Source organism: Selenihalanaerobacter shriftii, assembly GCF_900167185.1.
Taxonomy (GTDB): domain Bacteria; phylum Bacillota; class Halanaerobiia; order Halobacteroidales; family Acetohalobiaceae; genus Selenihalanaerobacter; species Selenihalanaerobacter shriftii.
This window is the reverse complement of record NZ_FUWM01000007.1, coordinates 1-57671: the sequence shown is the minus strand read 5'-3', so window position 1 is coordinate 57671 and position 57671 is coordinate 1. Positions and strand designations below refer to the sequence as shown.

Genomic DNA, 57671 nt, shown 5'->3' with positions numbered 1-57671 from the left:
AATACCTTTAAATCATGATATAGGAGGGAGTCTTAATTCGAAGATTGAATTAGATGGTGAATTAAATTCCTTAGATATCAATTCAAGTATTGAAATTTTAAATGGGCATGTAGATGATTATGAGTATGAATCATTAGCAGGTTCATTTATCTTAAAAGAAGGTAATCAATTTAAAATTACGCGTCAATTGAAGTTAAGAGTAAATGATCAAAATCTAATTACTGCTGATGGTTATCTACCACTTCGGGGTCAGACTGATCCACTTTATATTGATATTAAGTTTAAAGAAGGTGATTTAAGTCTTTTATCTCAATGGTTAGAAGGTGTTAAAACTGCAGAAGGTAATGGTGATGCTCATCTTGTTATTTCTGGTAGTAAGAGGGATCCTCATTATGATGGTAGAGTTGAAGTTAATAATGGAGAATTATCTATAGTAGGTTTAACCAGTGACTTTTCAAATCTGAATGGAGTTTTAGAAATTAAAGATCAATTAATAAAGGTTGATAAATTGACTAGTAGGTATGGAGGAGGTAGTTTTAATACTCAAGGAAATGTTAGGATTAATGATTGGAGATTAGGTGAAGTTAATCTAACATTTACGGGGGATAGTTTGCCGGTTGAACATGGTTCTTGGCAAGGGAAGAATGATGCGACCTTAAAGATTGGAGGTATTGCTAGTAACCCTATAATAAGGGGAGAGATTTTGGCATATGATACTCGGATTATTATTCCTTTCAAATGGCCGGCTGTCAGTGATGGCTCTAAGTCATTAATAGAACCACAATTTGATCTTAAGGTCAAACCAGGGAAAGAAGTTAAGGTTTATAATGATAATATAGATATCTTAATTGAAGAAGGTACTTTGCAAATAGTCTCTGGCAAACAAGGGATAGAATTAAAAGGAGAATTAACTTCTAAAACTGGTGGTTTTAATTATTATAATACTGAATTTGAGTTAGTATCCGGTACGGCTACTTTTGATGAATATGGAGGTAATATTCCGAAATTAGATATAGTAGCTAATACTAAGGTGATGAATTTAGTTGAAGAACAAGAGAAGGAGTATGATACTGAGAAAGTAGAAGTCTTATTGAGGTTAGGTGGCCCTGCTAATCAGATGTCTATTAACTTAGAATCAGATCCATCTTTGAGCAAACCAGAGATTCTTAATTTATTAGCTAGGAGAGGTGGATTAGGTAGTCTATTAGAAGGCAATTATGATCAAGTAATTGAAGATGAATTAGTAAGAGTTTTACAGGCAGGGATTCGAGTTGAATTCTTGTCTAATATAGAAGAGACTCTGGAAGATAAATGGGACCTTGATGAATTTAAGTTATATTCCGGTATAGGAAATGGCTTTAATTTAAAGATGGGTAAGCAAATAACAGATGATTTGTTCCTTAAGTATAATCAGGAGTTTGCTGGTGATGAAGAAAGGTCTATTGGTTTTGAATATGAAATGTTTGATAAATTAAAGGATGTAGTTTTAGACGGAACAATTGGCAACGATGATGAGTATCGTTTAGAATTAGAAGCTAAGTTTTCATTTAACTAAATAATGGTATTCAATTTATAGTTATCTAATTAAAAGGAGGAATTAATTTGCAAAACAGGCTAAAGATTTTAGCTGTAGTACTTAGTTTAACTATATTACTAAGTAGTTTTAGCGTAGTTTGGGCTGCATCAGACAATGGTAAACATAGCAACTTTATTACAGCAATTGAGGTAAAAGGTAATAAAAAGATTTCTAATGAGGAGATTTTAAAGGTAGTTAAGACTTCAATAGGAGATCAGATTTCTAACCAGAAATTACAAAAGGATTTACAAGCTATTTTTGATTTAGGATATTTCTTTGATGTCCAAGCTTCGTTTGAAAATTATAAGAATGGAGTTAAGTTGATCTTTGAAGTAGTAGAAAATCCTATTTTAAAGAAGATTAAAATTAAAGGTAATCAGGCAATATCTGCAGGAAAGATAAAAGAACAATTGAAACTAAAGACTGATAAGATGTTAAATACTAATCAATTAAATAAAAATTTAAGAAAAGTTGAATCGTATTATCAAGAAGAAGGTTATATGTTAGCTAAGATAGAGGATATTTTGATGAAGAAGGATGGTACTTTAGTTGTTACCATTAGTGAAGGTAAGTTAGCTGAGATTAAGATTGAAGGGAATGAAAAGACTAAGGACTTCGTTATTAAGAGAAAGCTAACTATGGAACCAGGAGATGTATTTAATGTAAAAGAGATGAAGCAGGATTTAAGAGATATTTATAATTTGGGTTTCTTTAAAGATATTAAACCAAAATTAGAGAAGAATTCTACTAATGAGAATAGTGTTAGCTTAACTATAGAGGTTAAAGAGCGTAAGACAGGTAACTTTGGAATTGGTGCTGGTTATAGTAGTACTGATGGTTGGTTAGGACATATTGAAGTTCAAGAGAAGAATTTCAAAGGGAGAGCACAAAAACTTGGTTTCCGTTGGGAGTTTGGTGAAGAGAATACAACATATGAGTTAAGTTTCTTCGAGCCATGGGCTTTTGGTAGTGATACTTCATTTGGATTCAGCATTTATGACCGTACTGATGAGAAGACAGGAGATTTCTCTGAATATGCACAAGGCTCTAATAATGAAGCTTTAGACTATGAAGAGCAAGAAAAAGGAGGAAGTATTACTCTTGGTCATCCTTTAGGCTATGACATAGAAGGATATTTAAAGTATGAATATGATGATACTTCTTTAGATGGAGAGAATATACCTTCAGCAGCACTAGAAGAATTAGAAGGTAATACTCGTAGTTTAACTTTTTCTACTGTTAGGGATACACGAAATGATGTCTTTAATCCAACAGATGGACGTCAAGATAGACTTTCTATTGAATATGCAGGTCAGCAGTTAGGCGGTGACACTGATTTTACTAAGTATCAGTTAGATTTAAGAGATTATACTCCAGCCTATTTTTTTGAAGATAATAGTTGGGCTTTTCGTTTCAAAACAGGATTAAGTGATAGTGGTTTACCTGTTAATGAAGAATATGAATTAGGTGGAGCTCAGACTGTAAGAGGTTATAAAGATGGTCAATTTAATGGTGATGATATGATTCTATTTAATGCAGAATATAGAATCCCTATTGCTGATAAATTTACAGGTGTCTTATTTACAGATGCAGGTAAGGTATGGGAAGAAGGAGAGAACTTCAATTTAGATAATCTTAAAAAGTCAGCTGGGTTAGGTGTTAGAGTAAGTACGCCAGTTGGACAGATTAGATTAGATTATGGTTTCCAAGAGGAAGATTCAAGATTACACTTTAGTTTAGGACAATCTTTCTAAAAGAATAATTTAAAATTAAGTAGAGAGGGGACATAAAAAATGTTTTTAAAGAAGAATTTAACTAAAGTATTGACAATTATGTTAATTGTAGTTATGGGGGCAGGAGCATTTGCTTTATTCTCACCAAAGGCAAGTGCAAAGTCAGAAATTAAGGAATCAATTGCATATGTAGATATGCAGTATTTATTCGAAAATCATCCTGATATTCCAGCGGTAAAGAGTAAGCTTAATCAAGATCTTCAAGGCTTACAGCAACAATTAAAAGGAGAATTACAATCTAAGATTGAACAGGTACAGGGAGCAGAAAAACAGAAATTGGTTCAGCAATATCAGCAAAAACTAAATGTAGAAGCTAATAAACGTCAAAAACAACTATTAAAACCAATTAATGATGAGATTAAAGCTACTATTGATGAGATAGCTAAAGAACAAGGAATTGCTGTTGTCTTACAAAAGGATATGATTATTTATGGAGGAACAGATCTGACTTCTCAAGTATTAGATAGACTTAAAGCTAAGAATAAAGCTGATAAACAAGAGACATCTAAAAAGAATGATAAATAGAATAATTAATCTACTAGAATATGTTTTAGGAAGTAGGTGAATTTTTAATGAAGAATAAGGCTTTGAAAAAGTTAGGTGTTGTACTCATTCTACTCCTGTTAGTTACAGGTTGTAGTAGTATTTTAGCTACTGACAATCCTACTCAACAACAAGGTAATGATCAAACACAAGATGTAAAAGAAACTAATGAAAATAAGAATGCATCAAATAGCAAAGAGGTAGCAGATAAAGTTAGGATAGGAGTAGTAGACTTAGCAAAAATAAAGACTGCTCATCCTCAAGCTAAAACGTTAGAGAATTTAGGGGAACAGATTCGCGATATTAATATTGAGTTACAAGCACAAGGAGATACTCTTAATTTAACTCGAAAGAATCGTCAAGAACATTTAAAGAGTATAGATAAGCAGATAGATAAACGATTACAAGATACTAAGGATAAATATCAAGAAAGAATTGATACTAAAGTTGAAAGAACAAAAGAAGAAATATCAGCATATGAGGATAGAATTAAAGAAGAAATGAGAGATAAGTTAGAAAAGAAACAAGTAAAGATTAAAAAACAAATTAAGAATAAAATAGAAGCTAAAAAAGAAGAACAGCGTAAGATATTAAAAGAATATAATAAAGAGTTGCATGATAAGTATTATCAAGACATTTTAAATCTTAGATTAAAACTACAAATGTTACAAAGTTCTTCTAAAGAAAAGAAAGAATATCAAAAAGAGTTAGTTGCTCTAGAGAAAAAAAGGAAACAGGAACTTAATGATAAGAAGCATGAATTAGAAAAGAAACTTAAAGAATTTATTAGTCAACAACAAAAAGAGGCTAATAAGAAATTTAAGACTTATCAACAAGAATTAACTAATCAGATGAATAATAAGGTAATGAAAAGGAAGAAAGAAGCTAATGAAGAATTACAGTCTTATGTCCAAAAACAGCAAAAACTTTTAAAAGAAGAGATGCAGAATAAACAGGCTAATTTAAGTGAAAAATTACAAGGAACTATTGTAGAAGCAGAGAAACAGTTAAGCAGTAGTATTGAAACAAAGAATAAGAAGTTAGTAGATGGTTTAGATGAATTAAAGAATGGTCAAAAGTCTTTGCAAACAGAAATCATGAAAGATATTAAAGCAGAAATAGCCAAAGTAGCAAAGGAGAAAGAACTTGATGTAGTACTGATTGATTATCGTAATAATATAGCAGCAGTAGATATTACAGATGAGGTAATCATTAAGTTAAAAAATTAGATAGGTATATAGGGAAGGAAGGATGTTAGATGAAGGTTAATAAGTCATTAAAGCTACTTTTATTAGCTATTGCATTATTGGTGTTAGTTACAGGCTGCACTTCCCAAAAACAAAAAATTGGCATAGTAGATATGAAGAAGGTTGTAGAAGAGAGTAAGCAAGTCCAGAAATATCAACAAAATTTAGACCAAAAGTTAAAAGAACTGCAATCTGAATATGAAGCTAAGCTACAAGATATTAAAGATGAAGAGAAGTTAAAAGATGAACGACAAAAAGCTTATAAACAAAGTCAAAAGATTAAGGAAGAGATGGAAAAGAAATTAAGAAAGACTATTCAAGAAGCTGTTAAAAAAGTAGCTAAAGAAGAAAAGATTGATATAGTAGTTCGCAAAGCAGAAGTGCAATATGGAGGAATAAATATTACTGACCAAGTTATTAAATCATTAGAGTAATTTAAAACTCTAACTAATTAATCTTATAATTAAGGGAGTTTTAAGGAATATTATACCTAGTAAGCTTTTTAGATTATCTAAGGAGCTTACTAGATTTAGTTTTTAGTGGGAGGTTGTAGAACTTGTCCTTACTGTTAGAGGATCTAGTAAAAATAGTAGATGGTGAATTAGAAGGTGATCCTACCCTAGAGATAATTGGTGTAGGAGGGGTTAATGATGTTGAAAATAGAGAGCTTACTTTTGCTCAAAATCCAAATTACTTGGATAAAGCTCTAGCTAGTCCTGCCTCTGCAATTATAGTTACTCATGAGTGTGAAACTGTTCCAAATAAAGCATTGATAAAAGTTGATAATCCTAGATTAGCATTTGCTAAGATTGCTCAAAATTTTACTCCAGAATTATTTAAAATTGATCAAATTCATCCTACTGCGGTGGTTGCTGATGATGTAGAATTAGGTGATGATATCTCTATCGGTCCTAATGTGACTATAGAATCGGGTAGTAAGATTGGAGATGGAGCTAGAATAGCAGCAGGGGTTTATATTGGAAGCCAGGTATCAATAGGTGATAATACTTTACTACATCCTAATGTAGTGATTAATGCTGAAACTAAGATTGGTTCTGAAGTTATTATTCAGGCTGGAACTGTGGTTGGTAGTGATGGATATGGCTATGAGAGCACTGATACAGAGCATTATAAAGTTCCGCAATTAGGAGATGTAATCATTGAAGATAAGGTTGAGCTAGGAGCTAATGTGACTATAGATCGGGCTGCTACTGGTTCTACAATTATTGGAGAAGGTACTAAGGTTGATAACTTGGTACATATTGCTCATAATGTTAAGCTAGGAAGAAACTGTCTTGTAATTGCGCAAGTAGGGATTGCTGGTAGTGCTCAATTAGGAGATTGGGTGACACTAGCAGGGAAGGCTGGTGTAATTGGTCATCTAACAGTGGGTGATAATGTTACGGTAGCTGCTCAGAGTATTGTTACTAAAGATGTTCCGTCTGATTCTTTTTATTCAGGTTATCCAGCTAGAGATCATAAATCTGAGATGAGGGTTAAAGCTGCTAGACGCAAGCTGCCAAATTTAATTAAAGAATTAAATAAATTAAAAAGAGAAGTAAAAGAGTTAGAAAACAAAATAGATAGTAGTCCTAATGAGTGATGGCAATCACATAAATGATAACAGTATATACAGTATATTATATATAGTACAAAGCAAAGTATAAAATAAACTAAAAGGAGAATTAAATATGCTAAGTAAAAAGATGAATTTAGTAATGATGGTTACACTATGTTTAGTGTTAGGGCTAGGTAGTAGTGCTTTAGCTTTAACTGCTACTCAGAATGGATTTAGCGGTTTAGTTACTATTCCTACTGCGGATATACAGCAGACTGGGGATTTAACATTAGGTTATGAGGTAGTTGAGAATGGAGATGTCATGTTACTTAATTACGGAGTAGATGATAATATTGAATTAGGGTTAACTGGTTATTGGTATGACAATAATCTACAAGATGATGATGTGGTTTTGAATGCTAAAATGCAATTTATGGAAGAAAATAAGAAGCAACCGGCATTGGCCATGGGATTAACCGATGAAGATTTATATATAACAGCTAGTAAGAATTTTAATTATTACGGATTAAGGGGTCATATAGGAATCGGTAATGGCAGATTTGATGGAATTTTTGCTGGTTTGAGTAAGACTCTTAATCCAGTTTCTATATCTGATTCTAAGCAAAACCAATTTAAGATGCCAGTAACGACTTTAATGTTAGAATATAATGACCATGATTTAAATGCAGGAGCTAAATTTAAGTTAAATTCACAATTTGATTTTAATGTAGCAGTAACTGATATGTCAGATCTTTCAGCTGGAATTAATTTTAATAATAGTTTTTAAATTAGAGTATATAAATGGTAACCTTCTAGTTTTTACTAGGAGGTTATTTTTTTATTGCAATATCCATTAATTACATTAATTATCCTATTTACGCCTTTTATCTTAGATGTTATAATTGATAAGGATAGGAGTGAGGTTAATGGAGATTTTAAGACATGAATTTCGTAAAGATCTATTAATCTGGTTGATTGTTGTGTTATTAATCGGTAGTAGTTTAGCTGCAGGCATAGGTTATTTAGCAGATAAATATTTTGGTGATACAGTTGATGGTATTTTGGGTGATTATGGTAAATATGATTTCTTATTAACTATTAGTCAAGAAATGAATGATTCAACTTATAGAAAGGTTAAAAAGAAGGTAGCTAAAGAGTTGCCAGGTTCAGAATTAAAGAAAGGAATAACTGTAGCTGGAAAAGCTAACTATTTCTTGCAGATAGATGATGAATTTAGAAATAGAGAAGTTTTTTCTAGAATTGAAGATGAATATGAACAGATAGTAGGTTTAGAGAATGTTTCCTTAATAACTGAACCTAAACTTTCTATACAGGGAATGGTAGGGAATGTTAATCAAATTTTAATTAAAAAGTTTTCTGCCATACCAGAGGTTGACTTTGTCTTATCAGTAAGTTCAGGTTTAGAAGTAATCTTTAAGTCGACTACTGATTTAAATTCAGCTAAAAGTGAAATAGAAGAAATTTTAGATGAATATGAAGTATTACAATTAAGGTTTCCTATTGAAGAAGATTCAGAAAAAATAGCTAAAATGAGTAATGACTTACGTAATCAACTAAAAGATGAATTTTCTTCTAGTGATATAAAAGGCTTAGGTGCTGGTCAAAGAGCTAATTTAGATGATTTAGTTAAAACTATGAATCAGATGAAGAGTTTTTTATTAAAATATGCAACTATTGTTCAGGTAGAAATACCAGATGACTTACAAATTGATAAAGGGAATAACTTAGTAATAGCTGGTCAGGGAAAAGAAACTTTAGACATTGGGGAAAAGGCTACTTCTAAGTCTATTAAGCTGACACCATTAGAGATAAAAGAGGGTGTATTAAAAACTTTGATAACTCAAGGTGATGGTTCACAAATTACTAGAGAATATGTATATTTACTTGATAACTCAGGTAAAATCACTAAAAAAGTAGGTAAAGTTGAAGTTAAAAGACCGCGATTTTTATTAAAGAAAGCAGCAGATGAGACTGAAGAAGTAGTCCCTAAATTAAGTGGTATTTTGACTAACGCTGAACAGATTAATCAAAAGTTATTAACATGGTTAAATAGTTATCAAGATGGGTTAGATAAAGTAGGAAACTTAAAATCTGACTTAACTAAACAAAAGAATAAATTAAATGATTTTGCATTGAATAATCAAAAAGATATAAAGGAATTCTTGGATATAGTAAGTAAGATAACTGATATAACTACTAGTTTAGAGGCTAGTCTGACAAGGCTAGATTCATTGCAAGAAGAATTGCTGCATATGGATTCAAACTTTAGAACTTTTGAAAGAAACTTAGAGAAACAGGTGACGCTTTTATCTTTAGCAGGAGCTGATAATAAGCGATTAATTGAATTAAGAAAATCTATTCATCAACTTAGGCAACAAGTTACTAGTCAAACAGATACAATTGTTGGTAAGATAAACCAGTACAATCCACTTTTAAATAAATTAAGAAATTGGAATAATAAATTAGAATCCTTTAAGAAAGTATTACAAGCTGGTGCTAATTCAAAGATTAGTTCTAAAGAGATAAATGAATTATTTAAAGTTGTGTCGGGTAATATAGGAGACACAGTTAAGGGATTAAATAATATCAATCAATCCCAACTAGAGGAAAAATTACTAAACCTAAGGGAAGGTTTATTAAAATTAGATAAATTAAACTTTGGTTTAATAAGTGAACAGTTGAGATATCTTCAGACTACATTACCGAATCTTAAAGATGAAGAAATCACAGGAACTATTCAGTTATTGAATAAGTATTTAGCAGGTCAAGTTGTTCCTGGGGATGCAGCTTACTTTTTAATAAATAATAAAATAGATAAGAGTAGATTAAAAAAGGTAGTTAATAATTATTTCACAAGACTACCAGTTAATCAAGTATTTACTAAAGTAGGAATAATTAAACCTAATGTCCGAGGAGAACTATATAGGATATTAGGAGAGGTTAGAGAGACATTGACTGCTTTAATAGCATTAATCTTTACAGGGCTAGTCTTATTTGTGGACCAGACTTTAGTTATGGTAACTATTCAAAAGATGAAGTCACAAGAAGACAGAAGGTTTGTTAGGTTTTTAAAATCGAGTTATTTATATGGTATGTTATTAGGTGGATTACTTTTAAGTAGTATATTTTATATTTCGAAAGCAAAGTTACCTTATTTAGGTGTAGGGTCTATATTTATAGTTGGTGCAGTATTAGGAGTTTTAGCTGCTAAGAAAGCTACGGCTATTAATCCTATAGATGAGTCAGAAATCTTAGCTGGAGAAGCATTAGGGCTAGAATATACTGAGATCATGCATGAAATTGCAATTCCTAATGGAAGGCCAGGTTTTTTAACATTATTAAATAGGAGACAAATGATATTTAAGTGATGGGAAACACTTGATATTTAGAAATGATGTGATATGCTAATGTTAGAAGTTTGTAATCTATACAAGTCTTATGGTACATTAGAAGTATTAAAAGGAATTAACTTTAGTGCTCAAAAAGGAGAAACTTTAACCATTATGGGCCCTAGTGGTTGTGGGAAGTCTACTACTATTAGGTGCATAAATCGACTAACAGAACCAGATTCTGGTCATATTATATATAAGGGTAAGGATATTTTAAGATTGCATAAACCAGAATTATTAAAGATTAGACAAGATATAGGTTTTGTTTTTCAAGGTTTCAATTTAATCAATAGATTAACAGTCTTTGATAATATTATGTTAGCATTGATGAAACAGGATTTATCTAAAGAAGAAGTTAAAAAACGAGTTAGAAAAAGTTTAGATCAAGTTCATTTGAGAGATTTTGCTGATAGTTATCCTCAAGATTTAAGTGGAGGCCAAAAACAACGTGTGGGGATTGCTCGAAGTTTGGCTTTAAAATCTAGTTTAATGTTACTAGATGAACCAACTGCTGCTTTAGACCCAATCTTAGTAAGAGAAGTTTTAGAGGTTTTAGAATCTATTACTTCTACTCAAGATAAGAGTATTATAATTGTAACTCATGAGATAGATTTTGCTTATAAAGTTTCAGACAGAATCTTATTAATGGATCAAGGAAGAATAGTAGAAAGAGGAGACCCTGAAAAAGTTTTTACTGAACCAACATCTAAAATTGGTAAGAAGTATAAAGAGTTGTTTGAATATAAATAAATTTTATGAATAATTGCAGGAGAATGATAGATTTTTATGGAATTAATTAAAAGTTATCAAGAAAGGAGGCAGTCATGCGCTCAAATTCGGAGAAACAACAGACTTTAAAAGAGTCGATCTCGTATGACGGTGTAGGATTGCATACAGGTCAAAATGTAAAAATAACTTGTAAACCATTACCGGCTGATAGTGGTATAATATTTAAAAGAGTGGATTTACCAGGAAAACCAGAAATAAAAGCAGAAGTAGATAATGTAGTGGCTACTAATCGATCTACCACTATTGGAACTGATGAATATAGAATTAGCACTGTAGAACATTTATTATCAGCGTTAAATGGTGCTGGTATAGATAATTTGTTAATTGAAATTAATGCTGAGGAAGTTCCAGTCACTGATGGTAGTGCTAAGGTTTTTTTAGAACTTTTATATGAGGCAGGCATTGAAGAATTAGATTCTAAAAGAAAAGTTTATAAAATTGATGAAATAATTTGGGTTAGAGAAGGTGACGCCTACTTAGTTGTCTTACCTTTTGTTAGTTTTAAGACTAGTTATACTTTTGTTTCTGAACATTCTGCTATAGGTAATCAATTTGGAGAATTTATTATAAATGAGGAAGTTTTTAGAGATGAATTAGCACCTTGTAGAACTTTTGGGTTTGCACAAGAAATAGAGGATTTACAGGCTCGGGGGTTAGCATTAGGTGGTAGTTTAGAAAATGCTATTTTAATTGAGGAAGATGAAGTTATTAATGATTTAAGATTTCCTGATGAGATTGTTAGACATAAGATTTTAGATTTAGTTGGTGATCTGTCATTGATTCCACCTTTTAAAGGACATATTATTGCTGTGCGTTCAGGTCATAAACTGAATGTTAAATTAGCTAAAAATATTAAAAGCTACTTATTTGACCAGTAGTTAAGCGAGGTAAAGCATAAGAGGAGGATGAATTATGTTAGATATAAATGAAGTTAAAGAGATTTTACCACACCGTTATCCTTTTTTATTAGTTGATAGAATTTTGGAGTTTGAGGAAGGAGAAAGAGTTGTAGGTTTAAAGAATGTAACAACCAATGAAGAGTTTTTTAATGGCCATTATCCAGGACATCCAGTTATGCCTGGGGTATTGATTATTGAAGCCATGGCTCAAGTAGGTGGCTTTGTAATGCTGGATAATAAAGATAGTGAAGAAGAGCAGGTCCCTTATTTTGCTGGGATAGATAAGGCTAGATTTAGAAAGCCTGTTATACCAGGTGACCAATTAATAATTGAAGCTGAAGTATTAAAGTTAAGAGGGAGAATTGGTAAGGTGTCGACGAAAGCTCTAGTAGATGATGAGATTGTAGCTGAAGCTAGATTAATGTTTGCAATTCAAGGTAAATAGTATTCTTAATTAAATTCGAACTATGGATCAGATTTGAGGGAGGAAGAATAATGAAGACAAATCAGAGGAATAATGTTGTACACATAGCTAATATCCATGAAACGGCGGTAGTTCATTCTGACGCAGAGATTGGTAAAGATGTAGAAATTGGGCCTTATTCTGTAATTGGTGAAAATGTAAAGATTGGTGAAGGAACAGAAATAGGTGCACATGTTGTAATAGATGGCTGGACAGAGATTGGAAAGAATAATAAGCTCTTTACAGGTGCTTCCATTGGTTTAGAGCCTCAAGACTTAAAATATCATGGAGAAGAGAGTTATTTAACTATTGGGGATGACAATACAATTCGAGAATATGTAACGATTCATCGTGGAACTGAAGAAGGCGGTAGAGAGACTAAGATAGGTAATGATAACTTACTCATGGCTTACTGTCATGTGGCTCATGATTGTCAATTAGGTGATAATATTATCATGTCTAATGCTGTCAACTTAGCAGGACATATTATGATTGAAGATTCAGCAGTTATTTCTGGGTTAACAGGAATTCATCAATTTGTAAGAATCGGAAAGATGGCTATGGTAGGAGCTCATTCTAAAGTAGTAAAAGATGTTCCACCTTATATCTTAGTTGATGGTCATCCAGCGACAGTAAATGGTATTAATGTAATAGGATTACGAAGAAATGGTATTACACCTGAATTACGTAAAGAGATTAAGACTGCTTATAAATATCTATATCGTTCTAGTCTAAATATTTCACAGGCTATTGAAAAGATGGATCAAGAGTTAGATAGTAGTCCGGAAATTGAACATTTCTTACGTTTCTTAAGAAATGCACAACGTGGAATATGTAGATAAAGTAGAAGTAATTTAGGAGGATAATTATGGACAGAGTGGGGCTGATTGCTGGAAACGGAAATTTGCCAATATCTTTTGCTAAAGCTGCAAAAGATAATGATAAAGAGATAGTGGCAATTAATATCACTGACCAAGCTCCAGCAGATAGATTAGGTGAAATTGTTGATGAGAATTATGAAATAAGTGTCGGTCAGTTAGATAAGATAATAAATAGACTACAGAAATCTGGTATAAAAGAGATAGTAATGGTAGGTAAAGTAAATAAAGACTTACTTTTTACTCTAGAGTTTGATACAAGAATGATGAAGTTATTAAATAATCTAGAGGAGAAGAATGATGATGCTATCTTATTAGCTTTAGTAAATGAATTAAAAGAAGCAGGAATTGAGGTAAAAGAACAGACAACTTATTTAGAAACGTTACTGCCTAAGTCTGGAGTTTTGAATTCGATTAAACCTACTAAAGAGCAATTAAAAGATATGAAGTTTGGGTTTAAGATGGCTAAAGGAATTGGTAATCTAGACATTGGACAAACAGTTGTAGTCAAGAATAGTGCAGTAATAGCTGTAGAGGCTATTGAAGGTACTGACCAGGCTATCTTAAGAGGAGGCCAATTGACTTCAGAAGGTGCAATTGTTGCTAAGGTTAGTAAACCAGACCAGGATTTTAGGTTCGATATTCCTACTATTGGTATAGAAACAATTAAAAATTTGATTGAGATTAAGGCGCAAGGAATTGTAATTGAGGCTGGTAAAACTTTTGTTGTAAATCAAGCAAAGGTTTGTCAGATGGCTAATAAAGCTAATATTTCTATTGTAGCAATGAGGTGAAAGAATGGCTAAAGTTTTAGTAATAGCTGGTGAAGCTTCTGGTGATATGCATGCTGCCCATGTTATTGAAGAGATGAAAAGGCAGTATGATGATTTAGAATTTGTAGGTATTGGTGGTACCCAGATGGCTGAAGCCGGAGTTGATATTATTTTTGATCCTACTAAGCTAAGTACCATCGGTTTTATAGAAGCTTTAAAACACTTGCGTTTAATGTATCAGGTTTTAGATAAATTAGAAAAAACAATTGACCAAGAGAAACCGGATGTAGCCTTGTTGGTTGATTACTCCGGTTTTAATCTTAAAGTAGCAAAATTAACAAAGAAAAAAAGGGTACCAACAGTTAATTACTTTGCTCCTTCAGCCTGGGTTTGGGGTAAATGGAGAGCTAAGAAGATGGCTCGACGTCAGGCTAAAATTGCTTCGGTATTTCCTATGGAAGCTGAAGTATATAATGAAGCTGGAGCAGAGGTTAACTTTGTAGGACACCCTTTATTGGATATAGTAGAGTCAAAATTTAATTTAAAAGAATCGGTTAATGAATTAGTCGATTTAGATAAGGATATTGTTGGGCTCTTACCAGGGAGTAGAGAACAAGAGATTGAGTCTCTATTACCATCAATGTTAAGAGCAGCAGAAATATTGCAAAGCAGAAGGAAGAATATTAAATTTGTTTTACCAGTTGCTGAGACTATTTCTCAGCAGCTAATAGAGAGAATAGTTTCGGGTTATGAAATTAATATTAGAATGGTATCAGGTCATTCTTATGAAGTCATGGATTTAGCTAAATTGGTTATTGTAGCTTCAGGAACGGCTACTTTAGAAGCTGCTTGTTTAGGGACACCTATGGTAATTATTTATCAGACTTCACTGCTTACCTGGTTATTAGGCAATCTACTGGTTAAGATTCCATATGTAGGGTTGCCTAATATTATTATGGAGAAGGAAATAGTTCCAGAATTATTACAAGATGAAGTGAAACCAGACAATATTGTTGAAGCTAGCTTAAAAATTTTGGATTCACCAGAATACTATCAGCAGATTCAAAAAGATTTACAGACTGTAGTAACTAAATTAGGTGATGGTGGAGCAATTAAGAAAGTAGCTCAGATGGTCCTACAAGTAGGAGGAGTGAATTAAGATTGGAACTAATCAAACGTATATTAAATTATGTTAAACCTTATCGGAAAAGACTAGCAACAGCTATTGTAGCAATGATGCTCCATTCCTTTTTAACCGTATTATTTATTAAGGTATTTAAAGATTTAATTGACACTATGATTAACAATATTTCAAATACAGGTGAAGGTTTGGTTAAATTAAGTTGGGTTGCGGCAGGAATTATTGTTGTCTTTTTTCTCAAAGGAATTGCTTATTACGCACAGAAATATTTAACCTCATATGTAGCCCAAAAGGCTATCCGAGATGTTCGTAATGATTTATATCATCATCTGCAACATTTATCATTAAAGTTTTATGACAAAATGAATACAGGTCAAATTATGTCCCGAGTAACTAATGACGTAGGTAAACTACAGAGTGCCATAGTTTCTGGGGCAATCGGTATATTTTATAAGACATTTACATTAGTTGGAGGGCTTGGTTATCTGTTTTATTTAAGTTGGAAATTAGCATTAGCGATTGTAATTATTTTTCCACCGGTGACTTATGTATTTATTAAATTTAACAAACGAATAAGAAAAGTGAGCAGAAGAGTTCAGGCTAAGGTAGCAGATATTACTGAGGTTTTACAGGAAACAATTACTGGAGTAAGAATAGTTAAGGCCTTTGGTCAGGAAGAGTATGAGTATGATAAGTTTAGTCAAGAGAATCATGAAAACTTTAGAGCTACTATGAAGAATACTCAATTAAGTGCTAGTCTGACTCCAATTGTAGAAATCTTAGCTTCTTTTGCCTTTACTTTTGTATTATGGTATGGAGGTTATGAAGTAATTAAAGGCAATATGACTCCCGGAGAGTTATTAGCTTTCTTCACGTTATTAATTACTATTTCTGGTCCTATTAAATCTTTAAGCAAGCTATCTAATACTATTCAGCAAGCATTAGCAGCGGCAGATAGAATCTTTGAGATTATGGATTTAGAGGTAGATATTAAAGAGAAGAAAGAAGCTATTGAATTAGGAGAGGTTGATGGAAAGATTGAGTTTAAAGATGTGTGGTTTAGTTATAATGAAGATGAAATGGTTTTAAAAGGGATTGATTTAGTAGCTAATCCTGGTGAAGTAGTTGCTTTAGTTGGTCCTAGTGGAGCTGGGAAATCTACTCTAGTCGACTTAATTCCTAGATTCTATGACCCACAGAATGGTGAAGTTTTAATAGACGGATATAATATTAAGGATTTAACTATTGGGTCATTACGTGATAAAATGGGGATAGTACCCCAAGAGACTATGTTATTTGGAGGTACCGTTAAGGATAATATTGCTTATGGTTCTATTGATAGAGTTAAAGAGGAGGTTGTTGCTGCAGCTAAGGCAGCTAATGCCCATGAATTCATAATGGAGTTTTCAGATGGATATGACACTGCAGTTAGTGAAAGAGGCTCTAGTCTATCCGGAGGACAACGACAACGAGTTGCTATTGCTAGAGCTATTTTAAAAGATCCTAAGATATTAATTTTAGATGAAGCTACTTCTGCTTTAGATACAGAATCAGAAGCATTAGTACAAGAGGCTCTAGAAAGATTAATGCAGAATCGAACAACATTTGTAATTGCCCATAGACTATCTACGATTTTGAATGCGGATAGAATAGTTGTTTTAGACGAAGGAGAAATTATAGAGACAGGTACTCATGAAGAGTTATTAGCCACAGGCGGTTTATATAGTAGTTTATATGAAGTACAGTTTGCCGATTAAAGGATTATGGAGGATTTTTTATGAAGAAGATTAAGACTTATTTCATCTATTTATTTGCTTTAATCTTAGTCTTAGTAATTAATATAACTTTACGATTACAGGTGTTTGGAAATGATAAATTAGAGGAATTAAAGGCAGAAGGTAAAAGCTTGATTTTTACCTTCTGGCATGGAAAAATGTTAGTGCCAATTTATTATTTTCGCCGTAAAGGTTATTATGGTTTAGCTAGCCAGAGTCGCGATGGCGAATATATAAGTAGAGTCTTGCAGAAGTTAGGCTGGAAGGTTGTAAGAGGATCTACTTCTAAAGGAAGTGTTAAGTCTTTATTAAAGTTAATTAAGACCTTACGAAAAGGAAATCATATTGCCATTACTCCTGATGGTCCCCGAGGACCTCGTCATAAGACTAAGCCAGGAACTGTCTATTTAGCTAAGAAGAGTAATAGTGTAATTATTCCTGTTGGTGTAGCTTTATCTAAGAGAAAGGTGATTAATAGTTGGGATCGATTTCATTTACCGTATTTATTTGCTAAGGCAGTTCTTTTCTTTGGTGAAGCTGTAGAAATAGAGAGTGATATTAATCAAAGTGAAATTGAAAAGAAAGTAGCAAAAGTAGATAAGCATTTAATGGAAGCAGAAGAAGAAGCTAAACAACTATTAAACCGATAGGATGGTTGATTTATATGAATCATAAGTTAGAGAACTATCTATTAGAAGTGATTAGAGGACATAAGAAAGGAATTATGGCCAGAATTGTACTATTTATTTGTTCAATATTAGCTAATATATATTATATTGGGGTAAAGATTAGAGTTAAACTTTATGATCTTGGGATTAAAAAGTCTCATGATATTCCGTGTACAATTATTAGTATAGGCAATATAAGTGTAGGTGGGACTGGGAAGACACCGATTACTCAATTTTTAGCTCGGAAATTTAAGGCTCGAGGTTTAAAAGTAGCTATTTTAAATAGAGGATATAAAGCAGAGTTTGAAGGAGGTATAGGGTTAGTTTCCGATGGGAAACAGGTCTTAATGACTCCTAAAGAAGCTGGAGATGAGGCTTTTATGTTAGCTCAGAGTTTACCTGATGTACCGATAATTATTGGTAGTGATCGGGTAGTTACTGGACGATATGCTTATAAACATTTTGAACCAGATATTATTCTGTTAGATGATGGGTTTCAGCATTGGAAGTTAGATAGGGATATAGATGTGGTAGCAATTGATGCTACAAATCCTTTTTCCAATGGCTCTATGATACCTCGAGGGACCTTGCGAGAACCTTTATGTAGTTTAGAGCGAGCTGATGTTTTCTTTATAACTAAAGTAGATCAAGTCTCTCAAGATGAAATTAATAAGATTAGAGCTAAACTTGATGATTATAATCATATGGCACTTATTTTTGATACTATTCATTCACCTACCTATTTACGTGGTTTAGGAGGCGAGATTAATCTTGATTCCAATTTAGACTTATCAGATAAAAAGGTGATGTCGGTCTCAGGAATAGGCAATCCTAAATCTTTTGAACAAACTTTAACTGATTTAGGGGCTAATGTAGTAGATTCTATTAGATTCGAAGATCATCATCAATATCAAGAAGATGAGATCGTTGAGATTTTTTCTAAAGCTATCGAAAAAGATGTAGAATTAATTATTACTACCGAAAAAGATGCTGTAAGTATGTCATCAGAATTAGTAGTTAAAATTAAAGAACAATCAATAGATGTGAAGGTATTAGGTATTGAGGTTGAAGTACTTGGTGAAGAAGTTAGAATTGAGACGTTATTATCTAAGATGGAGGGAAGAAGATGGAAGACAAGGAAGTAGTAGGGATTATCCCGGCTCGTTATGCATCGACACGTTTACCAGGTAAACCATTAGTGGATATCTGTGGTAAACCTATGATCCAACATGTTTATAAAAGAACAAGCCAAACTGAGGTTTTAGATAGAGTAATTGTAGCTACTGATGATCAAAGAATTCAAAAGGCTGTTAATCAATTCGGTGGAGAAGTAGTAATGACTTCTAAAGACCATCAAACTGGGACCGATAGATTGGCTGAAGTAGCTACTGAGATAGAAGCCGATATTATAGTTAATATTCAGGGAGATGAGCCATTAATAGCTTCAGAAATGATCGAAGAGGCTGTTAAGCCTTTACTAAAAGATGAAGCAATAGTTATGGGAACATTAAAAAAAGAGATTAAAGGCTTAACTGAATTAAATAATCCTAACCTGGTTAAGGTAGTTACAGATAAAGAAGGTTATGCTCTTTATTTTTCTCGGGCTCCAATTCCTCATCTGCGAGATAATCAAGAAGCAGGCAGGTTTTATAAACATATTGGATTATATGTTTATCAGAGAGATTTTCTATTAAAGTTTGCTCAAATGGAGAGCACATCTTTAGAGGAGATGGAGTCATTAGAACAATTAAGAGCTTTAGAGAACGGATATCGGATCAAAGTAGTTGAAACTAAACATACTTCTATTGGAGTTGATACAGAAGAGGATTTAGTTAAAGTAAGAGAATTAATGGAGGAGATATAGATGGTTAAAGAGGTTGTACTTAATGAAGATATTAAGTTTGGAGGAGAGAATGGATTTGTTTTATTAGCTGGTCCTTGTGCGATTGAAAGTGAAGAAAGATGTCTTAGGGTAGGAGAAGCTGTTAAAGAGATTACAGATAGATTAGATATTCCATATGTCTTTAAGTCATCATATGATAAGGCTAATCGTTCTTCTATTGAATCTTATCGTGGGCCTGGTTTAGAGGATGGTCTAAAGACTTTAGAGAAAGTGAAACAGGAGTTAGATCTACCTGTCTTATCAGATGTGCATACAATTGAAGAAGCTAAAAAGGCTGCAGATGTATTAGATATTATGCAGATTCCAGCTTTTCTTTCTCGTCAAACTGATTTAGTAACTGCTGTAGGAGCAACTGGAGCGGTAGTTAATGTAAAGAAAGGACAATTTTTAGCTCCATGGGATATTGATAATGTAGTAGAAAAGATAGAAAGCACAGGAAATGGAAAAATCTTGTTAACTGAACGTGGAGTCTCTTTTGGATATAATAATTTAGTAGTAGATATGCGGTCTTTACCACGAATGAGACAGACAGGCTATCCTGTGGTCTTTGATGCAACTCATAGTGTTCAATTACCTGGAGGTTCTGGAGACAAATCTGCTGGTGAAAGAGAATACGTACCATACTTAACTAGAGCAGCAATCGGTGCTGGGATAGATGCTTTATTTATGGAAGTTCATGACCAACCTAAAGAGGCTCTCTGCGATGGACCAAATATGGTTCGAATAGATGAATTAGAGAATATTTTACGCCAAGCTAAAGCCATAGATAAGATCGTTAAGGAGGGCTAAATAGTGAATTCCAAAAAAATCAAGAGACAAGCACGTAGAGTCTTAGATATAGAAGCTGAAGCTATAAGAAATTTAAGTGATTCAATTAATGGGACCTTTGTTGAATTAGTAGAAGTAATCTTAGAATGTCCTGGGAGAGTAATCATGACTGGAATGGGTAAGTCCGGGTTGATAGCTCAGAAATTATCAGCTACTTTTTCTAGTACTGGGACCCCTTCATTCTTTTTGCATCCTGGTGAAGCTATTCATGGAGATTTAGGAATGGTAACAGCCAAAGACATCGTATTTGCTCTTTCTAATAGTGGAGAAACCAAAGAGATTATTGAAATTCTGCCGGTAATTAAGCGAATTGGAGCTCAGATTATAGCCTTAACCGGAGATGTTAATTCTACTTTAGCTGAAAATGCTGATTATTATTTAGATACTAGTGTAGAAGAGGAAGCATGTCCGTTAGGCTTGGCTCCAACGGCCAGTACTACAGCTACTTTAGCATTAGGTGATGCCTTAGCAGTAGCTCTTTTAGAATCTAAAGATTTTCAACCTGAAGATTTTGCACTTTATCATCCAGGAGGAAGTCTAGGTAAAAAATTATTACTAAAGGTTGACGATGTAATGCATGTTAGAGAGAGGAATCCAGTAGTAAATCAAAAGCAGCCATTAAAAGAAGTATTATTTACAATGACTTCTACTCAAATGGGAGCTGCTAATATTATAGATAAAGATGAAAAATTAGTAGGAATTATTACTGACGGTGATGTCAGACGTCAGCTAGAAGAGTCACCTGATTTATTGAAATTATCAGCACAAAAAATCATGTCTGCTAACCCTACGGCAATTACTGCTGATAAATTAGCAGTGGAAGCTGTTAAGATAATGCAGGATAAAGAGATTAATGACCTACCAGTTGTAGATGGAGATAGAAAACCAATTGGTATGGTTAATTTCCAAGATTTACTTAAAGCAGGAGTATTCTAATTAATTGACAATTGTCAACTGTCAATTGTCAATTAAAAAAAAGGGGTGCTTTATATGCAAGATGAAGTAACAAATCGGCAGCAACTAACGAGTAAGGCAACAAATATCAAACTATTCATAACCGACGTAGATGGTGTATTGACTGATGGGAGAATTATATTAGGTAATGATGGTCAGGAGATGAAGTTTTTTCATGTGCAAGATGGGAAAGGGATTAAGTTAGCTCAAGAGGCTGGAATTGAAGTAGCTATCATTACGGGGCGTGAGTCTGAAGCAGTGACTCGTAGAGCTAAAGAGTTAGCTATTACTGAAGTCCATCAAGGGATTAAGGATAAAGTAGCTACCTTTAACCAATTATTAAGTAAATATGATCTAGATTCAGAAGAGGTAGCTTATATTGGTGATGATTTAAATGATCTATTACTCTTAAGAAGAGTGGGGTTAGCCTTAACTGTAGCTAATGGAGTTAATGAAGTGAAAGAAGAGGCTGACTATATAACTAAGAAAGATGGTGGCCGTGGAGCCATAAGAGAGGTTATTGAATTAATATTAAAGATGCAAGGAAAATGGGAGAAGCTACTTTAATTGGTAAAGGGGCTGGAGAAGGTGAAGGATATAATAATCTATATGCTATATCGATTACTAGAGATAGTAGTTAATCTAGTACCAGAGCCTCTTGCATATTTTATAGGAAAGAGGTTTGGCGATTTAGTCTATATTCTACTTAAAACCAGACGGCAAATTGCTATTAAGAATTTAAAATTGGCCTTAGAGGTAGATGATGTAGAAGCAGATCAATTAACTAAAGCTAATTTTCGTCACCTAGGAATGGTTTTAATTGAGTTTCTACGCCTTTCACAACTTACAGAGGAAAATGTAGATGAAGTTATAGAAATAGAAGGAATAGAACATTTAAAAGAAGCTCAACAGCAAAAAGAGGGATTTGTTCTCTTTACAGGTCACTTTGGTAATTGGGAGCTTTTAGGAGCTGCTTTAGCTTTGAAAGGTTTTTCTATTAATGCTTTAGCTAGAGACCAAGGTATTGAATTAATTAATGATCATATTCTACGGACTAGAGAAGAGAAAGGGATAGATATCTTTTCTAATAAAGGTATGGTTGTTAAAAAGGCTTATAGGGTTTTACAGCAGGGTGAAGGACTTTTTATGTTAGGAGACCAAAAATCTAGACATTCTGATCATTATACAGAATTTTTTGGGTTAAAGGCTAGAGTTGAGTTAGGACCAGTGGCATTAGCGGCTCGAACTAATTCTACAATTATTCCGGTATATATTGCTAGACAAGAAATTGGAAAACATAAGATATTTATTAGGGAGCCGGTGAAAGTAAAAAGGAATATTACCGAAGAAGAGACTAATAAAAAAATTAGAGAGTTAACGGCTACTTTAGAGGATATAATTAGAGAATATCCGACACAGTGGTTATGGGCACATAACCGTTGGAAGTATTCGCCTGATCTTAGAAATAATTGATTTATAGATAGGGGGGGAAGAGTGTGGCGTAGGTTAATAGGAGTACTTATTATATTACTAATAGCTGGTGGACTTTTTTTTAGTATGAATAATGATAATATGGCAGATAATTCTAATACTAAATCTTCTCAGCCAAAGAAAGAAGAAATTAAAAAAGAGGAAAAGAAGGAAGTTCCCCAGAAGGAAATTAGTGATGCTTTATTAAAAGTTTATAATGTAGATAAGACTACTAAGTTAAAGTTAGAGGCTGAAAAGATGATTCAACTAAATAATCAGAGTCATCTTCAACTTAGAAAGATAAAAGCCAAAGTATTTGATGAGCAAAAAGATCAAGATAAACCAAATGTTACATTAGTGGCAGCTAAGGGGATTTATTATCCTAAAGAAGGCAGATTAGAATTCTTTCCTCCTCTAAGTGTAATGAAAGAAGGACTTAAAGTAAAGGCTGATCTTTTAAATTGGAATCAAAGTAAGAATCATTGGCAAGGTAAGGGCAATGTAGTAATTATTCAAAAAAAGAAGAATATAAAGTTAACCGGTGATAGTTTTACTGCTTATATTGATTTAGATAGGCTACAGGTTAATGGAGATACCAAGTTAGAAAGACTAAAGGTAGGTGATGAGGTTGACTTTTAATAAAAAAAGTATAGGTTTAGTTATAGTCTTAATTAGTTTATTAATTGTTAATATGGGATGGACACCGTCAATTACAGCTAAGGAAGCGACAAAAGATGAATTTGAAATTTTAGCTAATCAGATGACTTTAGAGAATGATAAGTTAGTAGCTAAAGGTGATGTTAAAGTTAATAGTAATCAAGGTAGAATGACAGGTGATAAATTCTGGTTAAATAATTCTACTGAAACTGGAGAATTAATAGGAAACCCTATTTTAAATAGTCAAGGTTGGAGAGTAACAGGTAGTAAATTTGAAATTGATTTTGCTAAGGAAGAGCTTTTTATTCCAAGTAATGCTCACATGGAATCTAAGAAGTTAGTAGCAGATGCTAACCAATTGCGATTTTTAAATCAGAAGGATCAAGCTGTATTAACTGGTCAAGTAGTAGTTATTGATCAAGATAGAAGGTTAACTGGTGATAAAGTTATCATTAATCTTAAAACAGAGAAGATAAATTCAATAGGAAGAACTAAACTTACTTTACCTTCTAAAAATCAAAATTCAGGAGAGAAAAAGTAATGACAATTAGAGCTGAAAATTTAGTCAAAACATATAATAAGGTAAATGTAGTAGAGGATGTTAGTTTTACTGTTAATCCTGGAGAGATAGTTGGGATTTTAGGGCCTAATGGTGCGGGAAAGACTACTACCTTTTATATGGTAGTAGGTTTAGTTAGACCTAATCAAGGAGAAGTTTATCTTAAAGATGAAAATATTACTAAACTATCTATGCATAAAAGGGCTAGGGCAGGGATTGGATATTTAGCACAGGAAGCATCAGTCTTTAGAAAACTGACGGTAGAAGAAAATATATTAGCTATTTTAGAAATGATAGACCGCGAAGAGGATAATATGGAAATAGTAGAATCTTTATTAAATGAATTTGATATTCAAAATATTCGAGATCAAAAAGGTTATACACTTTCTGGTGGAGAACGTAGGAGGGTTGAAATAGCTAGAGCTTTAGCTACTAAGCCTGAATATATTCTTTTGGATGAGCCGTTCGCTGGGGTGGACCCGATTGCGGTAAGTGATATTCAAGAAATTGTTTCTTATTTAAAAGAAAAAGGGTTAGGCGTTTTAATTACAGATCATAGTGTTCGAGAGACTCTAGAAATTACAGATCGAGCTTATATTATGCATGAGGGTGAAATACTTTTATCTGGTACATCAGAGGAGATAGCCAGTAGTGAGTTAGCTAAAAAGTTTTATTTAGGAGATAAGTTTCAAATGTGAGGTGACAGGATGAAGATAATAGATAAATATATAATTAAAGAATTAATGGCACCATTATTTTTTGGAGTTTTTGCTTTTACCAGTCTCTTCGTTGGAACTGATATCTTATTTGAGTTAGCAGATTTAATGATAGAGTGGGGAGTTTCTATAGGTACTGCTGGTAAATTATTCTTTTTAAGTCTACCAGAGGTAATAGTGTTAACTTTTCCTATGGCTATGTTATTGGCTACTCTTTTATCTTTTGGTCGACTTTCTGGAGATAGTGAAGTAGTTGCCCTAAGGGCTGGTGGTGTTAGTTTTATTAGGTTAATAATTCCCGTCTTAATTATTGCTTTTTTAATTAGTGGTTTAACTATTGTATTAAATGAAACAGTAGTTCCTAATAGTCAAGATATGTATCGAAAAATAACTTGGGATGTAAAACATCGAGAGAAGATGCCGACTACTCAAAAACATCTACGGATTACTCCAATTGATCCTAAGACTGGGAAAATAGATTATATTTTTTATGCTTACACTTTTGATGGGTCAACTATGACTATGCAAGATGTAACATTTCAAGATTATAGTAATGGTAAAGTAGTGCAGGTAATTGAGGCTAATAAGGCTAAATGGACTGATAAACAATGGCAATTTATTGATGGAATCATTTATAATACCAGTTCTAAAGAGCGAGTACCTACTATGGAATTTAATAAATATTTTGTAAAGAAATTAAATAGAGAACCTAAGCAGATGACTAGAGCCCAAAAGGAACCTGATGAAATGAGTTTAAATGAATTAGATAAGTATATAAAACTGCGAGAAGAAGAGGGGAGAGATACAGCTTCTTTAAGAGTCTTATACCATCAGCGATATGCAATTCCTTTTTCATGTTTTATCTTTGCTTTAGTAGGTGCCCCTTTAGGGTTGCAACCTAATCGTTCTGGAGCATCTATTGGATTAGGATTAAGTATAGTTATTATCTTTATTTATTACACTTTCATGACTATTGGGTCTACATTAGGTCAAGCAGGCACTCTAGCACCAGCTATAGGAGCATGGTTGCAGAATATAATCTTTACTATAGTAGGAATAGGGCTAGTTATTAAGACTACACGATAAAGGACTACACGATAAAGATGATATAGACATTCTCAAGAATACCTAACCAGTAAGGAGGTAGTAGTATGGATATCACTCTATTATTTATTATTTTAATTATTATTAGTGGACTAATAGCATATATTGGTGATCAAATTGGGATGAAAGTAGGACGTAAAAGGTTATCATTATTTGGATTACGACCTAAACATACTTCTATTTTAGTGACTATTTTAACGGGGATTTTAATTACAACAATTACTATTACCTTCTTATTGATTACTTCGCGGGGAGTAAGAATGGCGCTCTTTAATATGGAGGCTATGGTTAAGGAATTGAATACGTTATCGAGAAAAGTTGAAGTTAAGGATGATAGGCTAAGCGAGATGCAAGGTGAAATTGATGCTAAAGGTAAAGAGTTGAATAATTTAAAGAAGCAGAAGGGAAATATTCAAAAACAGCTACAACAAACAATTGATGAATATAAATCTGCTAAAGAAAAATTAAAAAAATCGCAAAAAGAATTAGAAAGACTAACAAAAGTAAAGAAGGATTTATTAAATAAGGTTGATGATTTAGGACAGGAAGTTAAATCTTTAGAAGGTAAGATTAAAGATTTGAATAAACAGAAGGAGAATTTAGAAAAACGGGTAGATGATCTTTCGTATAGTCTGAAATTTGTAGGTCAAAAGTACCTCAATTCAATGACGGGAGATATAGTCTATCAAAAAGGTGAAATAATTTATTCTAAGGCTATTCAGGCAGGTAAGTCTGATAAGATTACAGTCGAAAGTTTAGATAAATTCATTATGAAAGCAAACCAAGCAGCTGTTAAAAAAGGAATTAAGGAGAATGAAGATGATAGAGTCATAAAGATGTATGAAGATGACTTACTTAGGGTGGCTAAAACTTTAAGACAGCAAGATCAACAAATGGTAGTTAGATTAATTGCTCAAAAAAATACTCTAAAAGATGAAGAAGTATTGGCTAGGTTTAAATTATATGAAGATCATCAAGTATATCGTCAAAATCAGTTAATATCTAGAAAGCAGATAAATAATATAGATTCTTTACAAGATTTAGAAGATGAATTGGAATCTTTCTTAACTGAAATTAATAATCAAGCAATTAAAGATGGATTAATTCCTAACTCACAAGGAAAAGTAGGTAATTTAAATTTCAGTCGTTTTTATTCCTTATTTAATAAATTACAGAAGTTAGAAAAGCCTGTTCAAATAAAAGTAGTAGCCAAAGAAGATATTTGGCGTAGTGATTCTTTAACCTCAAATATTAAGTTTGTAGTTCGGTCTTTAGCGAGGTGATATAATAATTGATTTTAGGTATAGATCCTGGTAGAGAAAAGTGTGGTTTAGCATTAACTGAAGAAACTGACGTTATAATAAAAAAAGAGGTAGTGGAAACTAGTAATTTAGTTGAGATGGTTAAAGAATTATTAAGTACTCATCAAATTGACCTTATAGTTATTGGAGATGGAACGTTATCACAAGATATAATTAATAAATTTAAAAAAAGCTATAGAAAAGAGGTTAGGATTGAAGAGGTAGATGAGACCAATTCAACTTTAGAAGCAAGAGAACTTTATTGGCAGAAGAATCCACCTCAAGGTTGGCGTAGATTTATTCCTACTTCATTCCAAACTCCTCCTTGTCCAGTTGATGACTATGTAGCTGTGATTTTAATTGAACGATATTTAAATAAAGGCAAATAATAATTTATTATTATTTGTTTAAATAAAAGGTATTTTAAGTTGAATATAGAAATTAAATATCAAGCATATTATTAGTGAGGAGGGAATTTGATGAAGAGAATAGCCTTGTTGTTAACGTTTATTATGTTATTAACAGTTGCAATGCCAGTATTAGCAGCTAACCCTTTTACTGATGTTCCATTAGGACATTGGGCGTATGATGCAATTTCTAAAGTAGCAGAGCTAGGTCTTATGGAGGGTACTCCTGAAGGTGACTTCAATGGAGAGGAATCTATGACTCGCTATGAAATGGCTGTTACTACAGCTAGAATTGCAGATATGGTAGAAAAGAAGTCTGCTCAGTTAAGTGACGGACAGAAAAAAGAGGTTCAACAGATGTTAAGTGCCTTAGAAACTGAATTTTCTCAAGAGTTAGAGCTAGTTAAGGCAGAAGTAGAACAGAATAAGTCAGATATTAATACTCTTAAGAAGAAATCAGAAACGAATAATAAGTTAAGTATAGCTGCAATAGTAATAGCTATAATAGCAGCAGCTTCTAATTAATTTTTAACTGAATACATATTATTTCTAAAGACCTCTTATTAAAGAGGTCTTTTCCTATTTACATAATCTTACCAAGAGGATTTAAGAGGAAATAGTTGAATAAATAAAGTGAGGAAGAATTAAATATTAAATAAAAAATTGTAATAAAATCAATTACCAGATTTTGCTTAAATTTTTTTGCAGGAATATGTCGAAAAAAGTAGAATAAATAAAATAGCAAGTTAAATATAGTCAATAAAATACAGAGAAAGTAAACGGGTTACATAAATTGTAACTGGTGATTAAGACACTTTTTGAAAGTATATTGACTTTGTATTTATAATGTTTCATTTATAATAGTTAATAAAGTTTTCATTCTTAAAGTAGGTTAATTCAGGCAGAAAGGAGGTGAACCCCATAGATAGCCTGGGTGCTGTAATTTAAGAATGAACTATTTCGAAATACTTTAGCTGGATAGAAGTGAACATAAGTTAGGGAAATAATAAGAGATGAGGAAACACGGTCACTCATTTTTGAACTTCCCCTGATTATGTAAACTGCGAAGAGCTAAAGTAGAGTAGATATAAACCAAAAATCAAACTAAGAATCAAACTAAAAACTAAACTAACAAATAATCTAGGGGGATTTACAAATGAAAAAGAAAGTATCTATTCTATTGGCTGTAGTAATGTTATTCGCATTAACTGCACCGGTAATGGCAAATCCATTCAGTGATGTGCCAACTGATCATTGGGCTTATGACGCAATTACAGAAGCAAGTGAACTAGGAATTATAACAGGGTTTGAAGATGGAACATTTAGAGGTGACGAAAAATTAACTAGATATCAAATGGCAGTAATTGCTGCTAGACTTTCTGCTCAATTAGAAAATGAGGATATCCAAGATCAATTAACTTCTGAGCAGCAAGCTGCAGTAGCTAAAGATGTAGAAGCTTTAAAAACTGAATTCAAGAATGAATTAGCTGCTTTAGATAAGAGAGTTACTGCTTTAGAAGACAAAGGACTTAATGTAAGAATCAGTGGTGAAGCAAATACTATCTTCACTGACACTAATTTAGAAGGAAATCCTGACTTTGGAACTGCAAATACTGAAGATGGTCAGTATTGGGAAGATTGGGATGACACTTTAGATGATGATGCTCCAGCTCAGAAAGAATTTAAGCAGGAGTTAGACTTTAATATTGAGACTATCGTTGATGAGGATACTACTGTTAACTTAACTTTAGACACAATGGCTGATAGTTTTGCTAATGGTATTGACTGGGCAGGTGAACCTGCTACTGATGCACCGGCATTTAAGTTAGATGATGCTTTATTAGCAATTGACACTCCAAGCTTTGGATTCAAAGCTGGTGACTTTGCAGATTATCACTTAGCTAATTTCTTCTATGATGATGAAGACGTAGAAGGTGTAGAAGTAACTGGTAAAGCACTAGGAACTGATCTTTTCGTATTTAGAGGTCAAGATGATGATGCTACTAATGCTAACGAGCTTAAAGCTGCTAAGGTAGCTAGAAATATCGCTGGTGTTGACTTAACTGGTGAATACTACCAAGCTAATGACGATGCAGTTTATGGTGTAACTGCTAAGACTGATTTACTTCCACAAGTTAGTTCTGATGTTAAGTACTTCGAATATGATAATAACTTAGAAGATAACTACTTAGTGGATGGTGAATTTTCTACTAAAGTAGGAGCTGTTAATGCAGCTGTTGGTTACAAGAAAGTTGGAGAGAACTTTGATGGGTATAATGACTTCAAAGGTGACGACGATATTTATGATGATAAAGAAGACTATGAACCAGGTATTAAAGGATATAGAGTTTCTGGAGATATGAATGTAACTCCTGAGCTTAACGTATTCGCTAATGTAGAAGATGAAGATGATCAAATTGCTAATGATGAAATCTTAACTACAGAATTAGGAGCTAAGTATGCTCTAACTTCTAACACTAATGTAATGGCTAGCTATGAGTTAGCTGACTCTGATAACAATAATGACGTTGAAACTGTTAAAGCTGGTGTAGACGCTAAGTTGTTAAATGATAAGTTAACTACTGTTGCTAACTATGAGTTAGAAGATATTGATAACGGAGTAGAGACTACTACTCTAGACGTTAGAAATAAATTAGCACTTACTGAAGCTACTGCCTTAACTGCTGATGTTCAGTTTGAAACTGAAGATGGAACAGCAGATACTGAAAGAGAATACTATGCAGTAGGTACTGACCACAAGTTAACTGATAATACTTCTGTAGGAGTTGACTATAGAGTATTAGACTTTGAAGATAATACAACTACAACTAATAACTATAGAGCAGAGTCTATTAATGGAGAGTTCAAGGTTAAGTTTTAATTAGAAACTTAACTATAGACTTAGCTTAGAATTAAGGCCTTCGGGATTTCCCGGAGGTCTTTTTTTATATTATGAAGGTATTCGCAATTTTTTATAGAATATATACATATAATAAATAGAAGAATAGATGCAAATTAAGAAAGGAGGGATGAAAGGTCCTCAGGGGATCAAATATTATGAAAAAATATTATGTTTTAGTAATTATTATATTGATATTATTGGTTTCATTGTCTACGTGGGCACGGACACCTGATTTAGGGTCCTCATCCCTGTTTCAAGCTAATTTAAAAAGGAAATTAATAACTTCAGTTAATAAACAATTTAATTTAGAGATATCTTCAGAGTTAGGTGCTTGGTTAAAAAATTTGAATCATCAAAATAAATTAGTTAAAGAAAGAGAAAATCTTAGAAGTAAGAAGAATGATGATAATAAATTTGTTAAGGGAATAACATTTTATAAAAGTCATGAGAAATTAGATAGTAAAGTTGATTTATCTGCTAATGAGCGAGTTTTAATTCGAAAAGAGGTAGGTTTAGAGTTAGCTATTTTACCAGGAGTATTAATGGATAGCAGCTATCAGATGACAAAAAAAGAAGATTTAAATGTATCTATGGAACCGGAATTAGAACAGGAATTGGGTTTGTCAATAGATTATAATTTAAATAAAAAGTTAAATTTAAATGCAGGTTATTATTTAGCTAATGAGAAATCTACATTTGTGACTGATAATGAAGATGAATGGTCAAATTACAAATCTAATTTAGAAGAAAGCATGAATGAAAATGAAGTTGATAATTTGGAAGGAGAACAGACCTTTACGGACAATATTCAAAAGATAGGAATTGATTATCAAACCTCAGATAAAACTAAGATATTTGCTGATTATTTAGAAGAAGAATCAGCATCTAACGATGAATTTTTTACAACAGCTGTAGGATTAGAGTATAATAATAATTCTGAAAAGATAACTGTTCAGTATCAGGTTGAGAATTCCGATGATATGAAATCTAGTTCTGCTGGTATTGAATTAGGGCTTAGTGATTTTGCTAAATTAAGGGCTATTTATACCATGGTAGATGATACGTCTACTTCAGGTATTCAAGGAACAGATGGTAGTGACCCTAATTTTAAATCAGATTTATTAGATTTAGGACTTGATTTAAATGTAAATGAAGATACTAAAGTTAAATTAGGTTATCAATTGGCAGATGAGGATGATTCTAAAGAAGATAATTTATTAGATAAATTTAAACCTAAGGCAGCAGATGTTAAATTAGAGATTAAATTTTAGGAGGCTTTTTCATGAAACGAGCAATTAGTAGTTTTGTAATATTAACTTTATTACTTTCATTAATGAGTTTTAATCTATGGGCAGGAGAGATTCAGCCTACATTTTCAATTAAAAAATTAAATGTAGTAGAAGAAAAAATTTATGGTCATCAAACAGCAAAGCCGCTTTTAATTAGAATAAAGGATTTAGAAAAGGAACTGTATGGGAGAAAAATGTCTGGTTCTTTAATAGAACGGGCTAATAGGATTACTAATGTAGTATTAACTAACCAGCCTCATAGACCTTCTTTGCTATTTACACTTAGTGCAGTTGAATGGTCTTTACAACAGCAGGTAAGTCAAGGACCAATTAAAGAAAGGTTAGCTAAGTTAGAGAAGTTACTATTAGGTGAAGAACAGTCAGGCTCTATTTCTAGTCGAATAGGTAAGTTGCTTAATTATAGTTTGCCTCAAGGTAAGATCAAAGTAAAAGAGATTGATATTCCTTCACATACTTTAGTTAAAATAGAATTGTTAGAAAAGCTAAATTCTAGTCAAGTAAGAAAAGGAGAGAAAATTCCATATAGAGTAGTCAATGATATTCTTGTTGATGGAAAGCTAGTTTTGCCGGCAGGAAGTAGAGGTAAAGTTACAGTTACTGGAGTTGAAGAGGCTAAGAGTTTTGGACAAGATGGTAAGATTAAATTAGATTTTAATAAGATTGCTTTAATGGATGGAACTAAAGTGGGATTGAATATAGCTAAAAAAGCTATGGAAGAGAATCGTTCTATGAAGATGGCAGTAGGAGCTAGTATTTTAGGAACAGCTATTTTAGGTCCAGCTGGATTAGTAACGGGATACTTTGTTAAAGGTGATGATAAAGTGATTAAAGCAAATCAACCTTTCTATGTAGAAACTCAATTTCCAGTAGTAGTTTTTGGAATTCCTATAGAGCCAAGTATGAAGGATGAAGCTGATATGAAAGGTAATGTCAGTAAAAGCGATGAATCCAATATGAAAGATAAAGCTAAAAAGTAATAAAAAGAATAGTCAAAATACCTAACTAGTAGTTTAAACTATTAGTTAGGTATTTTAATTTGTGCTAAAAGAAGGAAAAATTACTTAAAGGAGATTTGTAGGGTTTATAGAAAATAAAAAGATAGAAGTCTTATTAGTTAGTTAAGTAGGAAGGGTGTAATGAATGACAAAAAAAGTAGTAGTTGGGCTAATGTTAATAGTGATTATTTATTCAATTCCAGCAATGGCTCAAGCAAATGCTCCTTTTAGTATAGAAGCCAATAATCTAACTATGGATCAAGCTGAAGGGATGGTTAGGGCTAATGGACAAGTTAAAGTTGAATTTTCTACCAGAACTTTGTTAGCTGATGAAATAGAGATTGATTTAAATACTAAAGATGTACTAGCAATTGGGAATGTAACTTATATTGAAACCAATAAAAAGCTACAAGGTAAGAGGTTATTATATAATTATCAAACTGAAGAAGGGACTTTCTTTAATACAGAAGGTAATTTCCATGAAAGAGGTGGAGTCCCTCAAAATTTTGCAGGTGAGAAGATTAAGATGGTAAATGGTGATTTTGAATTAAAAAAAGCTACACTAACTTCTTGTCAAAATCCAGATGCTCATTATAGATTAGTTGCTAGAAAGGCTACGATTTATCCTGGAGATAAACTAATAGCTAAAGATGTTGAGGTGTGGTTAGGAGATTATCATATCTTTACTTATCCTGTTTATAAAAGATCTTTAGGTGAAGATGAAACACCACTTCCAAGCTTTGGGTATAATAACCATGATGGAGCTTATATGGAATGGGAATATGAACATTATATCAATGAAGATTTAGAAGGAGATATAGATTTAAAACTTGCTTCTAAAGATACAGATAAAGCAAGATTAGATTATGAATATGATATAACTGATCAGATTGAATTAAATCCTATCTTTGATTATGATAAAGATAGAGAGAATACTTGGTATACTAAATTGATTTTTGATGGAGATTTTGCTAATGGTCTTAATTTAGATTTTGATCTTAAGTATGATAAAAAAGAAGAGAATGATTCGGATAAGATCATGGGAGATATCCAGGTATCGCAAAAGATTGATAAATTCTATTGGGAAGTGGAGCAAGATTATAATAAAGAGTTAGATCCTGATGCTGATAAGAATTGGAATTATGACCCTCAGTTGACTTTAGGAATGTTTAATAATGCAATTGGAGGATCTAATCTAATTACTAATCTTAGATATAGAAACGGAGATATTCTATTTAAAGATGATGAAGAGATAAATCGGCAAGATGTGAGAGTAGATTTGTGGAATGATGATTATGAATTGAGTCAAGGGTTGACTTTAGATACAGACACTACGCTATGGCATGCTTGGTATGATACAGATGATGATTACAGTGCTTATAAGTTAGGCTTTGATTTAGAACAAGAGTTACGTGCTGTGACTGATATAGAATTTGGATATGATTATATCTATGAAACAGGAGAACCGCCACTTGCTTTTGGTTCTGGTTTTGAAGATTTTGATGACTTTGATGATGATAGAGATTTAGCTCCGCATAATACTGATTTAGGTTGGCGGAATTATTATGATCTACTCTTTGATGGTCATTGGATTGTGATAGATATGGATCATATGCTTAAATGGCAGTTAGAAGGTCATAGAAGAGAATATGAAACTGGTGAGAGTTATGATTATTACGGATATGAAACTAAATACCGTTACTTTTTGACTGATGAATGGTTGGTAAATTTAAATTATGAACGTAAAAAGGAATCTGGTAATAATCCACCAATTGGTAGTGATAATGAAGCTGTTAAGAATGAATTTAATTTTGGTTTAGATTATGAGAATAAATTTAATAAAGGTGGTTATCTACATTTAGATAGTAATGTAGAATATGATGTTTTTGATAATGAGTATACTACTATTAGTCTAGATTCGGAATATAGGACTAAAGAAGAGAATTTAGCATATTGGAGTGTAGAGAGTTATATTGAATATGATTTATTAACAGATGGGTATGAGGAGCAGGATTTAGAGTTAAAGCGTGTTTATGATTGTATGGAGTTTATTGTTACTGTTGATTTAATGACAGATGGGGAAAAGAAGGATAGTGTTGAATTTGAGTATGAGATTAAGTATTAATTATATTTAATAATATTAAATAAATGAGGGATAGAATTGATCTATTATTTAATATATAACTTATTATTAACTGGAGCATTTATAGTTTTTTTGCCTATTTTATTATATAAGATGTTTATTAAAGGGAGATATAGAGAGGATTTTAAGGAGCGATTAGGTTATTTACCGGATAGGCTTGATTATTTACAGGATGAATCAGTGATTTGGGTTCATGCCTCTTCGGTAGGAGAGACTATGGCAGCTAGTTCTTTAGTGAGTGAGTTACGAGCTAAGTATCCTGATCATAAGATTCTTTTTTCTAATATGACTGATACTGGGCAACAGACAGCCCGAAAGAGTATTAAAGAAGCGGATGAATTCATTTATCTGCCTTTAGATTTTCCTTGGACTGTTAGACGGTCATTAAAGAAGGTAAATCCAGAACTAGTTATCGTTATTGAAACAGAACTGTGGCCTAATTTTATTAAGTATGCTAAAGAGTATGGAAGTAAAGTAATAGTAGCCAGTGGGAGAATTAGTGAGCAGAGTCTCAAGAGTTATAAATATTTAGGACCATTATTAAAGAGAATGTTACAGCAAGTAGATCGCTTTAGTATGCAGTCTAAGCAAGATAGAGAAAATATTTTGCGATTAGGTGCTAAAGAAGAGAAAGTAATTAATAATGGAAATATTAAATTTGATAAAGAATATGCTGGAGATACTTCAGAAATTAAAAATAGTTTATATCAAGAATATAAACTAGAATCAGAAGAACCAGTTTTAGTATTAGGTAGTACCCATGATGATGAAGAGAAGAGATTAATACCAGTATATAAGGAATTGAAGAAGCAGTTTCCAGACTTAATTATGATTCTAGCGCCACGATATATTGAGCGAACTGATGAAATAGAGGATTTATATCAAGAAGCTGGAATAGATGTCGTCCGACGAACTGAGCTAAAGGATAGAGACTCTAGAGCAGAATCGGTTATATTATTGGATACTATCGGTGAATTAGCCCAAATATATAGCATAGCAGATTTAGTCTTTATAGGTGGTAGTTTAATAAAAAGAGGCGGTCATAATATATTAGAACCGGCTGCCCATGGTAAATTAGTCTTTTTTGGTCCTCATATGTTCAACTTTAAGGATAGTACTAAGTTAGCTTTAGAGTATGGAGCTGGAATTCAAGTGGCAGATGAAGAAGAGTTAACTGATAAACTATCTTATTTCTTGCAGAATCAAGATGAATTAACTCAAAGGGATAACCAAGCCCTAGAGATGATTGAAGCTAATAAAGGAGCTGTGAGCAAGAATTTAGAGCTAACAGATGAGTTACTAGAGACTAGAAGGCAAGAGTTAAGAAAGAAGATTTTAATTGTTAGACTAAGTGCTATCGGTGATGTGATTCATGCTTTACCGGTTGCCAGGGCAATGAGAAAGAGTTACCCTAATTCAGAGATTAGCTGGATTGTAGAGGAGAAAGCTAAGGATTTAGTAATGGATAATCCTAATTTAGATCGGATTATATTATTACCTAAAGCAGAATGGAAGAATAACTTTAAAGAGAATAAATGGGAGGCTTTAAAGGAAGCTAAAAGTTTCTTTGATGATTTAAATGAATATGATTTTGATATCACATTAGATGTACATGGTCTTTTTAAGAGTGGCTTAACTACTTATTTAAGTGGAGCGTCTCAAAGGATTGGCCCGAAGAATGGTCGGGAAGGTAGTACTATATTTTATAATCAAAAAGTTGAACTACCTAAGGAAGAGATCCACCAAATAGATAGAAATTTATATTTAGCTCAAGGTATTGGAGCTGAAAGTGAAGAAGTTGGCTTTGATATATCTATCTCTAAAGAAAATGAAAAGAGAATAGATGAACTATTTACTGAGTTATCTATTAATGTAGATAAAATATTGATAGCTATTAATCCTTTTACTAGTTGGACTTCGAAGAATTGGTTACCGGAAAGGTTTGCACATTTAGCTGATAAATTAATTACAGAATTAGATTGTGAAGTAATCATGACTGGAGGTCCAGGTGATCGGGATGGAGTTGATGATATTATTAACTTAATGGAAGAGGATGCAGGTATCTACAACTTAGCTGGAAAGACTAATCTAAAAGAGTTAGCAGAGCTTTATAATAGAGTTCAATTATTCATTGGTGGTGATACAGGACCAATGCATTTAGCAGTGGCTATGAGTACGCAGGTGATAGCCTTGATGGGACCTACTACTCCTACCACTCATGGACCTTATGGTAAGCAACATAAGGTAATTCAACCTGATATAGACTGTAAAGAGTGTTGGGATCGAGTTTGTAAGCAAGAACATATCTGTATGGATAAGATTACTGTAGATGAAGTCTTTAAAGAAACTAAAAAGATCTTAAATTAATGGGAGATTTAAGGAGTGAGCCAATTGAATGAGGAGATAAAGAATGCAAAAAGAATTGTAGTAATTGATTTACTTTATTTAGGTGATTTATTATTTGCTACTCCTTTTTTTCAAAACTTAAGAAATCATTATCCAGAAGCTAGAATAGATTTGGTTGTTAATTCTAATTTTTTCGATATTATTGAAGAAAGCCTTTATTTTGATAATATTTATGCTTATAATAAAAATTGGAAGCTGAAAGAAAACTGGCAGTTTGCTAAAAAGTTAAATAAGAATAATTATGATTTAGGATTAAATATCCATGGTAATTGGCGCACTGCAATTTTATTAAGGTTAATTAATCCTGATTATACTGTGGGCTATGGTGGTAAGGGAAAAGGCATTTGGCTAAATCAAGAATTAGCTTCTAGTGCAGAAAAACATATGGCTGAGGTATATCTAGATTTTTTAGAAGATCTAGGAATTAATGAAATTGATGAAGTCTCTTTAGACTTAAATGTTAACCCAAGAGCTCAAAGATCTATGCAGAAATTTTTAAAGGCAAAAGAAGTTAAAGCTTCAGATAAAGTAGTTGGTTTAAATACAGGTGGTAGCTGGCCGACTAAACAGTGGAAGGCAGAGGGGTTTGCTAGGTTAGCCGATAGATTACAAATAGATTACAATACAAAGGCAATATTTTTTGGAGGACCAGGGGATGTTGATAGAGTAGGAAAAATAATTAGCAAGATGCAAACGACTCCTATTGTAGCGGCTGGGGAGACAAGCTTAAAAGAGTTAGCTGCTTTAGCTGCGGAGTGTGATCTCTTCATTAGTGGAGATACAGGGCCAATTCATGTAGCAGCTAGTGTCGGGACGCCGACTATTGCTATTTTTGGGCCATCAAATGAAGTTAAGTATCACCCTTATGGAGAAGAACATCATGTGGTAAAGACTGATATTGACTGTCGTCCTTGTGGTGACCATGAATGTTCTTTAAAGCATCATGACTGTATGGAGAAGATAGAGGTAGATGATATATTGAGAGTGGTTGAGGAGGAAATTTAATGGGCTTGCTTGGGGCATTAGTTTTAACTTATAATGAAGAAGAGAATATTATAGATTGTTTAGAGAGTATTAATTGGATTGATGAATTAGTTGTAGTTGATTCATACAGTGAGGATGAAACTGTAGAGCTCGCTAAGCAACATACTGAAAAAGTATATCAAAGAGAATTTGATGATTTCTCGTCTCAAAGGAACTTTGGTTTAGATCAGATTGAATCTGAATGGGTATTAGTGGTTGATGCAGATGAGCGGGTAACTTTTGAGTTAAAAGAAGAGGTGTTAGAGAGGTTAAATAATCCGCAAGCCGAAGGTTATCGGATACCTCGTAAGAATTACTTTTTAGGTAAGTGGATTAAGTATTGCGGTTGGTATCCGGATTATACACTAAGATTATTTAAAGTTGCTGATAATAGATATAGTGGGTTGGTACATGAAGGAATCAAGATTGATGGAAGAGTAGATAAATTGGATAATGCTTTTATTCACTATACTTATCGAAACTTAAAACATTATTTAGATAAGATTAATCAGTATACGACTTTGGATGCAGAGGATAAGTATCAGGCTGGTAAGAAAAAAGGCTTAGCCTATATCTTATTAAGACCTGTTGTAGAATTTATAAAAAAGTATTTTTTAAAGAAAGGTTTTTTATTAGGCTTTCAAGGTTTGATTCTATCAATCCTTTCTTCTTATTATCAATTCTTAAAGTATATTAAGCTTTGGGAGAAACATGAAGTAGACTCAAGGGGCGATGAGTAATGAAGAAAATCTTATTTTTAAATAGTTGTGTAGAGTGGGGCGGCGGAGAAAAATGGACTTTTGAGACTGCTTATGCTTTATATCAAAGAGGATATGATGTGGTTGTAGGTAGCACTCCTAAAAGTGAATTATATCAGAAATCCCAAAAAGCAGGTTTGAAGGTGAAAGCGGTACCAGTTAAGAATAGCTTATCGGTACTGAATCCTTACAAACTATTTTCTTTTATTAATTACTTAAAGAAAGCAGCTATAGATACTATTTTTCTAAATTTATCACAGGATTTAAAATTTGGAGGAATAGCAGGAAAATTGGCAGATGTAGATAAAGTTATATATAGGCGTGGTAGTGCTATTCCGATTAAAGATAGGTTTTATACTCAATTTTTACTAGGAGATTGTGTAACAGATATTATAGCTAACTCTAAATCAACTCAAGAGACAATTTTAGAGAATACTTCTCAGTGGTTATCTGAGGAGAAAATAGAAATCATCTATAACGGCATTAAGTTAGATCAAGTTAAAGAGAGTGGAATAAAGACAGATATTAGAAAAGAGTTTGGTATAAGTCAAGATGAAATTTTAATTGCTAATGTAGGTAGATTAAGTAAGCAAAAAGGACATGAATATCTAATAGCAACAGTGAAAAGATTAATAGATAAAGGTTTAGATAACTTTAAAGTATTAGTAGTAGGCAAGGGAGAACTAGAAAGTGAAATAAAGAAAGAAGTAGAAGATTTAGGATTAAATGATTATATAATTTTTACTGGATTTAGAACTGATATTTATAATATAATGAGACAGATGGATTTTTTATTGCATACGGCCCTCTGGGAAGGGTTTGGGTTTGTGATTGCAGAAGCCATGGCGGTAGGCAAACCGGTAGTTAGTACAGATGTGAGTAATATTTCTGAAATTATGGTAGATGGTGAGACGGGTTATTTAGCTGAAAGTAAAAATCCAGATGATATAGCTGATAAAGTGATTAAGATGATTGATACCTCTCAAAGACAAGAGATGGGACGATTAGGTAAAGAGATAATAGAGAATAACTTTGGTTTTAAGAAAATGATAGACCGGTTAGAAGCAGTATATTTATAGGTTTTTAAGTTAGAATGGAGGCAAATTATGTCAGCTAAATTAAAGAAGGCTGTCAAAAAAGAGATAGAAGCTGGAATAGAAAAAAAGAGTGATGGTAGGCTGCTTTGGCTAGCTAAAGGTTGGAATAATAATTTTAAAGAATTTATAAGTGGTTTTGATGAAGAGAATAAAAGAGGAGATACCATTTATGATAAACGTAATTCTTTAATTCATATTAATATCAATCAAGAGTTAGGTATTAAAGAAGATATAGTGATTAAAGAATTTAAGCTTACTCGTAAGTATGACAAGCTTAGATTCTGTTTTTTAAATTCTAAAGCTATACGTTCATTAGATATAGCTCTTGCTTTAGAGAAGATAAATGTTAATACCCCAAAACCGATAGCTGTTATTGAAAAACGAGGGAAGTTTAATAAGATAATTTATAGCTATTTTGTTACTGAATATATTGATTATGATTATAACTTATTAGATATTGTTAAGGATGATAATCATCCGCTGCGAGGAGAGGTTATTAACTTCTTACCGCAGATTGCTCAGGATGTAAGAAAGATGCATGAGGCAGGTATAGTGCATAATGATCTTCATGCTGGTAATGTTTTAGTAGATAATATAGATGAGAATCCTAAATTTTATTATATAGATTTAAATAGAGGAAGAATTAAGGAAAAATTAAGTACTAAGATTAAGTTAAAGGATTTAGCTCGTTTTAAGTTATGGCCAAAAGAATGGGAAATATTTATGAAGAACTATGCCCCTGAAAATCATCAAGATTTATTAGACTTAATGATTAAGCAGCGAGAGAAGCGAAAAAGGTTTCTTAATTTTAGAAGGAAGTTAAAGGGGATTTTTAGAAAATGATCTTTTAGGTTAATTAGTGTTTGCTATGAAACTAAAAATGGACAGATTGTATATTAATTTTAGTTATTTAATGATTTATATTAAGGAAAAGAACGAGAGGTGAATTTTTTTGATAGATATACTAAGAACAGTTAGAGAAAAATTAAAATATTTACCTGCTAGATTATTCAACTTTCATAATGATGGTGATAACAAAGATATATTTATTTTTACCAGTCCACGAAGTGGTTCAACTTGGTTAATGGAATTAATAGCTTCTCAAGATAATATCAAATATGTTAATGAACCTTTACATATTAATCGTCATAAGGGTTTATTAACAGATATTAATCCTAATTGGGTAGAGATATATTCTGGCCAAGATAGAAAAAGAAAGTTTTGTAATTTCTTTAATCGAATAATTAGTGAGGAATTATTTGTTGGTCAACAGAAGTTTAAAGAAATTCATAAAGGACAGTTTGATTATTTTACTAATAGAAGAGTTTTTAAGATTTTAAGAGGTAAAGATTTAATTAATGTTTTTGAAGAAAAATTTGAAATCCAAGTAGTTTATTTATTAAGACATCCTATAGCAGTTGCTTTATCTTTAATGAAGGAAGATTTAGAAGATAGAGTTAATCATTTTTTAGCTAATAAAGATTATAAAGAGCAGTTTTTACATGATGATCTAATTGAATTTAGTAGATCTATTTTAAAGAATGGTTCAAGATTTGAAATTAAGATTTTACAGTGGTGCCTTGAAAATTTACCTTCTCTTAAATTTTTAAATAATAAAAATTGGATAGTTATAAGTTATGAAGAAATGGTGGTTGAAGAAGAGAAAATATTAAGAGAATTATATAAGGAATTGGAATTAGAAAATTTAGATAAGCTTTATAGCCAAGTTAAAATTCCTTCAAGAACTACTGATGAAAAAAACCAGAAATTTATAAATGATAGTACAAATGAAATTATTAATAAGGAGTTTTTAATTAAGAAATGGGATAATGTAGTTTCACAGATTCAAAAAGAAAAGGCATTTGCTATTTTAGATGAATTTGGAATTGACATTTACCAATTAGGTCAATTCACTATTAATAAAAAAAGTGAATTTTTTATTAATTAAATTCTAGAATAATACATAGGAGAGGGATTAGAATGAAGATTAGTGGTTTTTCCATGGTTAGAAATGCAACAAAATTGTATTATCCAATTAAAGAAGCTATTGAATCAATTCTACCTATTTGTGATGAGTTTATAGTAGCTGTAGGTGAAGGAGATGAAGATGATTATACCAGGGAAAGAATTGAAAGTATAGATAGTGATAAAGTGAAAATAATAGGCACAGTTTGGGATGAAGAAGATTTTAAAGGTGGTAGAGTTAATGCTATTCAAACTAATATTGCTTTAGAAGAGTGTAGTGGTGATTGGTGTTTTTATTTACAAGCTGATGAAGTAGTTCATGAAAAATACCTGCCAATTATTAAAGATAGATGTATAGAATTACTAGATGATGAAGAAGTAGAAGGATTAGTTTTTGATTATCGTCATTTTTGGGGAGATTATGATCATTACCAAATTAGTCATGGTTGGTATAAACGTGAAGTGAGGATTATAAAAAATAATATGGGAGTTAGATCCCATAACAGTGCTCAAGGATTTAGAAGAGATGGTGAACCAGTTAAAGTTGCTCATGCTAATGCCGAGGTTTTTCATTATGGTTGGGTACGACCTCCACATTATATGCAAAATAAGCGTAGGGCATTAGATTCAGTACATATTGGAAAAAAAGAAGCTAAAGAGCGTTATGAGAAGGCTTCGGATGAATTCGATTATGGACCCTTAGATAAGTTACCAGTATATAAAGGGACGCATCCAAAGGTGATGGAAGATTGGGTTGCTAAAATGGATTGGAAAAACAAGCTGCAATATAGTGGAAAACCTAATCAATATCGTAAACCTCATAAACATGAAAAAAGGCAAAATAAGATTTTAACTGCTATAGAACAATGGTTAGAAAGAAGATTTGGCAGTAAAGTATATTTAAGTGGTCATCGTAATTATGAATTGTTAGGGGACAAATAGTTGATTAGAAAGCAGGTGTCTAAGATTAGTAATATTGCTTTTTTAAATAATAGTGGAGCTGGGGATTATGGAGGAGTAGAAAAGTGGATATTTAAAATATCTAAAGCTTTACAAGAAAAAGGTCATCAGCCTTTTATTATAGCCAGAGATAAATCATTGCTCTTACAAAAAGCTAAGCAAGAAGGATTTAATTATAAGATGATTTCTAAAATTGGTTCATCAACTTTTGTTAATCCACTTAGGGTTTTGAAATTATTTAATTACTTAAAGGAGAATAAGATTGATGCTCTCTTTTTTTGTTCATCTCCAACTTTTAAGTTTGGTTCTGTTGCTGCTAAATTAGCAGGAGTTAATAATATAATTTATCGTCGTGGTAGTGCTATTCCAATTAAAGATAAATTCTATAATAAATATTTGATGAATAACTATATTACAACTTTTATTTCTAATTCTAAGGCAACAAAAGAAAAATCTTTAAAATATTTAAATGATTTTGAGAATGAAAAAGTTGAGTTAATATATAATGGAGTTGATATAGATAAGTTTGGAGATGTAGAATTAGAGACAAATATAAGAAAAGAATTTAATATTTCAAATGATAAATTAGTAATTGTTAATGTAGGGCGTCTACACAAACAAAAAGGACAGAACTACTTAATAGAAGCAGTTAATAAGTTAAAAAGTAAGTTGAATGAATTTGTTGTCTTATTAGTTGGTGAAGGACCTATGGAAGACACGTTAAAAAATAAAGTTAAAGAATTAAATTTAGAAGAATATATAATATTTACTGGATTTAGAAATGATATAGCATCCATTCTAAAGCAGGCTGATTTTATGACTCATACTGCTTTATGGGAGGGCTGTCCCTGGGTAGTTCTTGAAGCATTAGCTGCGGGACTACCAGTTGTTGCTACAGATTCAAGTAGTTTACCAGAAATAATATCTAATGGTGAAAATGGGTACCTAGCTCAAGATCAGAATGCAAATGATATTGCTCAGAAGATGTTAAAAATGTGTACTAAGACTGATATAAAATTATTGGGTAAGAACGCTAAAAAGATTGCTCAAGATAGATTTAGCTTTGATAGAGTGGTTACACAAACTGAAGAATGTATTTTAAAATAGATTTTTAGAAAGGGAATACAATGAAATTTAATAAAGAAGATATAGCAAATAAATTAGACCGATTTCTTAAAGTAGGTTTGTATGTCTGGGTTTTTATGATACCAGTTTCTATTGGTGGAATGAATACTATGGCGGGGATATTATTTTTTGTTTTTTTATTTCGAATGATTTTAAAACGGAATTATAATTTATATAATGGAAAATTAAATAAAGCTGTTTTGAGTTTCACTTTTATAATTTTATTATCATCACTTACTGCTTATGAGAGTTATTTAGTTATAGATGAATTTATAAGTTCTATTTTATCTTATTTATTGATATATTACTTAATAGTAAATCTTATAAAGGATAATGAGGAAGTAAAGAAAGTATTATCTACTTATTGGGTAGCAAGTATTATTGCAGCTAGTTATGCAGGATATAGTCATTTCATAAATGATGTTGCTAGAGCTTCTGGATTTACTCATAATCCTAATCGCTTAGGTGCAACTATGATGATGTTTATTATATTTAATTTTGCACTATTTTTATTTAAAGAAAATAAAAAGATGCTGTTTTTAGGTTTGATAGGGATAGGGTTTGGGTTTTTAGGTTTAGTAGCTTCAGTTTCTAGAGGAGCTTTGATTGCAACTTTTATTGGAACATTTATAATTTCTTTATTAAAAGACAAAAGAGTACTAATTTTATTTATAGTAGGTGCTTTACTATTAGGTTTCTTTTTACCTCAGAATTATAAAGCAAGATTAGAAAAGTTAAGTGATTTTCAGAGTAATAATGTTCAACAAAGGTGGTTAATGTATAAAGCAGGATTGAAGATTTTTAAAGAACAACCGCTGTTAGGAATTGGATTTAATAATATTGAATTAATTTATGATAAATATAATCTACCTCAAGTTAATTATGAACATGTTCATTTGCATAATTTATTTATTAATGTAGCTGTGGAAATGGGAATGTTGGGTGTAGTCAATTTATTATTTTTGTTATATATTATATTAAAAAAGAGTTGGGTTTTATTTAATAAAAAACAAAATTTTCTTATTGTTGCTGTAATAGGAATTATTAATGGGCAAATTTTTTACAATTTAGTTGACACTAATTATCATGCACCAGAAGTAGCGTTAATATTTATAGTTTTTATAAGCCTAATGTGTGTGAAAGAAAAAATAGTAATTAATAACTTTTGAAGTTAAAGTTAATAAAATATGTTGGTGTTTATTAACTCTTAAGATTTTCAGTTTAATAAAGTGAAAGGTTAGATGATAACATTGAATTTACATAATGAAAAATTTAATTCTAAAATTAAAGTTCATTATACAGGAGAAATTAAAAGAGAGCTTTGTGAGAAATTAATTGATTATTTTTGGTTAAATAATAGTAGTGAATTTAAAGATGAGATTAAGTTAGTTAAGGAAAGTAAAAGGCGAGGAATTAAAGTCTTTAGATTAAGCTATAATAATCAAAATTATTACTTGAAAAAAAATTCTCATACAAGAATAAGTAAAAAAATACAAATTTTTTTAAGAGGGCCAGAGGGAGTTAGAAATTTAAAAAATGTAAATAAATTATTACAAGCTAATATTTCAACTGCGAAACCTCTTTTTGCTTTAACAAAACGTAATTTAGTGAGTCATGATAGTATATTTATTACTGAAAAAGCAGATGGTATAGGGTTAAATGAATATATAAGATTTGGTAATTTGAATAATAATGAAAGAATAATACAATCTTTAGGTAGGCTATGGGCTAAATTAATTAATAATAATTTCTCACATCAAGACCCTGCTTTAGATAATTTCTTTATTAATATCAATAAAGAAAAAGTTAAATGGACTTTAATAGACTTAGATGATATCTATTCGATGCCATTTTTACCTAAAATAGTTGTAATGCATACTTTAGCTAGGTTTATTGCTAAAATTTATATTTTTTCATTTAAATATGATATAAGTTTATTTAAAGGTAGAGAACTAATTTTATTTTTAAAAGAGTTTTACAGAAATTATAATAGGAATTTCGGTTTTGAGAAATTAGTTAACAAGATTGAAAAATTAGTTATAAATAAAATAATTAAAAGAGATAAAAAGGATATGATTTTATCTGATGAAAGTTTAATAGGTATATATAATAAGTATAAATAAAATATTGAATTAAAAGGAATGGTAAACATGAAACATTTAATAACAGGAGTTGCAGGTTTTATCGGTTCAAATTTAGCTGAAGAATTATTAGCTAGAGGAAAAGAAGTAATTGGTGTTGATTGTTTCACTGATTATTATGCTCGAGAATTAAAAGAAAAAAATTTGAAAGATATTATAGATAATGATAATTTTGAATTTATTGAGGCTAACTTACTTGATTTAGACTTGGTAGAATTATTGAATGGAGTAGATTATGTGTATCACCAGGCTGCTCAAGCAGGAGTTAGAGCAAGTTGGGGACAGACGTTTGATATTTATACTAATAATAATATTAGAGCAACACAGCAATTGTTAGAAGCAGCTAAGGAAACAGATATTAAGAAGATAGTATATGCTTCCTCCTCTTCTGTTTATGGTGATACTGATCAGTTACCTATGAAAGAAACGAATAGATTACAGCCAGTTTCTCCATATGGGGTCTCTAAATTAGCTGCGGAGAATTTATGTTATTTATATTGGAAGAACTTTGGTGTATCGACAGTTTCATTACGATACTTTACTGTATTTGGAGAAAGACAACGCCCAGATATGGCTTTTCATATCTTTATTAAAGCTATTTTAACTGATGGTAAGATAACTATTTTTGGTGATGGGAAGCAGTCAAGAAACTTTACCTATGTAGGAGATGTTGTACAAGCTAATATCTTAGCAGCAGAAAGTGACGTTAAAGGTGAAATATTTAATGTTGGTGGTGCTGGAGAACGAGTTACTTTAAATAAAACCATAGAGACTATAGAAGAGATTATTGGTAAGAGAGTAGAAAAAGAATATCAAGCCGTTGCCAAAGGTGATGTAAAACATACTGAGGCGGACGAAACTAAGATTAGAAAAATGTTAGGATATAAGCCGAAAGTAGGTTTAAAGGAAGGGTTAGAGCGAGAAGTGGAGTGGTTAAAGGGGATATATGATGCATAATTAATTAATATCAGCTGCGAATTTCACGACGCCTTCCATAAAACTGATTATGGACTATTTCAAACTCCCTTAAGGTCAGACATGAAATAGTCTTAATCATAATCAGTTTCACTCCAGGCTGTTCAATTCTAGAGGCTTGAATATTAATTAATTATGCAGTTTGTTGTGGAAGAAGGTAAAAAGATCATTTAATAACGCTGTAAATGTAGAGTAAATTATATAGTTATATTTTTAGTCTCCAGATTATTTTGGAGGCTTTTTGTAATTATATTAGGGAATTATGCTTTGTTTTTAGATACAGACTAAAGATATATAATAGATGATAGATTGCAGATAACAGTTAAAATCTGCAAAGGGTAGTCAAAAGTAGGGAATAAGATTTAAAATCATTGGAATTATAAGCAGGATTTTGAATTGTACTGTGGAAAAGAATATATAGCAATGAAGAAGTAATAGATTAGGGTTTGTTTGGGGACTAGATATGGTATAATAATATTATAGCTATTCTGTTGATGTTTTTTATATTTGTAAAGTTAAGATGAAAGTAGAGGTGTTAAGTATGATAAAAAGGGATCTAAAAGAAGTTTTGAATAAAGGAGTTAGTTTTTCGAGCTTTTTCTTTCACTTTGATCTTACAGGAGTAGATGGTACTTCATTAAAGGATATTAATTTAACTAAAGTAGATGAATATTTCTCTAGGTATGATATTGATTTCATAAATGAAAGTGAAGAGGACAAAGTAAGATTATTACAAAATACTGATATATTAACTGGGGAAAATAAAGCAACAGTTGGTGGCTTGCTTATTTTTGGTATAAATCCACAGAGATATCTATTGAATGCTTCAATTTCTTTTGCTAGATTTAAAGGAAAAGAAATGGGATCAGAGTTAATTGATAAAAAGGTGATAGATGGAACTTTAGATATTCAGATAGATACTGCATTTTCTTTAATAAAAAATAATATAATAAATCCATCTGATATAGTTGAGACCAAACGAGTGGATAAAAATGAAACTTATCCAGATAAGGTATTTAGAGAACTAATTGTAAATGCTTGTGTACATAGAGATTATTCGATCTTTGGATCTAGGATAAGAATATTATTTTTTGATGATAGAATTGAGTTTATAAATCCAGGTAGACTACCTAATACTGTAACGATAGAAAAACTGAAAGCTGGAGTTTCATATGCGGTTAATCCTGTAATTGTTAAGTTTATGGAAAATCTGAGGTATATTGATAAATTAGGACGGGGCCTACCTATGGTTTATCAGGAGGTAAAGAAGCGAGACAAAAAGGTTCTTTTTGAAGAAATAGGAGAAGAATTTAAGGTTACTTTGTATTTATAATATATGAGGATATAGAAATTATATAGTTTGATAAGTTAATAATATATTCTTAGCCTTCAGATTATTCTGGAGGCTTTTTTATATCATGGGGTGAACTTAAAATGATAAGAAATATAAATTAGACACAGACTAATTGTAGTTGACAGTTGATAATTTACAGTTGACAGTTAAAACATTTAAAGTCTTAAAGTCTCTGTTACTTGTGACTGACACTGACACTAACACTAAATACTGATAACTCCAATAAAACGAGGGGATAGAATGCGAAATTTAAATATACTACAGATTAATTCTGCTAAGGTGTGGGGTGGTGGTGAGGTGCATCTTTATCAGTTATGTCACGGCTTAGCAAAGAGGGGGCATAATGTAACTGTAATAGGTCGGAAAGGGAGTGAATTGGTTGATAGATTAAGTGATTTATCAATTGAGGTAAAGGAACTACCATTAAGAGGAGCGGCTGATATTGAGTCGATTATAAAGATAGCTGCTATAATAAAGAATAAAGATATAGATATTATTCATTTACATATGGGAAGAGGATATTGGTTAGGTATTTTAGCACATAAGTTGGTAAGGCAAGGGAAGGTAGTAATTACACGGCATATTTTATCATCATTGGGTCAGAATTTTGTTCATAAATGGTTGTATAAGAGTATAGATGGGTTTATTGCAGTCTCTCAAGCGGTTAAAGAGATATTAGTAAATAAGAATGAATTTGATGAAAGTGAGATACAGGTGATTTATAATGGAGTTGATATAGATGAGTTTAATCTAGAGATTGAGTCGGGGTTAAAACAGGAGTTAGAAATTAAAGAAGATGAATTTCTAATAGGAACTGTTGGTAGATTAGGGATTAAGAAGAATCAAGAGTTATTAATTAAAGCTGCAGCTATACTTAAGGAAAGTAATCCAGAGATTAAGTATGTGATTGTAGGGAAGGATAGCAGTCCTAAGAAGAGTTATGAGCAGAAGTTACATAGGTTAATCCGAGAATTTAAAGTAGAAGATAGAGTAGTCTTATTAGGCTTTAGAGAAAATATATCAAAAATATTGGCTGATTTAGATTTGCTGGTAATACCTTCTAAGGAAGAGTCGTTTGGTATTATAGCTGTAGAAGGTATGGCAATGGAGGTGCCGGTGATTGCAAGTGGAGTAGGAGGACTAAAAGAGGTAATTAAAGATGAAGAGACAGGTATATTATTTGCTATGGATGAGGTGAATGAATTGTGTGAATCTATTATTGAGTTAATTGATAATGAAAGCAAGAGAGATAAATTAAGTAAAATAGGAAGAAGAGAGGTAGAGAGAAGGTTTAGTGTTGGAAGAATGTTAGAAGAAACTATAAATTTATACCATAAATTAACAGGTAGTTCTACCGGTCATCTTTAAATATAATGATTAAGTAATAATTATTTATTTAAAATGGCTGGGAGGAGATTAAATGTCAAAGAAGTTAATAGTGGTTATTATTTTGGTAATATTGCTTTTATCATCAAGTCTGGTAGCCTTCGCGTCATCACAGCAAGATGATGGTTGGTGGTTTCCATATGTAGGACGTTATAATGGAGAATGGGAAGCTAGTGTAGGTGCTCATTTTTGGAATGATCATTTTGATTTAAGAAACTTACAGTTAAGAGCGAATATAGATTTAGCACCTGGTTTGCGAACTAATATGGTATTACGTTCTAATGATGATTTTAAAGGTGTAGATGAATTTGATCCAAAGTTTGATGAACTATACTTAGAAGGTTATGGTTTTCATTATGGAGACTTAGGGAAATTGAGTGCTAGTTTAAAAGTAGGTAATATGCGTTACTTAAGATTCCCTTATCCAGATTTGATTTCAACCTTTGACCAAGTACCTGGGACAGAGGATTTGCGTTTTGATGATGCAGAGACTGGTTATAAAGGTGAGATGATTACTTTAGAATATGAAAGCAAGTATGGCTTAGGTTATCACTTTACTGGAATCAATTGGGACTTTGGTGATAGAGATGGTAGTAATCAGATAGAGAATTATCTCTTCTATCGTGATAAGTTAGGTAAGTTAGATTTAGAAATAAGAGGTGGAGAGCTGCAACAAAGGCCTTATCCGTTAGGAAGAAGTGGCTTAGGACATAGTATTTACTTAGGAGGTAATTGGCAAGGTTATAAAGCTGGAGTCTTATATGAAGATTTAGAGGATAATCCTACTTATACAGGGATAATGGTCAAGTTTGCTTTTTCTAAAATCACTGAATTCTTAGGTAAAGTACGTTTTGATTATACCCGTAGTCCAGAAGGTCTTGTTGCTCATCTTCCTTTACTTAAAGGCAAGATAGGTGATCTGAAAGAAGAGGTACCTCAAGGTGCAACTTTAGTAGGTGAAGTAAAAGCAGAACGAGTTATGACTTATTGGCAAAACGGACAGGCTAGAAATTTTTATGAACATAGAATTTCTCATTGGGGAGATACAAATGCTGACGATACAGTTATAGTAATGAAAAAGAAACCTTGGTATTTAAAGTTAGAAGCTTTAGTAAGTCCTAATGCATCTATAAGTGGTTGGAATGATTTAGAGGAATGGGAGGATGACCGTCAAGGGCCTGCTCAATTAACACGGTTAATTACTTACCAATTTTATAAATTAAGTAAATAAGGTATTGATTTTAATTCCCAGATAAATATCTGGGAATTATTAAATTTTAGTTTAAAAATATTTAATAATTTGAATTAAAAGAAGGTTATATGAGACTTATATCTAATACAGTTATATACAGTTAATGTAAATATATGGAATTATAATTAAATTAATATGAGAGGAGGTTAAGATATGGTTGCCAGAAAGGCTTTGATTAATATATGTATATTCTTTATGATTCTTGCTACTATATTTTTAACAGTAGGTATTATATTTTCCTTAACTAATGATTCTTTAGAAACAAAAGTATTACCTTTTTTAGGTACAATAATTTGCTTATTATTTGCTCTATTAGCTAAACCGACAGGAAGAATAAAATCTAGAAATTTATAATTGTTAATGATATAGGTGTTTCAATGGGCTGATTTTCTATAATTAAGCTTCCTTTGATTTTATGGAGATGCCTTATTTATGATCTATCCATTAAGTCAAGGGATTTTGTTCTGTATAATTTTATAAAAGATGGAGGTGGTTTTAATGAGGCAAGGTATGATAGTATTCAGCGTTATATTGATATTTTGGTTTGCAATCTGCCCAGTAGTTTTAGCTGATAATTATAGGTTAAATGTTGATGATCAACTCTATATTTCGGTTTGGGGTTATCCTAACTTACAGCAAGAAGTATTTATTAGACCTGATGGGATGATAAGTTTTCCGTTAATTGGAGAGATTCAAGCAGAAGGTTTAAGTATTAATCAATTAAATAAAGTAATGGCTAGAAGATTAAAGAAATATGTAAAGATTAAGGACTCATATGTTAACATTACTTTAAAAGAATATAAGAAATTACGGGTAATGGTATTAGGAGAAGTTAATCAACCGACTAGTTATGTAATAAAGAGGGGAGATAGAGTTCTTGATGCTATTTCTTTAGCAGGTGGAACTACCCAAATGGCTGATTTAAATGAAGTGAAGTTAAGTCGAGAAAATGAATCTAAGGTAATAGATTTAGAATTTCTACTAAACGGTGAAAAGCAGAACCAAAACTATTTATTGCAAGATGGAGATATATTACATATTCCAAAGTCTATTATTGAAGTTACAGTCTTAGGTGAGGTAAGACAAGAGGGTACTTATAAATTAGAAGATGACTATCGTTTAAGCAACTTAATTGCGCAAGCGGGCGGCTTAACTGATGTTGCTGCTCAAGAAGTAGATTATACTTCAGATGGTAGGATTAAAAAGATAGATTTAAGCCAGATATCTTCTTATAATTCAAGTCAAAATATTACTTTGCATGATGGGGATACAATCTATATTCCAGAAGCTAAATATAGTTGGGAGAAGATATTCTTTATCGCAGGCGGATTACGGACAATAAAGGCACTATTTTAGTTGGTAGGGAGGTAGAAGATGGATAATTTAAGTCGTAATACAACAAGATTTGAAGAAGAGATGGTAGAGATAGATTTGCGTGAGTATGCTGATATTATTTGGAAGCGTAAAAAAATAATTATAGGATTACTATTAGTAGCTTTAATTAGTAGTTATATTATTAGTGGATTAATGACTAAGATATATGAGACATCTACACTAGTAATGGTTAAAGAAGATAATGGCATGGAAAGTCTATTTAAAGATCAAATGATTCCATTTTCAAATAGTAATGATAAAATTGCTACATATACTCAGATTTTAAAGAGTAGGACGATTATAAATCAAGTAATTAAGAAACTCGATTTAAGAAATAAAGAGACTAGAGATTTAATAAAAGCAAAAGCTTTACGGCAAAAGATTAGTGTTAGTAGTAGAGAGGGAAGTCAATTAATTACTATTAATGTCACTTATCCTGATCCAATAATGGCTAAAAGAATAGCTAATACTTTAGTTAAAGAGTTTAAAGAACAGAATCAGCAAATGAATAGATCTGATTTGCATGGAGCAGGAAAGTTTATTTCAGAGCAATTAAGTAATGTTAAGGCTAAGTTGGCTAAGTTAGAAAATGACTTACTAGAGTATAAGAATAAGGAAGGTGTAGTTTTACCAGAAGAACAGGGTAAAGCAGCGTTGGATAAATTAACTGAACTAGAAATGGCTAAAGCTAAAGCAGAAGTAGAATTAAAGCAAGGTCAAGCTAGTTTAGATGAAGTGAAGAGTAATCTTAAAGAACAAGATAGGTCTATGATTTCAACTAGAATGATTTCAAAGAATCCTTTAATTCAAGCATATCAAAAAGAATTATTCCAATTAGAGATAAAATTAAGTGGGTTAAATGAATTGTATACTGAGCATAATCCACAAGTAATACAAATAAAGAATAAGATTAAAGAGGTTAAAGGACGTTTAGCAAAGGTAGTAAAAGAGATAGTCAGTTCTAAGACAGAAGTGGTCAATCCTATCTATCAGTCATTAAAGAAGAGGATCATTACATTACAGACTAAGATTATAGCTACTCAAGTACAAGTTAAGCTATATGTACAACAAATAAAAGATATTGAAGAGGAGTTAAGTACTTTACCTAAAAAAGAATTAACTTTAGCTCGATTACAAAGAGAGAGTAAAGTTACTGAAAGTATTTATACAATGTTAATGGAGAAGAAAGAAGAAATTCAGATTCAAGAAGTAATGAAGACTTCAGATATTATAGTAGTAGACTCAGCGATAGTAAATGAAGAACCAATTAAACCTAATACTAAACTTAATATAGTTATTGCTGCAATGTTAGTTATATTTGTTGGATTAGGCATTATTTTCTTAATAGAATATTTAGATAGAACAGTGAAGGAAGAGAAGGATATAGAGAGATTAACAGGTCTACCAGTATTAGGGGTAATTCCAAAGTTTGATGAAGTAGATCATTCCCAAGGTTATGGAAGGGGAGATGGAGATGAGTAATGAAGTTAAGCAAGAATGCCAGAGTCGTAATTATGAGTTAATGACTGAATATAATCCTAAATCACCATTAGCAGAATCTTATAGAACATTAAGAACTAATCTTCGTTTCTTAAGTCCAGATAATCGGTTACAGACCATAGCGATAACTAGTAGTATACCAGGTGAAGGAAAGTCAATAACTGTTGCTAATTTAGCTATTTCCATGGTACAAGATGGGCAAGATGTAATTATTATTGATACTGATTTACGCAGGCCTATGCAACATCGTTTATTTGAGGTTGCTAATTATTCGGGATTAAGTAATATCCTAACGAATGAAATAGATTTAAATGACGGTTTACAAGAAACAAGTATTAGTGGATTAAATATAATCAGTAGTGGAATGATACCTCCTAATCCAGCGGAACTATTAGGATCAAATAAAATGGAAGAAGTAATTAAAGAAGCTAAAGGGATAGCAGATGTTGTAGTGATAGATTGTCCACCAGTAATTGCAGTAAGTGATTCGCGAATCTTAACAGATAAAGTAGATGGAGTTATATTAGTAGTGGCTTCTCATGAAACTAATGGAGATGCAGTAGTTAAATCTAAAGAAATGTTAGAGCAAGTACAGGCCAATATTATTGGCACTATTTTAACTAAATATCCAGTACAAGAATCAAGTGGATATTATAGTGGTTATTATCAATATTATTAGAATGTATAGGATAGGGTGAATATTAATGATTGATTTACATACGCATATTTTACCTGGCATAGATGATGGAGTAAAGAGTGTAGAAGAAGCATTGGAAGTAGCTAAAGAAGCTAAGAGACAGGGAGTAAAGAAAATAGTAGCTACCCCTCATTATCTGGATAAAGACCATCACTTGACTCCAAAGGAGACTAATCAACAAGTGAACAAGTTACAGAAAGTATTTAATCAAGCAGGAATTAATATTAAAATTTTGCCAGGAGCTGAAGTTTATTTAACAACGGATTTAGGAAAGAGATTAAAAGAGAAAGAAGTAAGTACTATAAATAATAGTCGTTATTTATTAGTAGAACTTCCTATGGCTAAGGCCCCTAGTTATGTAAATGGGGTATTTTATGATTTAAAGGTGATGGGATATACTCCAATAATTAGTCATCCAGAGCGATATGATTATATTATTAAGAATCCTAATCTTCTTTATAAATGGATAAAAGACGGAGCTTATGCCCAGCTTAATGCAGGAAGCCTATTAGGTATATTTGGTTCTAGGGTACAGCAAACAGCGGAAATTTTAGTTAAGCATAATTTAGTTCAAGTTATAGGTTCTGATTTGCATTCTAATGGAAGACGGGGAGAGTGCTTAGAAGAGGGATTTAAAAAGTTAATTGAATTGATTGGAACTAAAGCTAATTTATATTTAGATAATTCTGAGTTAATTATTAATGATAAAGATATAAAGTTGGTTAAACCATTAGTTTATAAAGAATCAAATAATTTAGTCAAAAGGATATTTGGGAAGGGATTAAAGATAGTTTTTAACTGAAATAATAAATTAATATAAATTCAGTACATTTTCGACATTATATTGAAATTATAAGCAGGATTTCTAATCATATTGTGGAATTAAATATATAAAGTGATGTATATCACGTTAAAATGATAGATTAATAATTATACTAATTGATAGTTACATGTTTGACTTGGTATATATTGGTATGCTATAATGATTATTGGTGTTTGTTTATAGGGGGTTGAGGTATGGCAAGACTAGAATCGGAAATTAATAGATCTAAAGTTAGTCAAGAAAGAGCAATTAAACAACAAGAGATAAATTATCGTCTTTATTTAGCCAATAAAAGATTAATAGATATAGTAGGTTCGATATTTGGTTTAATATTAACATTGCCAATTATGCTTATTACAGCTATTGTGATTAAATTAGAAAGTCCTGGTCCAATTATATTTAAACAGAATAGGATGGGGCTGAATGGCAAGGGATTTACAATTTATAAGTTTAGATCTATGATGAAAAATGCAGAAAAAGAAACAGGGCCTATTTGGGCTCGTCAGAATGATTCAAGAATAACTAAAGTAGGGAAGTTTATTCGTAAGACTAGAATAGATGAGTTACCTCAGTTTGTTAATATATTAAGAGGTGAAATGTCTTTAGTAGGTCCTCGACCCGAAAGACCAGTTTTTATAAAAGAGTTTACTAAAGAGTATCCTCATTTTGAGGATAGACTATTAGTTAAGCCGGGAGTTACTGGATTAGCTCAGGTTACTGGAGGATATAACTTAAGCCCTCATCAAAAAGCAAGGTTAGATTTACTTTACATAGAAAAACAGAATTTATTATTAGATATTAAGGTATTAGTTAAGACTGTTTTAGTTGTGATCTTTGGTGATGGAGCTAGATAGTTGACAGTTTACAGATGACAGTTGACAGTGAAGCCCAGAAAAGAGATTCCGAATTAAAAGTAGAGTTTACCATAGGCTTGCGACCAGCTTTGAACTTTAAGCTGGGCGAGACAGATGATAGTTAAAAATATTTATATGTTAGCTAGGTGAGAGCAGTGAGAACTGAGAAGAGTATTGTTTATAAGAAAGCATTTGATTTTTCGGTTAGAATTGTCAATTTGCATAAGTATTTGTCAGATGAAAAACGAGAGTATACACTTGGTAAACAAGTGTTGCGTTCTGGGACTAGTATTGGAGCGAATATTCGAGAAGGATTGGAAGGACAGTCGAGAAAAGATTTTGTTGCTAAGTTATCAATTGCGTTAAAAGAAGCTGCGGAAACTGAGTATTGGCTTGAATTATTGAATGCAACTGAAATTTTAGAAGAAAGAATAGCTAAATCTTTATTAACTGACGTAAAGGAAATAATTGAAATTTTAAATTCTATAATAAAAACAACGAGAAATTCGGTTGATAGTAAATAATAACTGTAAATTGTCAATTGTAAACTGTCAACTGACTACAGGGGGAATTAATTTATGGATCATTTAGATAAGTTAGAGAATAGAGCAATTCATATTTTAAGAGAGGCTTATAGTGAGTTTGGAAATTTAAGTATGTTATGGTCGATTGGTAAAGATAGTACAGTTATGTTATGGTTAGCAAGAAAAGCATTTTTTGGGCATGTGCCGATTCCATTGGTACATATAGATACTGATTATAAAATTCCGGAGATGATTGAGCATCGGGATAGATTGGCTAGGGAATGGAAGTTAGATATGATTTATGGTCAAAATACTACGGCTTTAAAAGAAAAGCAGACTTTTCCTGATGGGAATACGACTAGAATAGAATGTTGTCAAAAGTTGAAGACAGCAGGATTGAAGAATACTCTAAATGGTAATTGGCCTAGATATAGAATGAACCATAATACAGGAGAGTATGAGATAGACAAGAATACTGAGCCATATACTGGTGTAATCGTTGGAGTAAGAGCTGACGAAGAAGGTACTCGTTCGAAAGAGAGGTATTTCTCTCCACGAGATAGGAATAATGATTGGGATATTGGTGATCAGCCACCGGAGTTTTGGGATCAGTACAAGACTGATTTTGCGCCAGGTACTCATGTTAGAATTCATCCGTTATTAGACTGGACGGAGTTAAATATTTGGGAGTATAT

At 31.9% G+C, this 57671-nt stretch carries 55 protein-coding genes (1 of these 55 running past the window's edge); all 55 read left to right on the top strand.

The genetic code is table 11. The features are described 5' to 3' along the window. Window positions 1-1555, top strand: the final stretch of a protein-coding gene (locus B5D41_RS04640) for a translocation/assembly module TamB domain-containing protein (RefSeq protein WP_159442885.1). 2732 nt of this gene lie to the left of the window's left edge; only the last 1555 of its 4287 coding nucleotides appear in the window; its start codon lies off the left edge, out of view; its stop codon occupies window positions 1553-1555. Between the two features lie 47 nt (window positions 1556-1602). Further along, a complete protein-coding gene (locus B5D41_RS04635; protein ID WP_078809447.1) occupies window positions 1603-3330 on the top strand; it encodes a BamA/OMP85 family outer membrane protein in 1728 nt (575 codons plus the stop codon). 39 nt (window positions 3331-3369) lie between these two features. Next, window positions 3370-3894, top strand: coding sequence for an OmpH/Skp family outer membrane protein (locus tag B5D41_RS04630; RefSeq protein WP_078809446.1), 525 nt, complete (start codon window positions 3370-3372; stop codon window positions 3892-3894). A 47-nt stretch (window positions 3895-3941) separates the two neighbouring features. Then, window positions 3942-5141, top strand: a complete 1200-nt coding sequence (locus tag B5D41_RS04625) for an OmpH family outer membrane protein (RefSeq protein ID WP_078809445.1) — start codon at window positions 3942-3944, stop codon at window positions 5139-5141. A 29-nt stretch (window positions 5142-5170) separates the two neighbouring features. Then, on the top strand, window positions 5171-5593 hold the full coding sequence (locus B5D41_RS04620) for an OmpH/Skp family outer membrane protein (protein WP_078809444.1): 423 nt from the start codon (window positions 5171-5173) through the stop codon (window positions 5591-5593). Between the two features lie 122 nt (window positions 5594-5715). Further along, window positions 5716-6762 (top strand): UDP-3-O-(3-hydroxymyristoyl)glucosamine N-acyltransferase, encoded by a 1047-nt coding sequence (gene lpxD, locus B5D41_RS04615; protein ID WP_078809443.1) that lies wholly within the window; start codon window positions 5716-5718, stop codon window positions 6760-6762. Between the two features lie 88 nt (window positions 6763-6850). Beyond that, window positions 6851-7504 carry a YjbH domain-containing protein gene (locus B5D41_RS04610; RefSeq protein ID WP_078809442.1) on the top strand — a complete coding sequence of 218 codons (654 nt, stop codon included), beginning with the start codon at window positions 6851-6853 and terminating at the stop codon, window positions 7502-7504. A 139-nt stretch (window positions 7505-7643) separates the two neighbouring features. Then, a complete protein-coding gene (locus tag B5D41_RS04605) occupies window positions 7644-10106 on the top strand; it encodes a hypothetical protein (protein WP_078809441.1) in 2463 nt (820 codons plus the stop codon). Window positions 10107-10145: 39 nt separating this feature from the next. Next, window positions 10146-10877, top strand: a complete 732-nt coding sequence (locus B5D41_RS04600) for an amino acid ABC transporter ATP-binding protein (protein WP_078809440.1) — start codon at window positions 10146-10148, stop codon at window positions 10875-10877. 74 nt (window positions 10878-10951) lie between these two features. Beyond that, a complete protein-coding gene (gene lpxC, locus B5D41_RS04595; RefSeq protein ID WP_078809439.1) occupies window positions 10952-11794 on the top strand; it encodes a UDP-3-O-acyl-N-acetylglucosamine deacetylase in 843 nt (280 codons plus the stop codon). Window positions 11795-11828: 34 nt separating this feature from the next. After that, window positions 11829-12260 carry a 3-hydroxyacyl-ACP dehydratase FabZ gene (gene fabZ, locus B5D41_RS04590; RefSeq protein WP_078809438.1) on the top strand — a complete coding sequence of 144 codons (432 nt, stop codon included), beginning with the start codon at window positions 11829-11831 and terminating at the stop codon, window positions 12258-12260. Window positions 12261-12310: 50 nt separating this feature from the next. Further along, on the top strand, window positions 12311-13120 hold the full coding sequence (gene lpxA, locus B5D41_RS04585) for an acyl-ACP--UDP-N-acetylglucosamine O-acyltransferase (protein ID WP_078809437.1): 810 nt from the start codon (window positions 12311-12313) through the stop codon (window positions 13118-13120). A gap of 26 nt (window positions 13121-13146) precedes the next feature. After that, entirely contained in the window at window positions 13147-13950 is an 804-nt protein-coding gene (locus B5D41_RS04580) for an LpxI family protein (RefSeq protein ID WP_078809436.1), read from the top strand. Between the two features lie 4 nt (window positions 13951-13954). After that, complete coding sequence (lpxB, locus tag B5D41_RS04575; RefSeq protein ID WP_078809435.1) at window positions 13955-15088, top strand: lipid-A-disaccharide synthase; 1134 nt, start codon at window positions 13955-13957, stop codon at window positions 15086-15088. Window positions 15089-15090: 2 nt separating this feature from the next. Then, window positions 15091-16827: a lipid A export permease/ATP-binding protein MsbA gene (msbA, locus tag B5D41_RS04570; RefSeq protein ID WP_143555661.1), complete on the top strand. Its 1737-nt coding sequence runs from the start codon at window positions 15091-15093 to the stop codon at window positions 16825-16827. Window positions 16828-16847: 20 nt separating this feature from the next. Then, window positions 16848-17495: a lysophospholipid acyltransferase family protein gene (locus B5D41_RS04565; RefSeq protein ID WP_078809434.1), complete on the top strand. Its 648-nt coding sequence runs from the start codon at window positions 16848-16850 to the stop codon at window positions 17493-17495. A gap of 14 nt (window positions 17496-17509) precedes the next feature. Beyond that, complete coding sequence (gene lpxK / locus B5D41_RS04560) at window positions 17510-18658, top strand: tetraacyldisaccharide 4'-kinase (protein ID WP_078809433.1); 1149 nt, start codon at window positions 17510-17512, stop codon at window positions 18656-18658. Then, window positions 18640-19377, top strand: a complete 738-nt coding sequence (kdsB, locus tag B5D41_RS04555) for a 3-deoxy-manno-octulosonate cytidylyltransferase (RefSeq protein WP_078809432.1) — start codon at window positions 18640-18642, stop codon at window positions 19375-19377. The genes lpxK and kdsB overlap by 19 nt, the downstream gene beginning before the upstream one ends. Then, window positions 19378-20205 carry a 3-deoxy-8-phosphooctulonate synthase gene (gene kdsA / locus B5D41_RS04550; protein ID WP_078809431.1) on the top strand — a complete coding sequence of 276 codons (828 nt, stop codon included), beginning with the start codon at window positions 19378-19380 and terminating at the stop codon, window positions 20203-20205. A gap of 3 nt (window positions 20206-20208) precedes the next feature. After that, window positions 20209-21180, top strand: a complete 972-nt coding sequence (locus B5D41_RS04545) for a KpsF/GutQ family sugar-phosphate isomerase (RefSeq protein ID WP_078809430.1) — start codon at window positions 20209-20211, stop codon at window positions 21178-21180. Between the two features lie 54 nt (window positions 21181-21234). Further along, window positions 21235-21765 (top strand): KdsC family phosphatase, encoded by a 531-nt coding sequence (locus B5D41_RS04540; protein WP_078809429.1) that lies wholly within the window; start codon window positions 21235-21237, stop codon window positions 21763-21765. A gap of 21 nt (window positions 21766-21786) precedes the next feature. Then, on the top strand, window positions 21787-22671 hold the full coding sequence (locus B5D41_RS04535; RefSeq protein WP_143555660.1) for a lysophospholipid acyltransferase family protein: 885 nt from the start codon (window positions 21787-21789) through the stop codon (window positions 22669-22671). A gap of 21 nt (window positions 22672-22692) precedes the next feature. Further along, the gene (gene lptC, locus B5D41_RS04530; RefSeq protein ID WP_078809427.1) at window positions 22693-23307 is read left to right on the top strand and encodes an LPS export ABC transporter periplasmic protein LptC; all 615 of its coding nucleotides are present in this window, start codon (window positions 22693-22695) and stop codon (window positions 23305-23307) included. Then, complete coding sequence (locus B5D41_RS04525; protein WP_159442884.1) at window positions 23297-23866, top strand: LptA/OstA family protein; 570 nt, start codon at window positions 23297-23299, stop codon at window positions 23864-23866. The genes lptC and B5D41_RS04525 overlap by 11 nt, the downstream gene beginning before the upstream one ends. After that, on the top strand, window positions 23866-24582 hold the full coding sequence (lptB, locus tag B5D41_RS04520) for an LPS export ABC transporter ATP-binding protein (RefSeq protein WP_078809425.1): 717 nt from the start codon (window positions 23866-23868) through the stop codon (window positions 24580-24582). The genes B5D41_RS04525 and lptB overlap by 1 nt, the downstream gene beginning before the upstream one ends. Window positions 24583-24591: 9 nt before the next feature. Beyond that, window positions 24592-25686, top strand: coding sequence for an LptF/LptG family permease (locus B5D41_RS04515; RefSeq protein WP_078809424.1), 1095 nt, complete (start codon window positions 24592-24594; stop codon window positions 25684-25686). 65 nt (window positions 25687-25751) lie between these two features. Then, on the top strand, window positions 25752-26987 hold the full coding sequence (locus B5D41_RS04510) for a DUF3084 domain-containing protein (RefSeq protein ID WP_078809423.1): 1236 nt from the start codon (window positions 25752-25754) through the stop codon (window positions 26985-26987). A gap of 8 nt (window positions 26988-26995) precedes the next feature. Then, a complete protein-coding gene (gene ruvX, locus B5D41_RS04505) occupies window positions 26996-27394 on the top strand; it encodes a Holliday junction resolvase RuvX (RefSeq protein ID WP_078809422.1) in 399 nt (132 codons plus the stop codon). Between the two features lie 90 nt (window positions 27395-27484). Continuing rightward, window positions 27485-27937: an S-layer homology domain-containing protein gene (locus B5D41_RS04500; protein WP_078809421.1), complete on the top strand. Its 453-nt coding sequence runs from the start codon at window positions 27485-27487 to the stop codon at window positions 27935-27937. 631 nt (window positions 27938-28568) lie between these two features. Beyond that, window positions 28569-30293: an S-layer homology domain-containing protein gene (locus B5D41_RS04495; RefSeq protein WP_078809420.1), complete on the top strand. Its 1725-nt coding sequence runs from the start codon at window positions 28569-28571 to the stop codon at window positions 30291-30293. Between the two features lie 176 nt (window positions 30294-30469). After that, the gene (locus B5D41_RS04490) at window positions 30470-31585 is read left to right on the top strand and encodes a ring-infected erythrocyte surface antigen domain-containing protein (protein ID WP_078809419.1); all 1116 of its coding nucleotides are present in this window, start codon (window positions 30470-30472) and stop codon (window positions 31583-31585) included. A gap of 11 nt (window positions 31586-31596) precedes the next feature. Continuing rightward, window positions 31597-32601, top strand: coding sequence for a hypothetical protein (locus B5D41_RS04485; protein ID WP_078809418.1), 1005 nt, complete (start codon window positions 31597-31599; stop codon window positions 32599-32601). Window positions 32602-32764: 163 nt separating this feature from the next. Then, window positions 32765-34744, top strand: coding sequence for an LPS-assembly protein LptD (locus B5D41_RS04480; RefSeq protein ID WP_078809417.1), 1980 nt, complete (start codon window positions 32765-32767; stop codon window positions 34742-34744). Window positions 34745-34780: 36 nt separating this feature from the next. After that, the gene (locus B5D41_RS04475; protein WP_234983891.1) at window positions 34781-37129 is read left to right on the top strand and encodes a glycosyltransferase N-terminal domain-containing protein; all 2349 of its coding nucleotides are present in this window, start codon (window positions 34781-34783) and stop codon (window positions 37127-37129) included. A gap of 24 nt (window positions 37130-37153) precedes the next feature. Next, on the top strand, window positions 37154-38173 hold the full coding sequence (waaF, locus tag B5D41_RS04470) for a lipopolysaccharide heptosyltransferase II (protein ID WP_078809416.1): 1020 nt from the start codon (window positions 37154-37156) through the stop codon (window positions 38171-38173). Beyond that, on the top strand, window positions 38173-38931 hold the full coding sequence (locus tag B5D41_RS04465) for a glycosyltransferase family 2 protein (RefSeq protein WP_078809415.1): 759 nt from the start codon (window positions 38173-38175) through the stop codon (window positions 38929-38931). Before waaF ends, B5D41_RS04465 begins: the two co-directional genes overlap by 1 nt. Beyond that, a complete protein-coding gene (locus B5D41_RS04460) occupies window positions 38931-40028 on the top strand; it encodes a glycosyltransferase (RefSeq protein WP_078809414.1) in 1098 nt (365 codons plus the stop codon). The genes B5D41_RS04465 and B5D41_RS04460 overlap by 1 nt, the downstream gene beginning before the upstream one ends. A 27-nt stretch (window positions 40029-40055) precedes the next feature. Continuing rightward, window positions 40056-40889: a lipopolysaccharide kinase InaA family protein gene (locus B5D41_RS04455; RefSeq protein ID WP_078809413.1), complete on the top strand. Its 834-nt coding sequence runs from the start codon at window positions 40056-40058 to the stop codon at window positions 40887-40889. A gap of 109 nt (window positions 40890-40998) precedes the next feature. Continuing rightward, window positions 40999-41994 carry a sulfotransferase gene (locus B5D41_RS04450; RefSeq protein ID WP_078809412.1) on the top strand — a complete coding sequence of 332 codons (996 nt, stop codon included), beginning with the start codon at window positions 40999-41001 and terminating at the stop codon, window positions 41992-41994. A gap of 32 nt (window positions 41995-42026) precedes the next feature. Then, window positions 42027-42953 (top strand): glycosyltransferase family protein, encoded by a 927-nt coding sequence (locus B5D41_RS04445; RefSeq protein WP_078809411.1) that lies wholly within the window; start codon window positions 42027-42029, stop codon window positions 42951-42953. Next, a complete protein-coding gene (locus B5D41_RS04440) occupies window positions 42954-44078 on the top strand; it encodes a glycosyltransferase family 4 protein (RefSeq protein WP_078809410.1) in 1125 nt (374 codons plus the stop codon). A gap of 20 nt (window positions 44079-44098) precedes the next feature. Next, window positions 44099-45265 (top strand): O-antigen ligase family protein, encoded by a 1167-nt coding sequence (locus tag B5D41_RS04435; protein WP_078809409.1) that lies wholly within the window; start codon window positions 44099-44101, stop codon window positions 45263-45265. Window positions 45266-45337: 72 nt separating this feature from the next. Beyond that, entirely contained in the window at window positions 45338-46219 is an 882-nt protein-coding gene (locus B5D41_RS04430) for a lipopolysaccharide kinase InaA family protein (RefSeq protein ID WP_078809408.1), read from the top strand. A gap of 27 nt (window positions 46220-46246) precedes the next feature. Then, the gene (locus B5D41_RS04425; RefSeq protein ID WP_078809407.1) at window positions 46247-47194 is read left to right on the top strand and encodes an NAD-dependent epimerase/dehydratase family protein; all 948 of its coding nucleotides are present in this window, start codon (window positions 46247-46249) and stop codon (window positions 47192-47194) included. Between the two features lie 559 nt (window positions 47195-47753). Then, window positions 47754-48545 (top strand): ATP-binding protein, encoded by a 792-nt coding sequence (locus B5D41_RS04420; RefSeq protein ID WP_200806417.1) that lies wholly within the window; start codon window positions 47754-47756, stop codon window positions 48543-48545. A gap of 261 nt (window positions 48546-48806) precedes the next feature. Beyond that, window positions 48807-49934: a glycosyltransferase family 4 protein gene (locus B5D41_RS04415; RefSeq protein WP_078809405.1), complete on the top strand. Its 1128-nt coding sequence runs from the start codon at window positions 48807-48809 to the stop codon at window positions 49932-49934. Window positions 49935-49986: 52 nt separating this feature from the next. Continuing rightward, entirely contained in the window at window positions 49987-51183 is a 1197-nt protein-coding gene (locus tag B5D41_RS04410) for a hypothetical protein (protein ID WP_078809404.1), read from the top strand. A 174-nt stretch (window positions 51184-51357) separates the two neighbouring features. Beyond that, window positions 51358-51558 (top strand): hypothetical protein, encoded by a 201-nt coding sequence (locus B5D41_RS04405; RefSeq protein WP_078809403.1) that lies wholly within the window; start codon window positions 51358-51360, stop codon window positions 51556-51558. 144 nt (window positions 51559-51702) lie between these two features. Further along, complete coding sequence (locus tag B5D41_RS04400; RefSeq protein ID WP_159442883.1) at window positions 51703-52560, top strand: polysaccharide biosynthesis/export family protein; 858 nt, start codon at window positions 51703-51705, stop codon at window positions 52558-52560. Window positions 52561-52578: 18 nt separating this feature from the next. Then, complete coding sequence (locus B5D41_RS04395; protein WP_078809401.1) at window positions 52579-54060, top strand: GumC family protein; 1482 nt, start codon at window positions 52579-52581, stop codon at window positions 54058-54060. Further along, window positions 54053-54757 carry a CpsD/CapB family tyrosine-protein kinase gene (locus tag B5D41_RS04390; protein WP_234983890.1) on the top strand — a complete coding sequence of 235 codons (705 nt, stop codon included), beginning with the start codon at window positions 54053-54055 and terminating at the stop codon, window positions 54755-54757. Before B5D41_RS04395 ends, B5D41_RS04390 begins: the two co-directional genes overlap by 8 nt. A gap of 25 nt (window positions 54758-54782) precedes the next feature. Next, on the top strand, window positions 54783-55577 hold the full coding sequence (locus B5D41_RS04385; RefSeq protein ID WP_078809399.1) for a tyrosine-protein phosphatase: 795 nt from the start codon (window positions 54783-54785) through the stop codon (window positions 55575-55577). Between the two features lie 215 nt (window positions 55578-55792). Then, the gene (locus B5D41_RS04380) at window positions 55793-56452 is read left to right on the top strand and encodes a sugar transferase (protein WP_078809398.1); all 660 of its coding nucleotides are present in this window, start codon (window positions 55793-55795) and stop codon (window positions 56450-56452) included. Between the two features lie 155 nt (window positions 56453-56607). After that, window positions 56608-56976: a four helix bundle protein gene (locus tag B5D41_RS04375; protein WP_078809397.1), complete on the top strand. Its 369-nt coding sequence runs from the start codon at window positions 56608-56610 to the stop codon at window positions 56974-56976. 54 nt (window positions 56977-57030) lie between these two features. Next, the coding region (gene cysD / locus B5D41_RS04370; RefSeq protein ID WP_078809396.1) for a sulfate adenylyltransferase subunit CysD at window positions 57031-57671 on the top strand (641 nt) is incomplete at its 3' end.

What these genes read in the sequence shown, in the direction of transcription:
- B5D41_RS04630 (WP_078809446.1), top strand. Translation starts at nt 3,370, where the DNA reads ATGTTTTTAAAGAAGAATTTAACTAAAGTATTGACAATTATGTTAATT.
- B5D41_RS04625 (WP_078809445.1), top strand. Translation starts at nt 3,942, where the DNA reads ATGAAGAATAAGGCTTTGAAAAAGTTAGGTGTTGTACTCATTCTACTC.
- B5D41_RS04620 (WP_078809444.1), top strand. Translation starts at nt 5,171, where the DNA reads ATGAAGGTTAATAAGTCATTAAAGCTACTTTTATTAGCTATTGCATTA.
- B5D41_RS04610 (WP_078809442.1), top strand. Translation starts at nt 6,851, where the DNA reads ATGCTAAGTAAAAAGATGAATTTAGTAATGATGGTTACACTATGTTTA.
- B5D41_RS04605 (WP_078809441.1), top strand. Translation starts at nt 7,644, where the DNA reads ATGGAGATTTTAAGACATGAATTTCGTAAAGATCTATTAATCTGGTTG.
- B5D41_RS04600 (WP_078809440.1), top strand. Translation starts at nt 10,146, where the DNA reads ATGTTAGAAGTTTGTAATCTATACAAGTCTTATGGTACATTAGAAGTA.
- lpxC (WP_078809439.1), top strand. Translation starts at nt 10,952, where the DNA reads ATGCGCTCAAATTCGGAGAAACAACAGACTTTAAAAGAGTCGATCTCG.
- fabZ (WP_078809438.1), top strand. Translation starts at nt 11,829, where the DNA reads ATGTTAGATATAAATGAAGTTAAAGAGATTTTACCACACCGTTATCCT.
- lpxA (WP_078809437.1), top strand. Translation starts at nt 12,311, where the DNA reads ATGAAGACAAATCAGAGGAATAATGTTGTACACATAGCTAATATCCAT.
- B5D41_RS04580 (WP_078809436.1), top strand. Translation starts at nt 13,147, where the DNA reads ATGGACAGAGTGGGGCTGATTGCTGGAAACGGAAATTTGCCAATATCT.
- lpxB (WP_078809435.1), top strand. Translation starts at nt 13,955, where the DNA reads ATGGCTAAAGTTTTAGTAATAGCTGGTGAAGCTTCTGGTGATATGCAT.
- B5D41_RS04565 (WP_078809434.1), top strand. Translation starts at nt 16,848, where the DNA reads ATGAAGAAGATTAAGACTTATTTCATCTATTTATTTGCTTTAATCTTA.
- lpxK (WP_078809433.1), top strand. Translation starts at nt 17,510, where the DNA reads ATGAATCATAAGTTAGAGAACTATCTATTAGAAGTGATTAGAGGACAT.
- kdsB (WP_078809432.1), top strand. Translation starts at nt 18,640, where the DNA reads ATGGAAGACAAGGAAGTAGTAGGGATTATCCCGGCTCGTTATGCATCG.
- kdsA (WP_078809431.1), top strand. Translation starts at nt 19,378, where the DNA reads ATGGTTAAAGAGGTTGTACTTAATGAAGATATTAAGTTTGGAGGAGAG.
- B5D41_RS04540 (WP_078809429.1), top strand. Translation starts at nt 21,235, where the DNA reads ATGCAAGATGAAGTAACAAATCGGCAGCAACTAACGAGTAAGGCAACA.
- lptB (WP_078809425.1), top strand. Translation starts at nt 23,866, where the DNA reads ATGACAATTAGAGCTGAAAATTTAGTCAAAACATATAATAAGGTAAAT.
- B5D41_RS04515 (WP_078809424.1), top strand. Translation starts at nt 24,592, where the DNA reads ATGAAGATAATAGATAAATATATAATTAAAGAATTAATGGCACCATTA.
- B5D41_RS04510 (WP_078809423.1), top strand. Translation starts at nt 25,752, where the DNA reads ATGGATATCACTCTATTATTTATTATTTTAATTATTATTAGTGGACTA.
- B5D41_RS04500 (WP_078809421.1), top strand. Translation starts at nt 27,485, where the DNA reads ATGAAGAGAATAGCCTTGTTGTTAACGTTTATTATGTTATTAACAGTT.
- B5D41_RS04495 (WP_078809420.1), top strand. Translation starts at nt 28,569, where the DNA reads ATGAAAAAGAAAGTATCTATTCTATTGGCTGTAGTAATGTTATTCGCA.
- B5D41_RS04490 (WP_078809419.1), top strand. Translation starts at nt 30,470, where the DNA reads ATGAAAAAATATTATGTTTTAGTAATTATTATATTGATATTATTGGTT.
- B5D41_RS04485 (WP_078809418.1), top strand. Translation starts at nt 31,597, where the DNA reads ATGAAACGAGCAATTAGTAGTTTTGTAATATTAACTTTATTACTTTCA.
- B5D41_RS04480 (WP_078809417.1), top strand. Translation starts at nt 32,765, where the DNA reads ATGACAAAAAAAGTAGTAGTTGGGCTAATGTTAATAGTGATTATTTAT.
- B5D41_RS04465 (WP_078809415.1), top strand. Translation starts at nt 38,173, where the DNA reads ATGGGCTTGCTTGGGGCATTAGTTTTAACTTATAATGAAGAAGAGAAT.
- B5D41_RS04460 (WP_078809414.1), top strand. Translation starts at nt 38,931, where the DNA reads ATGAAGAAAATCTTATTTTTAAATAGTTGTGTAGAGTGGGGCGGCGGA.
- B5D41_RS04455 (WP_078809413.1), top strand. Translation starts at nt 40,056, where the DNA reads ATGTCAGCTAAATTAAAGAAGGCTGTCAAAAAAGAGATAGAAGCTGGA.
- B5D41_RS04445 (WP_078809411.1), top strand. Translation starts at nt 42,027, where the DNA reads ATGAAGATTAGTGGTTTTTCCATGGTTAGAAATGCAACAAAATTGTAT.
- B5D41_RS04435 (WP_078809409.1), top strand. Translation starts at nt 44,099, where the DNA reads ATGAAATTTAATAAAGAAGATATAGCAAATAAATTAGACCGATTTCTT.
- B5D41_RS04430 (WP_078809408.1), top strand. Translation starts at nt 45,338, where the DNA reads ATGATAACATTGAATTTACATAATGAAAAATTTAATTCTAAAATTAAA.
- B5D41_RS04425 (WP_078809407.1), top strand. Translation starts at nt 46,247, where the DNA reads ATGAAACATTTAATAACAGGAGTTGCAGGTTTTATCGGTTCAAATTTA.
- B5D41_RS04420 (WP_200806417.1), top strand. Translation starts at nt 47,754, where the DNA reads ATGATAAAAAGGGATCTAAAAGAAGTTTTGAATAAAGGAGTTAGTTTT.
- B5D41_RS04415 (WP_078809405.1), top strand. Translation starts at nt 48,807, where the DNA reads ATGCGAAATTTAAATATACTACAGATTAATTCTGCTAAGGTGTGGGGT.
- B5D41_RS04410 (WP_078809404.1), top strand. Translation starts at nt 49,987, where the DNA reads ATGTCAAAGAAGTTAATAGTGGTTATTATTTTGGTAATATTGCTTTTA.
- B5D41_RS04405 (WP_078809403.1), top strand. Translation starts at nt 51,358, where the DNA reads ATGGTTGCCAGAAAGGCTTTGATTAATATATGTATATTCTTTATGATT.
- B5D41_RS04400 (WP_159442883.1), top strand. Translation starts at nt 51,703, where the DNA reads ATGAGGCAAGGTATGATAGTATTCAGCGTTATATTGATATTTTGGTTT.
- B5D41_RS04395 (WP_078809401.1), top strand. Translation starts at nt 52,579, where the DNA reads ATGGATAATTTAAGTCGTAATACAACAAGATTTGAAGAAGAGATGGTA.
- B5D41_RS04390 (WP_234983890.1), top strand. Translation starts at nt 54,053, where the DNA reads ATGAGTAATGAAGTTAAGCAAGAATGCCAGAGTCGTAATTATGAGTTA.
- B5D41_RS04385 (WP_078809399.1), top strand. Translation starts at nt 54,783, where the DNA reads ATGATTGATTTACATACGCATATTTTACCTGGCATAGATGATGGAGTA.
- B5D41_RS04380 (WP_078809398.1), top strand. Translation starts at nt 55,793, where the DNA reads ATGGCAAGACTAGAATCGGAAATTAATAGATCTAAAGTTAGTCAAGAA.